The sequence below is a fragment of the Streptomyces sp. NPDC006510 genome, from assembly GCF_040611955.1.
In the GTDB taxonomy this organism is placed as follows: domain Bacteria; phylum Actinomycetota; class Actinomycetes; order Streptomycetales; family Streptomycetaceae; genus Streptomyces.
On record NZ_JBEXPH010000061.1, the window covers coordinates 1 to 44,388 of the forward strand.

24 protein-coding genes and 1 pseudogene are annotated in these 44,388 nt (G+C 72.2%); 13 read left to right on the forward strand and 12 right to left on the reverse strand.

Annotation, left to right across the window (positions count from 1 at the left end; translation table 11 throughout):
• From ABZY11_RS19845 to ABZY11_RS19855, 3 genes are all read right to left on the reverse strand, one after another.
• Window positions 1-1,035, reverse strand: a 1,035-nt coding sequence (locus tag ABZY11_RS19845; protein ID WP_356480378.1) for a condensation domain-containing protein, incomplete at its 3' end; no start/stop codon positions are given.
• The gene (locus ABZY11_RS19850; protein WP_356480379.1) at window positions 1,032-14,156 is read right to left on the reverse strand and encodes an SDR family NAD(P)-dependent oxidoreductase; all 13,125 of its coding nucleotides are present in this window, start codon (window positions 14,154-14,156) and stop codon (window positions 1,032-1,034) included. The genes ABZY11_RS19850 and ABZY11_RS19845, both read right to left, overlap by 4 nt.
• 57 nt (window positions 14,157-14,213) lie before the next feature.
• Window positions 14,214-20,201, reverse strand: coding sequence for a beta-ketoacyl synthase N-terminal-like domain-containing protein (locus tag ABZY11_RS19855; protein WP_356480380.1), 5,988 nt, complete (start codon window positions 20,199-20,201; stop codon window positions 14,214-14,216).
• A gap of 257 nt (window positions 20,202-20,458) precedes the next feature.
• Here ABZY11_RS19855 and ABZY11_RS19860 point away from each other — a divergent pair, with 257 nt between their 5' ends.
• The 8 genes from ABZY11_RS19860 to ABZY11_RS19895 all read left to right on the forward strand — a co-directional run bounded on the left by ABZY11_RS19860 (window position 20,459) and on the right by ABZY11_RS19895 (window position 27,534).
• Entirely contained in the window at window positions 20,459-21,244 is a 786-nt protein-coding gene (locus ABZY11_RS19860; RefSeq protein WP_356480381.1) for a 4'-phosphopantetheinyl transferase superfamily protein, read from the forward strand.
• Between the two features lie 195 nt (window positions 21,245-21,439).
• On the forward strand, window positions 21,440-22,219 hold the full coding sequence (locus ABZY11_RS19865) for a HipA family kinase (protein WP_356480382.1): 780 nt from the start codon (window positions 21,440-21,442) through the stop codon (window positions 22,217-22,219).
• Window positions 22,216-22,611, forward strand: a complete 396-nt coding sequence (locus ABZY11_RS19870) for a DUF3037 domain-containing protein (RefSeq protein ID WP_356480383.1) — start codon at window positions 22,216-22,218, stop codon at window positions 22,609-22,611. The genes ABZY11_RS19865 and ABZY11_RS19870 overlap by 4 nt, the downstream gene beginning before the upstream one ends.
• 45 nt (window positions 22,612-22,656) lie before the next feature.
• Window positions 22,657-24,009: a crotonyl-CoA carboxylase/reductase gene (gene ccrA, locus ABZY11_RS19875; RefSeq protein ID WP_356480384.1), complete on the forward strand. Its 1,353-nt coding sequence runs from the start codon at window positions 22,657-22,659 to the stop codon at window positions 24,007-24,009.
• 163 nt (window positions 24,010-24,172) lie between these two features.
• Window positions 24,173-24,856, forward strand: coding sequence for a TetR/AcrR family transcriptional regulator (locus ABZY11_RS19880; RefSeq protein ID WP_356480399.1), 684 nt, complete (start codon window positions 24,173-24,175; stop codon window positions 24,854-24,856).
• On the forward strand, window positions 24,853-26,529 hold the full coding sequence (locus ABZY11_RS19885) for an MFS transporter (RefSeq protein WP_356480385.1): 1,677 nt from the start codon (window positions 24,853-24,855) through the stop codon (window positions 26,527-26,529). Before ABZY11_RS19880 ends, ABZY11_RS19885 begins: the two co-directional genes overlap by 4 nt.
• A 57-nt stretch (window positions 26,530-26,586) precedes the next feature.
• Window positions 26,587-26,922 (forward strand): DUF6204 family protein, encoded by a 336-nt coding sequence (locus tag ABZY11_RS19890; protein ID WP_356480386.1) that lies wholly within the window; start codon window positions 26,587-26,589, stop codon window positions 26,920-26,922.
• Window positions 26,923-26,994: 72 nt separating this feature from the next.
• Window positions 26,995-27,534 (forward strand): DUF2087 domain-containing protein, encoded by a 540-nt coding sequence (locus ABZY11_RS19895; protein ID WP_356480387.1) that lies wholly within the window; start codon window positions 26,995-26,997, stop codon window positions 27,532-27,534.
• A 54-nt stretch (window positions 27,535-27,588) separates the two neighbouring features.
• Here ABZY11_RS19895 and ABZY11_RS19900 read toward each other — a convergent pair whose 3' ends face one another.
• Genes ABZY11_RS19900 through ABZY11_RS19940 form a run of 9 tightly spaced genes read right to left on the reverse strand, consistent with a single transcriptional unit; the run spans window position 27,589 to window position 41,111 of the window.
• Window positions 27,589-28,923, reverse strand: a complete 1,335-nt coding sequence (locus ABZY11_RS19900; protein WP_356480388.1) for an acyltransferase domain-containing protein — start codon at window positions 28,921-28,923, stop codon at window positions 27,589-27,591.
• Window positions 28,924-28,958: 35 nt separating this feature from the next.
• Window positions 28,959-29,918, reverse strand: coding sequence for a class I SAM-dependent methyltransferase (locus ABZY11_RS19905; RefSeq protein WP_356480389.1), 960 nt, complete (start codon window positions 29,916-29,918; stop codon window positions 28,959-28,961).
• Between the two features lie 27 nt (window positions 29,919-29,945).
• Window positions 29,946-30,362, reverse strand: a complete 417-nt coding sequence (gene panD / locus ABZY11_RS19910) for an aspartate 1-decarboxylase (RefSeq protein ID WP_356480400.1) — start codon at window positions 30,360-30,362, stop codon at window positions 29,946-29,948.
• A gap of 14 nt (window positions 30,363-30,376) precedes the next feature.
• Window positions 30,377-31,582 carry a cytochrome P450 gene (locus ABZY11_RS19915; protein ID WP_356480390.1) on the reverse strand — a complete coding sequence of 402 codons (1,206 nt, stop codon included), beginning with the start codon at window positions 31,580-31,582 and terminating at the stop codon, window positions 30,377-30,379.
• Entirely contained in the window at window positions 31,579-32,841 is a 1,263-nt protein-coding gene (locus tag ABZY11_RS19920; RefSeq protein ID WP_356480391.1) for a cytochrome P450, read from the reverse strand. The genes ABZY11_RS19915 and ABZY11_RS19920 overlap by 4 nt, the downstream gene beginning before the upstream one ends.
• A 42-nt stretch (window positions 32,842-32,883) precedes the next feature.
• Entirely contained in the window at window positions 32,884-36,180 is a 3,297-nt protein-coding gene (fabD, locus tag ABZY11_RS19925) for an ACP S-malonyltransferase (RefSeq protein WP_356480392.1), read from the reverse strand.
• Complete coding sequence (locus ABZY11_RS19930; RefSeq protein ID WP_356480393.1) at window positions 36,180-37,181, reverse strand: methyltransferase; 1,002 nt, start codon at window positions 37,179-37,181, stop codon at window positions 36,180-36,182. Before ABZY11_RS19930 ends, fabD begins: the two co-directional genes overlap by 1 nt.
• A 22-nt stretch (window positions 37,182-37,203) precedes the next feature.
• Window positions 37,204-40,323, reverse strand: coding sequence for an amino acid adenylation domain-containing protein (locus ABZY11_RS19935; RefSeq protein WP_356480394.1), 3,120 nt, complete (start codon window positions 40,321-40,323; stop codon window positions 37,204-37,206).
• Window positions 40,320-41,111 (reverse strand): hypothetical protein, encoded by a 792-nt coding sequence (locus ABZY11_RS19940; protein WP_356480395.1) that lies wholly within the window; start codon window positions 41,109-41,111, stop codon window positions 40,320-40,322. Before ABZY11_RS19940 ends, ABZY11_RS19935 begins: the two co-directional genes overlap by 4 nt.
• A 742-nt stretch (window positions 41,112-41,853) precedes the next feature.
• On the opposite strand from ABZY11_RS19940, the gene ABZY11_RS19945 reads away from it, so the two are divergent.
• From ABZY11_RS19945 to ABZY11_RS19965, 5 genes and pseudogenes are all read left to right on the forward strand, one after another.
• Window positions 41,854-42,567 carry an IS3 family transposase gene (locus tag ABZY11_RS19945; RefSeq protein WP_356480401.1) on the forward strand — a complete coding sequence of 238 codons (714 nt, stop codon included), beginning with the start codon at window positions 41,854-41,856 and terminating at the stop codon, window positions 42,565-42,567.
• Window positions 42,564-43,028: a hypothetical protein gene (locus ABZY11_RS19950; RefSeq protein WP_356480396.1), complete on the forward strand. Its 465-nt coding sequence runs from the start codon at window positions 42,564-42,566 to the stop codon at window positions 43,026-43,028. The genes ABZY11_RS19945 and ABZY11_RS19950 overlap by 4 nt, the downstream gene beginning before the upstream one ends.
• Before the next feature lie 55 nt (window positions 43,029-43,083).
• Window positions 43,084-43,569, forward strand: coding sequence for a Tn3 family transposase (locus ABZY11_RS19955; RefSeq protein ID WP_356480397.1), 486 nt, complete (start codon window positions 43,084-43,086; stop codon window positions 43,567-43,569).
• 159 nt (window positions 43,570-43,728) lie between these two features.
• Window positions 43,729-44,001: a hypothetical protein gene (locus tag ABZY11_RS19960; protein WP_356480398.1), complete on the forward strand. Its 273-nt coding sequence runs from the start codon at window positions 43,729-43,731 to the stop codon at window positions 43,999-44,001.
• A 61-nt stretch (window positions 44,002-44,062) separates the two neighbouring features.
• Window positions 44,063-44,167: pseudogene (locus ABZY11_RS19965) on the forward strand (ATP-dependent DNA ligase); the annotation flags it as partial.
• Window positions 44,168-44,388: the final 221 nt, after the last annotated feature.

Here is a 44,388-nt window from a genome sequence, read left to right on the forward strand (position 1 = left end):
CAGGACCACCGGGTTGATCAGGTAGCCGACGGTGCGGTCGAAGCGCTGGGCGGGACGGCCGTCCGTGGGCACCATCACGCTGAGGTCCCGATGCCCGGAGTGGCGGTGCAGCAGCGCGAGGAACGCGCCGAGCACGACGCTGAACGGAGTCAGTCCCCCCTGGCGTGCGGTGTCCTGAACGGCGGCCCAGGTGGAGTGCGGGAGCCGCAGCTGCACCATCTCCCCCCGCACGCGCGAGGCAGCGCCGCCGCGCCGGCGGTCGGCGAGCGCCTCCAGCACCGGCGCGGTGGAGGCACCGGTCAGCCGGTCGAGCCACCACCGGCGGTGCTCCTCGGCCTCCGGGGCGGCGAGCATGGTCCGCTGCCAGTCCACGAACTCCGCGTAGGACGCGGCCGGTTCGACGGGAGGCAACTCGCGGCCGGCGGCCAGCGCGTCGTAGCAGGCGACGATGTCGCGCAGCAGGAGGTGGCTGGAGACCCCGTCGGTGATCAGGTGGTGGAACACCAGGAGCAGCAGGGTGGTTCCGCCCGGCGCGGCGACGAGCCACATCCGGTACAGCGGGTCCTGCTCCAGGTCGAACGGGGTGCGCACCAGGTTGTGTACGCGGGCGGCGAACTCCCCGTCCGTCACGTGGCCGAGGTCCAGCCGGGTCACCTCGCAGGTGCGGTGGGTGACCTCCTGTACCGGTCCGGCGGCGTCCAGGCGTACGGAGCATCCCAGTTCCGGGTGGCGCCGCACGGTTGCGGCCAGTGCCTCGGCGAGCCGGTCCTCCTCGACGCCCTCGCCGAGCCAGAGGCCCAGCGGCAGGTTGTACGAGACGGTCTGCGGATCGTCGGCGTGCAGGGCCCACAGGGCGGCCTGCCCGCGGCTGAGCGCGTAGGGCCCACGGGGCGGCGCCGGAGCGGCGGGGGCCGTCGCGGGTGCGGCTGCCGGGCCGACGGGGTCGACGAGGCCCCGTACCAGCAGTTCGGCCACCTCGCCGGACACTTTGCCGGCGGCGACCGCCGTCAGCAGTTCACGCAGGTCGGTGCTCATCGGACCCTCCCTCCTTCGAGTACCGCCAGCGCGTCGTCCACGCGGACGGTTCCGTCGCGCAGCCCCGCCAGCAGGCCGGCCACGCTGTCGGCTGCCGGAGCGGCAGCGGCAGTGGGAGCCGGATCCGGCTCCTGGGGCGCGGGCAGTGGCCCGTACGCCTCGAATACGGCGCGAGCCACCGCCCGTACCGTCTGGGCCACCCCGAACATCCGGGCCGGAACCTCCACTTGGTAGTCCGCGCCGAGGCGGCGGGCGAGCCGGCGCAGGCCGAGCGAGTCCACCCCGGCGTCCGCCAGCACCCGGTCCAGGGGAAGGCGGTCGGGCCGCATGCCCAAGTGGGCCGCCAGCAGCGCGCGTACGTGCGTACGGACCGTGCCCTCCGCACCCCCGGCCTCGTCACCGGCGGTGTCCCCGGCCGTCACCGGCCGTGCGCGGGCGGCTGTTTCGGCAGCGGCGGCGGTCTCCGCCACGGATACGGGTGCGGCTTCGGCACCGGTCCCCGGCTCGGTCTCGGCTCCGGCTGCCGGCTCGGCCTCGGCGACCAGGCCCGTCCCGGCGGCCTGGACCGTGTCGAAGCGCGCTCCGGGTGTCAGCCAGTAGCTCTCCCGCGCGAACGGGTATGTCGGCGCGGGCACCCGCCGGGGCGCCGTGCCCGGCCACAGCTCCGCCCAGTCGACCTGAGCGCCGCCGGCCCACAGCCGGGCGACCTTGTCCAGCCGGCCGGCGTCCACCACGGACCGCAGGTACCGCCGGCCCTCGGGCCCGTCCAGCAGCAGGGCGACGGTGGCGTCCTTGCCGTCCCCGGCGAACACCCCCGTGACGGGGCCGTCCTCCTGCCAGGCCTCCAGGGCCGCCGCGAGTGCCCGCGGCGAGTCGGCGACGACCGCAAGGCGCTCGGCGAAGACTTCACGGCCGGTGCGCAACGTGTGGGCGAGGGCGTCCGGGTCGACGTCCTCGTGGGCCGCGGCCCAGCGGGCCAGGCGCTCGGCGTAGGCGCGCAGCCGCTCCGGCGTCTTCGCCGACAGGACGAACAGCCGCTCCCCCGGCGTCGGGAGGACCGGCTGCTGCCGGTACTCCTCCACCACCAGGTGCGCGTTGACCCCGCCGAGGCCGAAGGAGCTGACTCCCGCCCGTAGCGGTGCTTCGGCCCCGTCCGGCGTCCGGACCCGTCGCCAGGGCTCGTTCCCGGCCGGCAGGCGCAGCGGACTGCCGTCGAGCCGCAGGTACGGGTTGAGCGTCTCCAGGTGGACGTTGCCGGGGATGGAACCGTGACGCATCGCGAGCAGGGTCTTGATCAGGCCCGTGACGCCCGCGGCCGCCTCCAGATGGCCGGTGTTGGTCTTCACCGCGCCCAGCACCACGTGCGCCTGCCCGGGGGTGACGCCGTGATCGGCGTACAGCTCCGCGAACGCCGACTTCAGGCCCTCGACCTCGACGGGGTCGCCGAGTTCGGTTCCGGTGCCGTGCGTCTCGACGTAGGTGACGGTCCGCGGGTCCACCCCGGCGCGGCGGTGCGCCTTGACGATGCAGGCGGCCTGCGCGTCGGGGTTCGGGGCGGTCAGCGAGTTGGTGCGGCCCCCGTGGTTGACGGCGCTGCCCCGCAGGACGCCGTGGATGACGTCGCCGTCGGCGATGGCCGCGTCGAGGCGCTTGAGCACCACCAGGCCCACGCCCTCGGCGCGCACGATCCCGTTGGCGCGCGCGTCGAAGGTGCGGCAGCGGCCGTCCGGGCTGAGCATGTCGGCCTGGCTCATGTCCACGAACAGCGTCGGCGAGGCGATGACGTTCACGCCGCCCGCGAGCGCGACCTCGCAGTCGCCGCTGCGGATCGCCTCGGCCGCCCGGTGGACGGCGACGAGGGAGGAGGAGCAGGCGGTGTCGATGGTCTCGCTGGGACCGTGCAAGTCCAGCAGGTACGAGACCCGGTTCGACATGATCGCGTGGGCCCTGCCCACGGTGCTGTAGCCGTCGAGCGGAACGCCGAGGGCGTGCTGGAGCTCGAAGTAGTCGTAGGTGCTGCCGCCGATGAACACGCCCGTATCGGTGCCCGCCAGTGCGGACGGCCGGATGCCGGCGTTCTCCACCGCGGTCCAGGCCGCCTCCAGTACGAGGCGGTGCTGCGGGTCCATCGCCACGGCCTCGTGGGGCGAGATGCCGAAGAACTGCGGGTCGAACAGGTCGACCCGGCGCATGAATCCTCCCCACTTCGCCGTCGTGCGGAATTCACCGGGCTGCGGCTCCCCGTGCAGGCGGCGCCAGTCCCAGCGGTCGGCGGGTATCTCGCCGACGAGGTCGTCGCCCGCCGTCAGGTGCTCCCAGAACTCATCGATGTCGTCGGAGTCGGGCAGCACACCGGCCATCCCGACGACGGCGACGGCTCCGGGCTCGCCGGGGGCGGCCGGCGGGGCGGTGACCGGGGAGACGGTGGCCGCCACGGGGAGGGCCGTGGGGGCGGCCGCCGCAGCCTGCGGGGGTACGGTCCCGGGTGCGGCGGTCCGTTCGGGCGCCGGGGCCTCGGGCACCGCGCTCGCGCTCCAGTGCGCCGCGAGCGCGTCTCCGTGGTGCTGAAGGATCTTGTCGATGAGGTCGTCGGCGGTGGCCACGCCGAAGAATGTGGCCGGGGTCAGATCGAGGTCCCAGCGCGCGTTCATGCGGTGGCTCAGCCTCGTGTACGTGATGGAGTCGAAGCCGAAGCGGCTGAGCAGGTCGTCCGGGGCGAGTTCGTCGGGCCGGATGCCGGCCACCTCGCACAGGAAGGCCAGCATCTCGTCCACCGCTGCCGCCCGCCACGAGGCCATGGCCCCGGGCTCCGCCGGAGCGCTGGGCGCAACCGCGGGCCCGGCTTCGCCCTCGTCCGCGGACTGCTGACGCACGTCCGCACCGGTCGCCGGGACACCGATCCCGGCGAGGAACTCATCCGTGCCCGAGACCACCGCCACCTGAACCTCCTGTCGGCCGAGCACCTGGCTCAGCGCTTCGAATCCCGCCTCCGGTGAAAGCGGGTGGACCCCTGCCGCGGCCAGGCGGCCGCGGTGGCGCTCGGTGAGCGCGGACCCGGCCCAGGCACCCCAGTTCACGACCCGGACGGGGTAGGGCAGCCGGGCCGCGAGCGCGCGCCCGATGGCGTCCTGAGCAGTGCACCCGGCCGCGTAGGCGCTCTGCCCGGGGTTGCCGAGGAAGGACTGGACCGAGGAGAACAGCGCCAGGAAGTCCAGCGGCCGGTCTCCCAGCGCCTCGGCGAGTGCCTCCGTGGTGCGGCTCTTCGCCGCCATGCCCCGCAGGAACCACGCCTCGTCCATGGCCGCCAGCGACCGGTCGCTCGGCACGGTCACCGAGTGCAGGACCCCGTGGACGACGCCCACCCGGTCGAGGACGGCTCGCAGTCGGTCCGGGTCCGAGGCGTCCGCCCGGTGCACCTCCACCCGGGTGCCCGAGGGGTCGACGGCCCTGATCCGGGCCGCCCTTCCGGCGTCCGGTTCGGAGCGCCCGACGAGGACGACCCGGGCGCGGTGGCGCCGTACGAGCTGCTCGGCCACGTCCAGACCGACATCGCCGGTCCCGCCGACGATCACGTACGTGCCGCCCTCGCGCAGTACGGGCACGGCCGCTGCCGCCCCGTCGAGGGGCTGGAGCACCTCCCGGTACCAGCGTCCCTCGCGCAGCGCGTAGTCACCGGGGACGGCGACGCGGACCGACGCCGGGTCATCGGGGCCGAGGTCGACGGTGGCGATCCGCCAGCGCTCGCACTCGTGCCGCAGCGACCGGGCGAGGCCCAGCGCGGCCGCCGAGGCCGGGTCGGTCGCGGCGCGGGTGACGACGGTCAGCGCGAGTTCCCCGGCCCCGCCGGGGCGTGCCTGGAGGTGGTGGACGGTCCGGAACAGATCGAGGACCCCGCGTTCGCCGTCGACCACGGCATGGACTGCCACGGGCGTCGGCAGGGACTCCAGAGGCGCGTCGCCGATCCGGTGGACCTCGGCCCCCGGCAGCTCGACGGGGCCGAGCACCCAGACGGGGCCGGGGACGGGGCCGTTCAGGGCCACGTCGGCGACGGGCTGCCGGCGCGGGACGTACGCACCCGCCGCGGCCGTCGCTTCCCCGACGACGGCCGGCGCCGGCCGGGGGGAGCGCGCGGGGGCGACCCAGCAACGGCGGCGTTCGAACGGGTAGGTGGGCAGCGGGACCGACAGCCCGCCCGTCGGCCAGTCGACCGTTTCACCGGCCACCCAGCGGTCGGCGTCCGTGACGCCCCCGGCCCGGGCCAGCGCGGGGTGGCCCGCGCCTTCGGCGGCGGCCTTCAGGGCGGCGGTGAGCGTGGACCTGTCTGCGGCGGTGACCGCGAGCCGTTCCGCCATGGCGTCGCGGCCGTGCTGGAGGGTGTGCGCCACGTCGGCCAGTTCCGGTGTCCGGTCCCTCCGTTCCACGGCCGAGAGCAGCGCGGCCGCGTACCGGCGCAGGTCCTGCGGGGTACGGGCGGACAACGGGAACACCCACGGGCCGCGCGGCCGTCGGGCCCCGTGCTCGGCGTCGGCCTCCTCCAGGACCACGTGGGCGTTGACGCCTCCGTAGCCGAAGGAACTGACGCCCGCGCGGCGCGGCCCCCCGGTGGCCGGGAGCGGCCAGGCCCGTGCCGAACGGAGCAGGTGGAAGGGGCCGCCGTCCAGGCGCAGGTGCGGGTTCGGCTCCTGGAGACCGGCCAGGGGCGGTTGCACGCCGTGCTCCATCGCGAGGAGCACCTTGATGACCCCGGCGGCGCCCGCGGCGGATTCCAGGTGGCCGATGTTGGCCTTGACCGCTCCGAGGGCGCAGTGCGGCTCGGCCTGCCGGGGCGCGCCGCCGCGGTTCAGCAGCTCGTCGTAGGCCAGCCGCAGGCCGTTGATCTCCACCGGGTCGCCGAGCTCGGTCCCGGTGCCGTGCGTCTCCAGATAGCCGAGAGTGGCGGGGTCGGTTCCGGCGCGCTCATGGGCCCGTACGATCATCGCCGCCTGGGCGGCCGGGTTGGGCGCGGTCAGGGACCGGGCCCGGCCCCCGTGGTTGACGGCGGTACCGCGCAGCCAGGCCCGGACCCGGTGTCCCCGGGCCCGCTCGGCGCTGGTCAGCACCACCAGGCCGTAGCCCTCGCCGCGTACGAAGCCGTCCGCCCGGGAATCGAAGGTGTGGCAGCGTCCGGCCGGGCTCAGCATGCCCGTGGTGCCGAGAAGTACGTGGTTGTGCGGTGACAGGATCAGGTTGACCCCGCCGGCCACGGCGATGTCGCACTCGCCCGCGCGGATGGACTCGGCGGCCCGGTGGATGGCCACGAGGGAACTGGAACAGCCGGTGTTGACGGGTTCGCTCGGTCCGTGCAGGTCGAGCTGGTAGGAGACCCGGTTGACGAGGATGGAGTGCGTGGTGGCGGTGGCGGCGTGTGCGTCGACCGGCAGGCCGGCGGCCTCGCGGATCTGCTCGTAGTCGCTCGATCCCGCCCCGATGAACAGTCCGACGTCGGATCCGGCGAGGCTGCCCGGCGCGAGCCCGGCGTCCTCCAGTGCCGTCCAGACCCCTTCCAGCACCAGTCGCTGCTGGGGGTCCATGCCCTCGGCCTCGTGCGGGGAGATGCCGAAGAAGAGGGGGTCGAAGCGATCGACGTCGTGGATGAAGCCGCCGCGGCGGGCGTGCACACCCTCCGGGAGCGTGTCCGGGTCCCACCGGTCCGCCGGCACGTCGGTGACAAGGTCGTCGCCCGCCACCAGATGGTCCCAGAACTCGTACAGGTCGGCGCTGCCCGGCATCCGGCCGCCCATGCCGATGACGGCGATCGCCCCGGGGCCGACGGGACGCGTGTCGGGAGCCTCGGTGGGCGTCGCGGGAGCGACGGCGGGTACGGGGCCCGGGGTGGGGAGCGGCTCGCGGTAGTCGCGTCCGAGCCGGTCGGCGAGGGCCCGCAGGGTGGGGGTCTCGTAGAACAGCGCGGGCGTCACGTCCAGGTCGAAGGCCTCGTTCAGCCGGCTCGCCAGGAGGTTGTAGCTGACCGAGTCGAAGCCGTAGTCCCCGATCCGCCGGTCGAGGTCGAGCTCGTCGACGGGGATGCCGGAGGCGTCCGAGGTCAGGGCCAGCAGCATGTCGGTGAAGCCGGTCCCGGAGGCCGGTGCGCCCGTCGTGCTGTCCGCAGCCGCCCTGGCCACCAGGACGTGCTGGCGGTTCCGGGTGGTCAGGGCGGAGTCCGGCACCACGGACACGGCGTCGTATCCGGCGGCGCCGAGCACCGCCGTCCAGCCGGGCACGTCGAGCAGCGGCGAGCCGGGCAGCCGCAGGGCGGAGTCGCCGTGGGCCCACCAGCCGTCGAAGAGCCCGTAGGTGAGTGTGCCGGACAGGGTGACCGTCGTCAGTTCGTTGAGGAGCAGCTCGCCTCCGGGGCGCAGTGTCCGCCGCAGGTGGCGCAGGGCGCGGCCGACGTCCGAGGTGGCGTGCAGGACGTTGGCGCCGACCACGAGGTCGAAGCCGGCCTCGTCGAAGCCCTGGCCGATGGGGTCGGTGTCCAGGTCGAGGCGCTTGAAGCGCAGGAAGGGATACCGTCCGCCGAATTCCCTGCGGCCGTGTACGAGGAAGGTGACCGACAGATCGGTGTACCAGTACTCGATTCGCTCCCCGTACGGGGCGAGGGCGCGCAGGAGTCCGGCGGATGTGCCTCCGGTGCCCGATCCGACCTCCAGGATCCGGACGGCGGCGGTGTCCGGCAGCTCCGCGAGCCGGTGTTCGACGTGGCCGACGAGGCGTCGGACGAGGAGGTCGTTGTAGAGGTCGCTGATGGGGTTGCCGCGGTACACGCGTTCCATGAGCGAGGTGCCGGAGGAGGGGAAGAGCAGGTCGGTGGCGAGGAGTTCGCCCCGGAGGAGCTCCGGGTATCGCTCCAGGCACAGCGCCAGGAGCCGTACGAACACGGCGGATTCGGGGTGCGCGTCGGCGAGGGCGGCGAGCTGCCCGAGGTGTCCGCCCGCACGGGCCTCGGCCAGGGCGTCCGGGGCGGGGCGCAGGCGTCCGTCGTGGGCCGTGAGCAGGCCGTGCTCCACGAGCGCGTCGAGCAGGGTGCGCAGCAGCCGCTCGTACCGGGGGGCGACGCCCACCCGGCGCAGCACTTCGCCGGGGTCGGGGTCGGGGCCGTGCCAGGTGCCCAGGCCGTCGAGCAGGGCGAGCAGCGCTCCGCCCGCGATCCGGGTCATCTGCCGGTCGAGCGCGTGGAAGTCCTCCACCACGCGCAGGTCGGCGGCGTTCGGCCGCCCGTCGGTGGGCGTCACGTCGGTGCTCTCCGTTTCCCTGCGGGCTCCCATGCGCTCGCGCAGGGCCTCGGTGCCGGGGACGACGGCGCTCTGGGGTGCCGGTCCCCGCAGTGCCTCGACGAGTGCGGCGAAGCCCGCCCGGGGTGTGATGGACCGGAAGCCGGCCGCGGTGAGGCGGTCCCGGTGGGTGTCGTCGGCCACTGCCCCCACGGTGCCCCAGAAACCCCAGTCGACGGTGCGCACGGGGTGGGGCACGCGGGCGTCGAGGGCGTGGGCGTAGGCGTCGAGGAAAGTGGAGCCGGCGGCGTAGTTGGCCAGACCGGGGTCGCCGAGGAAGGACTGCGCGGAGGAGAAGAACAGCAGGAAGTCCGGGTTCCGTCCTTGCAGCGCGTCGACCAGGGCCGCGGCGACGCCGGACTTGGCGGCCAGGCTCTGCGCGAGGTCCGTGTCGGTGAGGTCGCGGACGAGCCGGTCGCGGCGCACCAGCGCCGCGTGGACGACGCCGTGCACCGGGCCCGCCTCGTCGAGGACGGCTGCCAGCCGGCGGGGGTCGGTGGCATCGGCCCGGACGTAGCGGATCCGGTCCCCGAGGCCGGGGTCGGACAGCTCGCGGCGTCCGACGAGCACCACCCTGGCGTCCCAGTCCTCGACGAGACGGCCGGCGATGGCCCGGCCGATGCCCCGGGCGCCTCCGACGATCACATAGGTGCCGCCCCGGCGGAGCGGGACGGGGCCGTCCGCGGCCGGGGCCGGCCACAGGACCTGGATGTGGCGGACGGTTCCGGTGTACGCGACGCGGGTACCCCGGGGCGCGGGCGTCAGGAGGCCGGCGGACACATGGGTGGGGTCGAGGTCGACGCAGGCGACCGACCAGCCCTTGTGCTCGTTCTCCATGACCCGCGCGAAGCCCGTGACCCCGGCGGTGTAGGGGTCGCTGACGGGGCGGCCGGGCGGGGCCGCGGCGCCGGTGGTGGCGATCACCCAGTCGAGGGTGTGGACACGGGACCAGGCGCGGGCGTACGGGGCGAGGGCCTTGACGCCCGCCTCCTCTCCGCGCACCACCCGCTCCGCCTCGTTCCCGGTGGGGGCGGTGGGGCCGGTGAGGACGTAGACCAGACGCGGTGTCAGCCGGACGGGCGTGCCCAGTTCGACGAGGAGGGCTCCCTCGTGCCGGGCGGCCAGTTCGCGGGCCAGGCCGGCGCGGGCGGGAGCGTGCAGGACCACGACGGGGCCGTCCGGAATCTGCGGCGGGGTGGCCTCCGGGACGGCCTCCCACGTGGGCACGTCCGACCCGAGGACCTCGGCCGGGCCCTCGGCCGCAGGCTCCTTGGGCGCGGGCTCCTCGGGCGGCGCGGCGGTGGCCTGTGGGGCCGGTGCGGGAGGCTCGGCATCGACCCAGCACCGCACGCGGGCGAACGGGTACTGCGGCAGCCGCACCTTGCGCGGCTGCCGGTCCCGGTGCAGCTCGCGCCAGTCGGGAGCGCCGCCCGCCGCCCAGCTGCGGGCCCAGACGTGGGGATCGGCGGGGAGCGGAACGGCGGCGGGGTGCTGCCCGGTGACGGTGCCTCGGTGGACGGCGGCCGTCTCCGAACCGGCCAGGAAGGCGCGCAGGGCGGTACGGAGTCCGGCGACGTCGGAGGCGACCACGGCGAGCCGCTCCTCCAGCGGTTCCCGGCCGATCTGCGTCGTGTACGCGATGTCGGCGAGCGCGGCGTCCGGTCCGGCACCGGCCGACACCGCCTCGGCGAGGCCCGCGAGGGTCGAGCGTGCGTCGACGTGCGGGGCGCGGCCCGGGAAGCGGTCGGCGAGGATCCGGGAGAGCCGGCGCAGGTCGGCCACGTCCAGGCCCAGTTCGTCGAGTTCGGCCTCCGGATCGGCGCCGGCGAGACCGAACGCCTCGGCCACGCCGGCCACGTCGGCGGGGCGGTCGGCCGTCACCGGCTCCGCGTACCTCCGCGCCAGTTCGCGCAGCGCCTGCGGGGTGCGGGCGGAGAGCAGCACCACCTGCGGTCCGGCGGACGCGTTTCCGGCGGCCGGGGGCTGCTGCGGGAACTCCTCCACGATGACATGGGCGTTGGACCCGCCCGCGCCGAAGGCGCTGATCCCGGCGCGGCGTGGGACACCGGCTGCGGCGGGCCACGGCGCGCTCTCGCGCTGCACGCGCAGGCCCACCGTGTCCCAGTCGATGCTCGTGCTGGCCGGATCGGCGTGCAGGGAGGGGACCAGGGTGCGGTGGCGCAGCTGGAGAAGGACCTTGGTCAGTCCGGCGATACCGGCGGCCGACTCCAGGTGGCCGATGCCTGACTTCACCGATCCGAGCCGGCCGCGCGCGGCACCGTAGGCCTGGGAGAGGGCCGTGATCTCGATGGGGTCGCCGAGGGAGGTGCCCGTGCCGTGAGCCTCGATGTAACCGATGGAAGCCGGGTCCACGTCCGCCCTGTGCAGGGCGCGGCGCACCACGTCGGCCTGTGCCGCGGGGTTCGGGACGAAGAAGCCCCCTGCGCGCCCGCCGTGGTTGACGGCGCTGCCCTTGATCACGGCGAGGACCCGGTCGCCGTCCTCCAGCGCGCGGGCGAGCGGCTTGAGCACGACGACGCCGACGCCCTCGCCCGGCACGTAACCGTCCCCGCCGTCGCCGAAGGCACGGCAGTGGCCGTCGGAGGAGACGAAGCCGACCTGGCTCAGGTGCAGGTACTTGTACGGGTGGACGATCAGGTTCACTCCGCCGGCGAGTGCCATCTCGCTGTCTCCGGACCGCAGGCTCTCGCAGGCGAGGTGCAGCGCGGTCAGGGACGAGGAGCACATCGTGTCGAGGGCCAGGCTGGGGCCGCGCAGATCCAGGAAGGCGGAGACGCGGTTGGCCACGGCGGAGGAGAAGGACGTGGGCAGTACGGGCAGCCGCTCCTCGGCGCCCAGACCGAGCATCTGGTACTGGTTGAACATCACTCCGGCGAAGACGCCCACCATGCGGCCGGCCACATCGGCTCGGGTCAGGCCCGCGGCCTCCAGGGCGTGCCAGGAGGTCTGGAGGAACAGCCGCTCCTGCGGGTCCATCCCCGCGGCCTCGCGGGGGGTGATCCGGAAGAAGCCGGGGTCGAACTCGTCGATGCCCTCCAGGAATCCGCCCCACTTGCTGTACGAGTGGCCGGGCGCGCGGTCGGGCCGGTAGAACCCGTCCGAGGCCCACCGGTCCGCCGGGACCTCGGTGACACAGTCCCGGCCGTCCCGGAGATTGGTCCAGAACCGGTCGAGGTCCTCGGCCATGGGGTAGCGGCCGGCGACGCCGATCACCGCGATGTCCCGGTCGGACGTCTCCCCCGTGTCCGGGACCTGGGCGGGCAGGGGCGCGGCGGCGGTGGCAGCGGGCTCGCCGGTGGGGATGTCGGCGGCGGCGAGGCCCAGGGCTTCGCGGGCCCGGTCCGGGTCGCCGTGGAGCACGACGAGTTCGGTGCCGGTCAGACCGAGGGCCTGCTCGAACACGTCCAGGCCGACCTCGGTCGGCAGGGGAACCTGGCCCTGCCGGCGGAACAGGGCCTCGGCGGCCGCGTCCGTGCGCATGCCGCCCCCGGCCCACAACGGCCAGGCGAAGGAGGTGAGTCCGCGTTCGCGGGCGTAGGCGTCGAGGAAGGCGTTGGCGGCCGCGTAGTCGCTCTGTCCGGCGTTGCCCCCGATGCCGGTCACCGAGGAGAACACGGCGAAGAAGTCGAGGTCCAGGTGGCGGGTCGCCTCGTCCAGCAGCACGGCTCCGCGCACCTTGGGCGCGAGGACCGCCGCGAGGTCCGCGGCGGGCTTGGTGGTGAACAGGCCGTCCCGCAGCACTCCGGCCGCGTGGACCACGCCGTCCAGCCGGCCGTACCGCTCCAGGACGCCGGCGACGAGCGCGTCCACCTCGGAAGGGACCGTCACATCGGCGCGGACGTACAGGCTGTCCGCGCGTTCCGGCCGCTGGGTGCGCCCGACGAGGACGGCCGTGGCCCCGTGTCCGGTCAGCCGGGCGGCGAGTTCCCGGCCGATGCCGCCCGCGCCGCCGGTGATCAGGTAGACGCCGCCGGGCCGGATCGGGGTGGTGGCGACGAGGTCCGCGTCGCGGTAGCGGCGGACGTGGCGGCCGCCGGGGGTGTGCCGCACCCAGGGCTCCGCGTGGTTCGCGAACTCGGCGAGCAGGCCGTCCGGATCGGCGGGGCCGTCGCACTCGACAGCGGTGATCGCGAGGCTGGGCTGCTCCAGGCGTACGGTGCGGGCCAGTCCGGCCACGGCGGCGGCGACCGGGGCGGGTCCCACGTGCACCACGGGGGTCGGCCTGCCGGTCAGGGCCTGGGCCAGGGCGAGGACCTCGCCGCAGGCCGACCGTACGGCCTCGGGGAGGCCGCCACCGCCCTGCTCCGCGGCGTGCAAAACCGCCTGCGGGGCTGTGCCGCGGTCGGCCAGGTCGGCGAGGAGGAGTCCCAGGTCCCCGGTGTCGTACGGGCGGAGCTCGTAGGTGTGGTGGGCGACCCGGCGGAAGGCGGGGCCGCGCCGGACGGTGATCTGGTCGGGCCGCACACGCAGGTCGCCGATGACCAGGAGGGGTGCGGGGCCGGCCGGCGCGAGTGGGCGGGGGGCCGACTGCCACAGCCCGGTCAGGCAGCGGGTACGGGCGGGGACCGCGGCAGTGTCCGCCGGCGCGGCGACGCTCGCCGGACGGGCGGGGCGGTCGGCGGGAAGCAGCTCGGTGAGATGGGTTGCGACTGCTTCGACGGTCGGGTACTCGAACAGCAGGGTCGGGTAGAGCGTGATGCCCCAGTTTTCCTCGAACAGCCTGACAAGAGTGAGGAGTTGGGAGGAGTCGAACCCGAGGTCGTAGAAGCCCCGGTCGTCCTCGACCACCAGTGCGGGGTCGGCTGCCGCCCGGCGCACGAGCTCGGCCACCTCAGCCCTGATGTCCGCCGGTCCGCCGGTCGCGCGGACCGGACCGGCAGCGCTCTGCGGATGCGCGGGAGCGGCCGGGGCGAAGGCACCCGCGGGCACGTCGGTCCGCTCGGCGGCGAGCCGGGTGATCGCGGCGGCGGTGCGGACGCGCTTGAAGGTCAGGTCCGTGAACGTGGCGGCCAGCAGACCGGTGGTGTCGCGGAGTTCTATGTCGGCCTTCACCACGTCGTCCCCCGCGCCCGACCCGGCCGGGTGCAGGCGCAGGTCGACGGTGCAGGCCTCCCCCAGGGTGCGGGCGGCACGGAAGGATCCGATGTGCAGGGGGATGAGGGGGCGGCCGTCCGCGTCCGCTCCGTCGAAGACGAGCGCGTACGACTGCATGGTCGAGCCGTCGAGCAGGGCGGGGTGCAGCAGGAAATCACCCACCGTGGTGCGCGCCTCGTGGCCGAGTGCCAGTTCGGCGCGGACCCGGCCCGCCGTCGCCCGCAGGGTGCCCTCGCAGCGCATGAACGCCCGGTGCTCGATGCCGGCCGACCGGCCGGTGGCGTAGACCTCGCCGACGTCGCTCGCGGTGCCGGACGCCGGGAGCCCGGGGGCCTCGGCGAGCGGAGGCAGGTCGGTGCGCAGGGTGGCCCGGAAGTGGGTGGTCACGGTGTCGTCGGCAGGGGCGCCGTCACGGATCCGGCGACTGGTCGCCGTCACCCGGAAGACGGCGCCGTCGGGTGCGATGTCGACGGTGAGCTCACGGTCGAAGGAGTCCGTGGTCACCACCGGTTCGACGAACAGCACGTCGCTCAACCCGGTTCGGTCCAGCGGGACATCGCGTGCGGCGAGCAGCCGGTAGACGATGTCGAGAAAGGTGACACCCGGCAGGGTGCGCACCCCGTGCACCCGGTGGTCGTCGACGATCGGGTTGTCCCGCTTCAGGTGCAGGGCACAGCGAACGGACCTTCGGTCCACGTGTTCTCTCCTGGTGGTCGGCGATGCGGGAGCGTGCTCGGGGCCGGCCGCGCCGGGTTACGGAAAGGTCAGGTCGAGCCGGGCCGAGCGGAGCGGCCGTGCGGCCGGTCCGGGTTCGGCGGGCAGGCGCCAGAACCGGCTGCGCCGGTAGGCAGGCGGCGCCAACGGTGGCCGCCCCGGCTCCCCGGGGGCACCGGGGCCCAGCAGGACGTGGGCGTTGGTGCCCCCGAACCCGAAGGCGCTGACACCGACCCGGCTGCCGGGCGGCAAATCCGAAACCCGGGTGACGGGGAAGAAGGGCGACTCGGCGAAGGCGAAGCGCGGGTTCGGCCGGTCGCAGTGCAGCGTGGGCACGAGCAGGCCGTGGCGCAGGATCTGTACCGCCTTGATGAATCCGGCGACCCCCGCGGCGCTGAGGAGGTGTCCCATCGTGCTCTTGACGCTGCCGATGCCGCAGTAGCCGCGGTCCTCGGTGTACTTCCGGTGGACGGTGGTCAGGGCCTGGAGTTCGATCGGATCACCGATCATCGTGCCGGTGCCGTGCGCCTCCACGTAGCCCACGCTGCGGGCGTCGGCCCCCGCGCGGCTCAGCACATCCGCGATCAGGGAGCGCTGGGCGGGACCGCTGGGCGTGGTGTGCCCCATGGTCCGGCCGTCGTTGTTGACGCCCGAGGACTCGATCACCGCGAGCACCCGGTCCCCGTCGCGCCGGGCGTCGTCGAGGCGCTTGAGCAGCACCATCCCGGCGCCCTCCCCCGGGACGAGACCGTCCGCGAACTCGTCGAAGGTGCGGCAGCGGCCACTCGGCGACAGCGCCTTGCCGGCGCTGAGCATGAGGTACGGCTCCTCGTCGAAGAGCAGGTCCACACCACCGGCCAGGGCCATCGACGACTCCCCCGAGGCCAGGCTCAGGGCGGCCAGGTGAATGCTCACCAGGGATGAGGAACACGCGCTGTCGACCACGAGGTTGGGCCCCGTCAGGTCCAGGAAGTGCGAGATGTGGGCCGCGACGAAGTTCTGGTTGACACCGGCTATGTACGGCCGCTCCGGAGGTTGCAGATGCGCGCGGTGGTTTCCGGTACGGGTGCCGACGAAGACGCCGACCGCCGCTCCCCGTACCTCGTCCTCGCGGTACCCGGCATCCCGCAGGCACTCCACGGACACCTCCAGCGCCTTGCGTGCCAACGGGTCCAGGTGGCGTGCCGCCTCGGCATCGAATCCGAAGAACTCCGGGTCGAACAGGGCGGCGTCGTCCAGGAATCCGCCCCATTTGCTCTGGCTTCGTCCGGTCCCGCCGGACGGGCTGTACAAGGAGGAGACGTCCCAGCGGTCGGACGGCACCTCGGTGACGAGGTCGCGTCCGGCCAGCAGGGCTTCCCAGAACTGCCCGGGGTCGGCGGCGCCGGGCAGCCGGCAGCCCATCCCGATCACGGCGATGGGCGTCGGCCGCCCGTCCGGGAGCGGGAACTGTGCGTGCGCCGGGGCCGGTTCGGTCACCGCCGCGCGGTCGGGCCGGTCGGCGGGGGCCGGGTCCGCGGGGGGCGCGCCGAGCGCGGTGGCGAGCCCGCCGAGCGTCGGGTGCTCCTGGAAGAGGCTCGGATCCACCCAGTGGCCGAGCAGTCCTTCGAGTTCGCGCACCAGCTCGGCCATCAGCAGGGAGTCCACGCCGATGTCGCCGAGCAGAGTGTCGGGACCCAGCAGACTGCCATCGACCTTGGTGGTGCGGGCGACCAGGTCGTACAGCCAGTCCGGAGCGGCCGCGGCAGGCTCGTCCCGCGGTACGACGGGGTCCGGGACCGTATCGGCCCCGGCGGCGGGCGGCCCGGGGCGGGGCGGGGCGGTGTACTCCGGCGCCAGGAACAGTTCGTCCGCGGCCACCTCCGCGCGCTCCGCGCGGCAGGGCAGGGCCACGGAATCGCCGGGCACCCGAAGGGCGAGGTCGAGCAGTTCCAGTGCGTCGGCGGCGTCGAGGTCGCCGATGCCGAGCATGCCGCTCGCGCTCGTTCGCTCCAGGCCCATGCCCACGCCCCGCCACAGGGGCCAGCGCAAAGCGCGCACCACGCAGCCGGAGGCCGCGACATCGTGGGCGGCGGCGAAGTCGTCGAGGGCACCGTTCGCCGCCGCGTAGTCCAGGTGGCCCGCGGCGAGGCGCGGCAGCGCTCCGGCCACGGAGGAGAACAGCACCAGGAGGCCGGGCGGGGTGGCCCCGAAGGCCGACCACAGCACCCGCAGGCCCTCGGTCTTGGGCCGCAGCACCCGGGAGATGTCCTCGGGCGTGCGGGACAGGAAGGATGTGGGCGGGTCCATCACCCCGGCGCAGTGGAAGGCCGCCGCGATGCCGTCGGCCTGCTTCCGTGCCCGGCCGATCAGCCGGCGCAGGGAGGCGACGTCGTCCAGCGCGTCGGTCCGTACGGTCAGTGTGACCCCGCGCTCGACGAGGGCGAGAAGCGCCGTGAGGCGGGCGCGCAGTGCCGGGTCCGTGGCGGGCGCGGCGACGAGGGCGGCCCACTGATTGCGGACCGGTACCCGTGAGCGGCCGACGAGCACGATGTGCCGGGCTCCCCGGTCGGCCAGATGGGCCGCGAGACGCAGGCCGATACCTCCGAGGCCGCCGGTGATGAGTACCGCGCCGCGGTCGATGCCCGCGAGGAGGTCCTCGGTGGCCCGCGCCGGGGCGAAGACGGCCACGGGCCGGCGGCGGCGCGTCCCCTCGTACCGGATCTCCGTCTCCCGGTCGGTGGCCGAGGTCTCGGCCCGGACGGCGGCCGCGAGTCCGGCGGGGCCGCCGTCGACGCGGACGGTCCTCCCGTGAAGCATGGGGAACTCCCCCGGCAGGGAGCGGTAGAAGCCCGCGAGCGCGGAGCGTTCGGCACCGCTGACATGCACGCAGCGCAGCCCGGCGCGGGGGTTCGAGGTCAGCGTCCGCTGGAGCAGGGCGACGCGTTCGGCGACCTGGGTGCCGGGGGCGGTCCAGTCGACCAGGTCGACGATCCCGGCCAGGCCGCCCAGATCGGGCACGGGGTCCCCGGGGACGTGCGCCACGGCCCTCTCCCCGAGCACCGTACGGGCCAGCTCCGGGTCGGTGGTGACCACCAGCAGCCGGCCGCCGCGCCCGGCATCACCGGTGTCCGGCGCGGATGCGTCCGCCCATGCGGTGGTGAGGAGTCCGGCACCGGCGACGGGTGCCACCCAGTGCGGATCACGGCTGAAGGGGTAGGTCGGCAGCGACACGGGCGGGGCGTCCGGCGGCGGCCAGGCCGCTTCCGGCCCGCCGGACAGCGCGCCGGACGGTCCGTCCTCGGGCACGTCCGTCAGGGTGGCGAGTACCGAGGCGAGCCGCGCGCCGAGTTCGGCGAGGTCGGCCGCCTCGACGGCCACCCGGTACGGAAGTGCCGCGCGTCCGGTCCGCATCGTCCGCGCGATCGACGCGAGCGGTGGGGCGTCCGGCGAGCGTACGGCCTCCAGCAGACCGGTCACGGCCTCCCGCAGGGCCTGCGGGGTCCGGGCCGAGACCGGCACGACGAGGGGGGCGGCCGTCGCCTGGGCGGCCGTCGTCCGGGGGGCTTCCTCCAGGACCACGTGCGCGTTGGTGCCGCCCATTCCGAAGGAGCTGACACCGGCCCGGCGCGGACCGCCGACGACGGGCGGTTCCCATGCGGTGCGCCGGAGTTGGAGCCGCAGCGGCGTACCCTCGATCTTGATCATCCGGTTCGGCCGGCTGAGGTTGCGTACGGCCGGCAGTGTCCGGTGCCGCATGGCCAGGATCACCTTGACCATGCCGGCGATTCCGGCTGCCGCCTCCAGGTGGCCGATGCTGCTCTTCACCGAGCCGACCGCACAGTGCGGCTCGGCGGGACGCTCGTGGCCCCACTGCTCGTAGAGCCGCTCGAACGCCTCGACGATGCCGGAGACCTCGATCGGGTCCCCCAGCCGCGTTCCGGTGCCGTGCGCCTCGATGTAGCCGACGGTGCGCGGATCCACGCCCGCCTCGTTGTACGCGGCGACGAGCAGGTCGGCCTGGGCGTCCGGGTTGGGGGCGGTGAAGGACTGGGCCTGCCCGCCGTGGTTGACGGCCACACCGCGGATCACCGCGTGCACGCGGTCGCCGTCGGCCAGCGCGCGGTCCAGCGGCTTGAGCAGCAGGGCGGCGACGCCCTCGCCCCGGACGTATCCGTCCGCTCCCTCGTCGAAGGTGTGACACCGGCCGCGCGGACTCAGCACTCCGGTGCGCTGGTAGGCGTGGTGCCGGTCCGGGTCGCACAGGACGTTGACGCCGCCCGCGAATGCCTGCTCGCACTCGCCGGCCCGCAGCGCGGCGACGGCCTGCGCGACGGCGACCAGGGACGAGGAGCAGAGGGTGTCCACAGCGACACTGGGCCCGCGCAGGCCCAGGGCGTAGGAGACCCGGTTGGCCACCAGGGAGGGCGAGACCGCGACGCTCAGGTGCGGTTCGTCCCGCCCGGCGTGCCGGGCGATCAGCGCGGCGTAGTCCGAGTGGCACACGCCCGCGTAGACGCCGGTGCGGCTTCCGGTCAGCGAGGTTGGATCGCATCCGGCGTCCTCGGCCGTCGCCCACACGGTCTCCAGCAGCAGTCGCTGCTGAGGATCCATCAGGGCGGCCTCGCGGGGGCTGATGGAGAAGAACTCGTGGTCGAAGCCGCGTATGTCGTCGAGCAGGGCCGCCCTGCCGATCAGACCGGGATGGTCCGCCGCGGCCCAGCGGTCCGGGGGGATGTCGCGGACGGCGTCCTCGTCGCGGCCCAGCAGGTCCCACAGTCCGGGCACGTTCCGCGCGCCGGGGAAGCGGCCCGCCATGCCGATCACGGCGATCGGCGCGGGGGCGTCCGCGGCGGACGCGGGCACCGGGACCGGTACGGCGGCGGCCGGTTCCGGGCGTTCACCGCGCAGCACCCGAGCGATGGCGGTGGCCGTGAAGGCCTGGAACAGCATGCTGGGGTCGATCTCGCAGCCGATCTCCTCCTCGGCCCGTGCGGCGGCCTCCGACAGCGCCAGGCTGTCCAGTCCGCGCAGGCGCAGGTCGTCGTCGGCGGTGAGCGAGCCCGCGGGCTCGCCGAGCACGTTCTCCAGCAGGGCCAGGACCCGGCCTTCGAGGTCGTCGGGCAGGGGAGCCCGCGGCAACGCGGAGGAAGAGGCAGTCGTGGCGGAAGAGGCGGAGTCGGCCACGAGCGGTGCCGCACCGTCGGCGCGCAGGGCCGTGAAAGCCTCGGGTCGGACGAGCCGCTTGACGGTCTCCAGGCGCGCGAGCGGCCGGCCGTCGCGTTCCCGCAGCAGGGAGGAGGTGAGGACCACGCGGTCGTCCGGCTCACGCCGGCAGGCGTCCAGGCGGTAGCGCACGGCGTCGGCGAGGTCGCAGTTGCCGAGGTAGACGATGTCCCGGCTGACGGTGACGGCGTCGACGGCCCACTCGCCGTCGGGCGCCAGCGACTGTACGTACTTGCGCTCACCGCGGTCATTGATGTGCGGGTACGAGGCGAAGTAGAGGAGACCCGCCGCGTTCGCGTCTGCGAAGGGGTTCAACTCGTAGGTGTCGGTGTACAGGCCGGTGGCACTGCCGGGTTCCGGCTGGGTCAGGGCGCGGAACTCGTTCTGGAAGTCCCGGTGTTCCTCGTTCGCGTCCGCCACCGGGGTGCGGCCCTCGTGGCGCGGGGTGCCGGGGACGAGCCAGTTGCCGGAGCCCCGGCGGACGAAGGAGGTGAGGAGACGGACCTCCACGGAGGTCGCGGGTGTCGCGAAGCGGATGTCGCTGACGAAGGTGTGCTCGTCGAGCTTGGCCAGGGTTCCGGTGAGTTCGCCCTCGTCGTGCTCGGTGAAGAACCGGAGGGAGTCGGCGGCGGCGAGCCGGGCGCGGGTGAAGGCGGGCAGCAGCCGTGCACCGTCGCCGTCCGCGAGCTCCGCGACCGGGAGACCGAAGTGCCCTCCGATCAGCGACCAGTGGAGGTCGCCGGCCTCGCGCAACAGCCAGTTCTCGGAGAGGCCGCCCACGGAGAGCGCGGGAAGGCCGAGGACGACCGTGCGGGTCAGCATATGGGTATCCGTCCGGAGCCGTCGAACGCTGCGGATCCGCGTGCCCCTCGACCCGGATGCGGCCATAGCTGATGACAGTGCTGAATCATGCACATCCCCCGACGCATTCACTGAAGGCCCTGTCCAGCACAGCGGCCGCCAGAATTTGACCATTGAAACTAATGCGGACTCGGCCTCTTTCCGCTTGACCAGAATTGGGCCGACAAGAAAGCATCGTGGAGGATCAAAGCCGCTTTACGCAAGGGAGTGGACCACTCGTGCCGGTTACCCAGGAGCAGGATTCCCGCGTCCACCGTCCGGCACGGGAACCCGGGCCGGAGACCCCCGTTTCCGGGCCTGGCCTGCTCGCCGGCACGCTGCCGGACGTCATGGTCGTGGAGCTGTTCGCCGACCCGCCGGACATCCACCTCTACCCGGAGGAGGCGGACATCGTGGAGCACGCGGTCGACAAGCGCCGGCGCGAGTTCGCCACCGTCCGGCTCTGTGCCCGCACGGCGCTGGCCTCGATCGGATTTCCGCCCGGGCCGATCCTGCACGGCCGCTCGGGATCCCCCACCTGGCCCGACGGCGTCGCGGGCAGCATGACGCACTGCCCCGGCTACCGGGCGGCGGCGGTCGCCAGGACCGCGGCGGTGACCTCGGTCGGGATCGACGCCGAACCGAACTCCGCCCTGCCCAGGGGCATAGAGAGGATGGTGGCCTCGGCCGAGGAGCGCCGGACGCTGGACCGGCTCACCCTGTCCCACCCGGCCGTTGCCTGGGACAGGCTGCTGTTCAGTGCGAAGGAAAGCACCTACAAGACGTGGTTTCCGCTCATGGGCCGATGGCTGGATTTCAGCGACTGCACCATCACCCCCGATCCGGAGCGCGGCACCTTCAACAGTTCGCTGCACGTGCCCGGACCCGTGGTCGGCGGACGCCGCGTCGACACCTTCACCGGGCACTGGCGAACCGCCGTCCACCAGGGCATCGAGTACGTGGCGACAGGGATCGTCGTACCGGCCGGCCCGCACCCGCCACGTCTGCCGACCGGCAACCCGTGAACCAATTTCAGCCGCACTCGATGTATCGGCCGAAATTCATAAGGTGAGGCATTTTCTCCGGGACCCTCCGTTTGAAACAAGCCAAAGAATCTCACGGCACTCCGCGAAACCCCCCGATGCACACCCGCCCGGGCGAATGGCCGGAACTCGACAACACCCTTGGAGGGCCCATCGGACGCCAGTAGGGTGATCGACATGCTGCAAAAAGTAAGAGGAACGCAATATTTGACGGCTCTACGGGAAGGCGGTTCCCTTCCCGGTCTTGTCGAGGCCGACAACGACACCACCTATGTCGTCAAGTTCCGGGGAGCCGGGCAGGGGAGCGCGGCCCTCGTCGCCGAGATCGTGGTGGGCGAGCTCGGCCGCCACCTCGGTATCCGGGTACCCGACCTGGTACTCCTCGAAGTGGACGCCGAACTGGCACGCCGTGAACCGGATCAGGAAGTGCAACAGCTCCTCCAGGCCAGTACCGGCTCCAACCTGGCCATGGACTTCCTGGCCGGATCGGTGGGCTATGACGGCATCGTCTGGCGGGCGCCGGCCGAGGAAGCCGCCCGCGTCTACTGGCTCGACGCCCTGACGGCCAATGTGGACCGCACCTGGTCCAACCCCAACCTCCTGATCTGGCAACGCCGGTTGTGGGCGATCGACCATGGCGCGGCGCTGATCTTCCAGCACTCGTGGCCCTCGGTGGACGGCTGGGCCAACCGGGACTACGGGATGGGGTCGCACGTCCTGTCCGAGCGGGTTTCCACGCTCACGACCCCGGCCCTGGACGCCCTCGATGCCGAACTGGCCGCCCTTGTGACGTCCGAGGCACTGGACCGGATCCTCGGGCTGGTGCCCGACGACTTCCTGGTGAACATGAACTCGGCCAACGGTACGGACCCGCAGACCCTTCGCGGACGCTACCGCGAATACCTGCTGGCCCGTCTCGCCGGCGAGCGCGCATGGTGGCCGGAGGTGGCGGCATGAGCACCCCTTCCTCACCGTCCCTCGGCTTCGACTACGCCCTTCTGCAGGCCGTTCCCCGCGTCGACCGCGGCGAGCGGATCAACGTCGGAGCGCTGCTCTACTGCAAGGAGGCCGACTTCCTCGCGGCCGAGGTGCACATCGACGCCGCCCGCCTGCGCGCCCTGGACCCCGAGGTCGACCTGATCGGTGTCACGGACGCCCTGGAGGCGATCCGCGCCATCTGCGCGGGCGACGCGAAGGCCGGTCAGGCCGGCGCGGGAACGCTGCGCTCGCGGTTCGGCTGGCTCACGGCCCCGCGCAGCGCGGTCGTCCGGACCGGAGCGGTACACGGCGGCCTGACGGCCGACCCGGTGGCCGAACTGGACCGGCTGATGAACCGGCTGGTGCGCTGACCCCGCCTCCTCCCGCATACCGCCCGCCCCTCCCGAGGACACCACATGCGAGACATCGTCAATGCCGTCGTGAGCGGGGAAGCGGGGCGGGAGGACTTCGCCGCGCTCGCAGTCCCCGGGACCTATCGGGCCATCACCTTGCACAAGAGCGAGACCGGCCTGTTCTCCGGGCTCGCCACCCGGGACAAGGACCCGCGCGAATCGGTGCACCTGGACGAGGTCCCGGTCCCCGAACTGGGCCCGGGCGAGGCCCTGGTGGCCGTCATGGCCTCGTCCGTCAACTACAACACCGTCTGGTCGTCCCTCTTCGAACCACTGCCGACCTTCGGATTCCTTGAGCGGTACGCGACCCGGTCGCCGCTCGCCCGGCGGCACGACCTCCCGTACCACGTCATCGGCTCCGACCTCGCGGGAGTCGTCCTGCGCACCGGCCCCGGCGTCAACGCCTGGCACCCGGGCGACGAGGTCGTCGCGCACTGCCTCTCGGTCGAACTGGAGTCCTCGGACGGCCACGACGACACGATGCTCGACCCCGAGCAGCGCATATGGGGCTACGAGACCAACTTCGGTGGCCTGGCAGAGATCGCGCTGGTGAAGTCCAACCAGCTGATGCCCAAACCCCGGCACCTGACGTGGGAGGAGGCCGCCTCCCCGGGCCTGGTCGCCTCCACCGCGTACCGCCAGCTCGTCTCGCGCAACGGCGCGGGCATGAAGCAGGGCGACAACGTGCTGATCTGGGGTGCCGGCGGCGGCCTCGGCTCCTACGCGACGCAGTTCGCGCTGGCCGGCGGCGCCAACCCGATCTGCGTGGTCTCCAGCGACCAGAAGGCGGACATCTGCCGGAAGATGGGCGCCGAGGCCGTCATCGACCGCACCGCCGAGGACTACCGGTTCTGGAAGGACGAGCACCACCAGGACCCGCGCGAGTGGAAGCGGTTCGGCAAGCGCATACGCGAGCTGACCGGCGGCGAGGACGTGGACATCGTCTTCGAGCACCCGGGCCGCGAGACCTTCGGCGCCTCGGTGTACGTGACCCGCAAGGGCGGCACGATCGTCACCTGCGCCTCCACGTCCGGCTACAACCACGAGTACGACAACCGCTACCTGTGGATGTCGCTCAAGAAGATCGTGGGCTCCCACTTCGCCAACTACCGCGAGGCCTGGGAGGCCAACCGGCTGATCTCCAAGGCAAAGATCCACCCCACACTCTCCAAGGTCTACGCGCTGGAGGAGACCGGGCAGGCTCTGTACGAGGTGCACCGCAACCGGCACCACGGCAAGGTGGGCATCCTCGCGCTGGCCCCCCGGGAGGGCCTGGGCGTTCGCGACCACGAGCTGCGGGCCGAGCACCTCGACGCCATCAACCGGTTCCGGACCCCGGCGCTCGCGCACGCCTGACGTTCCGGCTCGGCAACGGGCTGCCACCACGCCTCCGGGCGCCGGTGGCAGCCCGTTGCCGTGCGCGGCAACGGGGCCCAGCCACCGCCCGAATCCATTTCAGATACAGAACTGCATTGGGATACAGTCTTGTACCTGGGCGCGCGTCAAGGAGGCGATCACCATCACCAAGCGACTCACCAGACAGCAGAGCCGACAGGTCACACGCGAGCAGCTCCTCCTGTCGGCAGCATCACTCTTCGCCGACCAGGGCGTCAGCGGAACCTCGGTGGAACACATCGTCGAGGCCGCCGGCTACACCCGGGGCGCCTTCTACGGCAACTTCGAGGGCAAGCACGAGCTCGTCCTCGCCCTCCTCGAACAGCGGACCCAGCGCGAGCTGGAGGAGATCCAGGCGATGAGCCGCGAGGCGGCCACCTTCGAGGAGATGCTCGACCATCTCCGCTCCTGGCACCGCCGACGCGACCAGAACCTCGCCAGCTGGCTCGCCCTGCGCACCGAACTCTGGCTCTACGGCCTGCGCGACCCGGAACTCCTGCCGGTGCTGGCGGACCGCGAGCGCCGCTCCCGGGAGGCAATCGCCCAGGCACTGGAGCAGGGCTTCACCGCGCGCGGCGTGACCACTCCGGCTCCCGTCGAGCTGCTGGCGCTGATCGTGCATGCCCTGGACGACGGTCTGTCCATCCAGCGCGTGCTCTCCCCCGCCGAGAGCGGTACCGACTCCGTCGTGGACGTGGTGGAACTCCTGATGAAGTCCTGGACCGCCCTCGCTCGCAGCACCGCCACCGAACCGGCCGCCGCAACCGCGGCCGAACCCCCGATCGAGAACCTGGAGAAGAAACCATGAACGAGGCAGGGCAGGCAGTTAAGCCGGCGACCGCCGGCCCACCTGCCACCCCCGACGTGCCCGAGCCCGACCCCAAGCGGTGGCTCGCGCTGACCGTCCTGCTGGTCGCCACCTTCATGGACCTGCTAGACGCCAACATCATCACCGTGGCGATCCCGAGCGTCCAACGCGACCTCGGCGCCTCGTCCGTCGCTATCCAGGCGATGACGGCCGGCTACACCCTGAGCTTCGCGGTGCTGCTGATCACCGGCGGCCGGCTCGGTGACATCTTCGGCCGCAAGCGGATGTTCCTGATCGGCGTCAGCGGCTTCGTCCTCGCGTCCGCGCTGTGCGCCGCCGCGCCCAGCACCGAATTACTCGTCATCGCGAGGGTTCTCCAGGGGCTCACCGCAGCGATCATGGTGCCCCAGGTACTCGCTCTCATCCACGTCTCCTTCGCACCCCAGGAGATCGGCCGAGTCGTCAGCCTCTACGCGGGCATGGTCGGCCTGGCCATCGTCTCCGGCCCCCTCATCGGCGGTGCCCTCATCAGCTGGAGCCCCCTGGACCTCAGCTGGCGCAGCATCTTCGTGGTGAACCTGCCGGTCGGTCTGGTGGCCCTGATCGGTGCGGCGAAGTGGATGCGGGAGTCGAGCTCCCCACACGCCAAGCGCCTGGACATCATCGGCATGCTGCTGGTGATCCTCGGACTGCTGCTGCTCATGGTGCCGCTGACCCTCGGCCGCGAACTCGACTGGCCGACGTGGAGCATCGTCTCACTCGTCGCCGCGGCCCCCGTGCTCGTGCTGTTCGTGGTCTACGAACGCCACAAGACCCGCAAGGACGGCTCGCCCCTGGTGACCCTGTCCCTGTTCAAGACCCGCGCGTTCGGTGCCGGCACCGGCGTTCAGCTCCTCTTCAGCGCCATCCCCGCCGGATTCTTCCTCAGCTGGACGCTCTACCTCCAGGCCGGTCTCGGCTGGTCGGCCCTGCACACGGGCCTGACCGCGATCCCGTTCTCCCTGTGCGTACCAATCGTCGGCGGTCTCGCGGTGCGCAAGCTCTCCCCGCTCTACGGCCGTTACTGCCTGCTCGCGGGCTCGCTCCTGATGCTCGCGGGCATCGTCTCCTTCGCCTGGGCGGCCGACCACTTCGGTACGGACATCACCTCCTGGCACACGATCCCCTCCATGCTCCTGATCGGCTCCGGCATGGGTCTGCTCATGCCTCCGCTGACGGCTCTGGTCCTCCGGCAGGTCAAGCCTCACGAGGCCGGCGCCGCCTCCGGCATCATCAACGCGACCGGTCAGCTCGGCGCCGCGCTCGGTGTGGCGGTCATCGGAAGCCTCTTCTTCGCGGCGCTCGCGAGCAACGCGGGTCCGCATGCCGAACGGGTCGCGCCCACCGTCCATTCGGTGTCGCCCCAACAGGCCGCGGGCCTCCAGGTCTGCGCGACCGAAGCACTCGGCCAGGACGATCTGGCCAAGGTTCCGGACAGCTGTTCCACACTCGTCCAGGGCGCCGACGCCGGCACCCGGGATACGATCAATGGCGCGCTCAGTGAGATCCGTGCGAAGACTTTCGTGTCCACCTACAGCGAGACGCTGTACTGGGCGGCCGGTGGCCTGATCCCGGTCACCGCCCTCGTGCTGCTCCTGCCTCACCACCGGGTCCGACGGGAGGAAATGGCGTAGGACGCCGCCGCGCTGACGACCAGTCGATCCCGAGAACCACATCTGGAGACCCCGATCATGAGCAGCGGTACGACCTATCAGATCCTCACCCGGGGCAAGTTCGCGCCCCTCGACGAAGAGCAGCGCGCGTCGCTGCTCGCCCAGGCGGACGACCACGGCGTGCTGAGCGCCAGGTTCACCGCGGAGGGCACCGTGTCCTACGAGCGCGGACTGCACGGCTTCACCTTCCGTGTACTGATCCCCGCGACCGACGACGACACCGAGGAACTCGTGCTCTCGCAGGCCGAGGAGCTCGCCGAGGTGGCCGTCCGCAAGCTCGGCGCCGACTGCGTGGAGCTCAAGTCGGTGTCCACGGACCTGGCCAGCATCAAGATCAAGCGGAAGGGGCGCTGACCCGAAGGTCCTGGCCGGCGCGGCGCCCGTGCACCGCGTCGGCCCGTACCGGCAGGGATGCGGAACAATCTGATGACACCTGACGAATTCACCCTCGTGATGTCCGACCCGACCCTGCGCCGCGTGTTCTCCGCGGTCGCGCTCGGTTCGTCGACCTCGTCCGAGATCCTCGCGGCGGCGGGGCTCGACACACCGGTGGCGGCCAAGGCGATCGGGCAGCTGACGCGCAACGGACTGCTCGTGCCCGAGGGGCGCGGCCGGCTCGTCATCGACGAAGGCGCCCTGGCGGCGGTGGCGCAGACGGCCGCGCGCCGCCAGGAGGAGGCCGCCGCCGCCGAGCAGCCCGACGCACAGCTGCGCGGCTTCGTACGCGACCGGACGCTGGTGGGCCTGCCCGAGGAGGAACACCACGAGGCGCGGCAGGCGGTCCTGCGTCACGTGGCGGAGGCCACCTTCACCCCGGACGAGGAGTACGACGAGCGCACCGTGACGGGGCGGCTTGAGCCGTGGTGCGAGAGCGGAGTCCTGGATGCGGTCTCGCTGCGCCGGGCCCTCGTCGATCTCGGGTTCCTGCGGCGGCAGTCGGGACTGTACGGCCTGACCACCGACTGACACCAGGGGCCCCGCGTCCGGCCGGACGCGGGGCCCGTCGGCCTCGGACAGGCCCTAGACCGCCCCCACGGGTACCGGCCGGGGGCGGCGTACGGCCTCCAGTACAGCGGCCTGGTACGGGGTCAGGGAGCCCGCCCGCTCCTGCGGGAACAGCTCCGCCCAGTTCGGTTCCCGCCCGCAGGCGTAGAGGGTCCCGAGCGAGGAGAGCATCGAGCGGACCTCGGCCCGCCGTCTGCCGGAGGACAGCAGCCAGCCCTGCCGCTCGCCGTGCTCAAGGGTCTGGCGCACCGGGCTCAGCAGTACCGGATGGGCACTGACCTCGACGAACACCTCATGCCCCGCGGCACCGAGATTCTCCACCGCGGCCGCGAACCGTACCGGCTCCCGCAGGTTCCGCATCCAGTAGGCGGACCCGAGCCCGGCGCCCGCGACCGGCTCGGCCGTCACCGTCGAGTACATCGGCACGCGGGTGGGGGCCGGTTCCAGGGCGCGCAGGGCGGTGTGGAGGTCCTCGCGCAACTCCTCCACGTAGTGGCTGTGCGAGGCGACCGTCCCCTTGATCACCCGGCAATAGACGTCCCGCGCCTCCAGTTCCCCGAGCAGTGCGGCCAGGGAGTCCGAGTCGCCCGCCAGGACGGTGGAGCGGGGGCTGTTCTCCCCCGCCACGCTGATCGCGCCACCGCCGGCCGCAGCCAGCTCGTGCGCCTCGGCGGGTGAGAGTTCCGTCGTGGCCAGCGCTCCCTTGCCGGAGATCCGGCGCAGCAGCGCGCTGCGGCGGCACGCGACCGTCATGGCGTCACGCAGGGTCAGCCCGCCGGCCGTGTGGGCGGCTGCGATCTCCCCCATACTGTGGCCGACGACCGCGTCGGGCGTGATTCCCCAGCTGCGCCACAGTGCGGTCAGACCGATCTGCAGGGACACCATCGTCGGCTGGAGGACGTCCAGTTCGTCCAGCCGCGCGGCCTCGGCCGGCAGGTTCAGCTGCTCGACGACGGAGAATCCGGCGAACTCCCGTACCAGCCGGTCGCATTGGTGCACGGCATCGCGGAAGACCGGTTGCTGTGCGAGGAGTTCACGGCCCATCCCGTACCACTGGGCTCCCTGTCCGGCGAAGACGAACACCAGGCCGGGGCGCCGGGCGGTGACGTCCGCCGGGACCCTCCCCACCTCGCCGGCGCAGGCCTCTTCGAGCTGGGCACGCAGTTCGTCGTACGATTCGACGGCGAAGGACAACCGGTGGTCGCCGCTCGTGCCCGTCGCGGCTTCGTGGCAGTACCGGACGAGTGGCGGCAGGGCGCGCGCGGCGCGGATCCTGTCGAGGTGCGCGTACAGCAGGGCCTGGAGCAGGTCCTCGGTGGCGGCGGCTATGGCGAACAGCCGTGCTCTCATGGTTCCCCCCTTTCGGTTTCGGCCCGGGCGACGGGTCACCGGCGGACGGCGATCCGGTGACGGTAGCTCTCCATCGGCAGTCCGCTCATCCAGGGCACGATGCCCACCTTGCTGAGCACCTTGATCGCGGGAGGCGGCTGGTAGCCGGCGAACATGCCGCCGAACATGAGGATCTGGCTGTGCGCGGCGATCTGGCGCACCAACGGGTTCATGCGCTGTTTGGCCAGCGTGGTGCGGAAGTGACTGCCGGGCGCCATGCGCAGGCGGACAGCCGCGCGGACCCGGTCCGAGATGTCGTGGTCGGCCGTCCAGTCCAGGCCCTCGGTCTCCTCGGCCGTGCGCCGCATGGTCTCCGTACGCTGGCGTGTGTAGACGTCGATGTGGCTGAGGTAACCGCCGGGGCGCAGCACGCGTGCGGCCTCCCGGAGGAACTTGCCGAGGTCGGGGTAGGTGTGCGAGCTCTCGATGTTGACGAGCACGTCCACGGAACCGTCCTCGAAGGGCAGGTCCTCCGCATCGCCGTGGACGAAGGTGAGCGCGTCGCCCCGGGAGAGCGTGGCGGTGGCGCGGGCGACCGCCTTGGGCGAGAGGTCCAGACCGGTCATACGGGCGCCGGGGGCGATCCGGGAGAGGAGGTTGAGGCCCTCCCCCATCCCGCAGCCGACCTCCAGGACATGGCGTCCGGCGTAGTCGTCGAGATCGAGGGGGAGCTCGCGCAGGGCGAGGAAGTAGAGCTGCTCGCTGAAGCCGTCCGTCCACGGCTCGCCGAAGCCCGGCACGCGGGCGCGGATCTCCTCGACGAGGGCGGGGTCGTACATGCCCCAGTTCCACAGGGCGCCGTGACCGGAGAGCGTGGCGGCCATGTCGTAGATGGTGGCGCTGGCCGACTTCATGCCGGCGGCGTTCTCGCCGCGGCGCGCGGCGCCGGACTCGTCGAGGTTGATGTCCGCGAGGCCGCTGGTGAAAGCGGTCATGACGTCAGGGGTGGCTGTCATGTGGGTCTCCGATGAGCAGAGGGGCGGTCAGGCACTGACGCTGTCGCCGCGCACCAGGCCGAATCCTTCGGGTACGCCGGCGGGGTCGGTGCCGGTCGTGACGGGGCGGTTGTCCGCGTCGACGAACACCACGGCGGGTTCGTACGAGCGGACGTGCTCCTCGCTCATGGATGCGTAGGAGATGATGACGACGAGGTCACCGGGGTTGATGAGGTGGGCCGCGGCGCCATTGATGCCGATGACCCCGCTGTCGGCCTCGCCCTCGATGACGTAGGTGCTGAGCCGGGCACCGTTGTCGACGTCGACGCTGTCGACCTTCTCCCCCGGCCACAGGTTCGCGGCGGCCATCAGGGTGGAGTCGATCGTGACGGAGCCGACGTAGTACGGATCCGCCTGGGTCACGGTGGCGCGGTGGATCTTGGACTTGAACATCTCGCGGAACAGCACGTCGTCTCCCTTCACCAGGTCACCGGTAGCTCGTGAACGCCGTAGATGATCGAGTCCGCACGGGTGCGCACCTCCGCGGCGGGCACGGCGAGGCGCAGCCCCGGGAAGCGGCCGAGCAGGGCCGCGAAGGCGACCCGCAGTTCCAGCCGGGCGAGTTGCTGGCCCACGCACTGGTGGATGCCGTGACCGAACGCGAGGTGGGGTACGGGCTCGCGGGTCACGTCGAGCTCGTCCGGCAGCGCGCAGAGCGCGGGGTCCCGGTTGGCGGCGGCGAAGGAGAACGAGATCGCGTCCCCGGCCGCCATCCGGTGTCCCTCGAACTCCAAGTCCTCGCCCACCGCACGGATACCGCCCGCGTGGACGACCGTCAGGTGGCGCAGCAGTTCCTCCACCGCCCTCTCGGTCAGGGTGGTGTCGGCGACCAGCGCGGCCAGCTGCTCGGGGTGCTCCAGCAGGGCGAAGGTGCCAAGGGCGATCATGTTGGCGCTGGTGTCGTACCCGGCGGTCAGCAGGACGCTGCCGATGGTGGCGAGTTCCTCGTCGCTGAGCCGGCCCTCGGTGACGAGGGTGCCGAGCAGGTCGTCCGCCGGTTCGGCCCGCTTCGACTCGACCAACCCGCGCAGCAGCACGCCGATGGCGTGCCAGCCGGCGATGGCCTCCTCGGCGCTGGAGTGCACGGCGAAGAGTGCTTTGATGGCCCGGGAGAACTCCGGGCGTTCCGCCACGGGCACGCCCAGCAGTTCACAGATGGCCGAGGCTGCCATGGGCTCCGCGAACTCCGTCACCAGGTCGGCCGGGCCCTCTCCCCTGCCCTCTGCCATGGCGTCCAGATGCAGCGCGGCGAGCTCCGTCAGCCGGGGTTCGAGGGTGCGGGTGCGGCGGGCCGAGAACCAGGCGCCCACCGCCCGCCGGTAGCGGGTGTGTTCCGGCGGATCCATCGCCGTGAACATGCCCGGGGGCACGGCAGTGCGGTCCGCCGCCATGGGCAGGGCGATGGGCGAGCGCAGCGCCTCCCCCCAGGAACTCATCCGGGGGTCGGCCAACAGCCGGCGAGCCTCGGTGTATCCGGTGACCAGCCAGCCCACGTGGCCGTCCGGGAACTCCATACGGGCGACGGGGTGACCGGCGCGGAGCGCGCCCAGCTCGGGTGCGGGGTCGAAGGGACACCGGCCACGGGTCATCGGCAGACCCGCAACCGTGGGAAGGCTGTCGGTCATAGCTCCTCGTTCTCCGGAGACAGGCGGACGGGAAGGCGCTGCATCGAGAGCAGGTAGCGCGGTTCGATCTCTCGCGGGTCCACTGCCAGCGCCAGACCGGGGAACCGCTCGAACAGGGCGGTCAGGGCGACCTCTCCCTCGATCAGGGCGAGGCTCGCGCCCAGGCAGTAGTGCGCGCCGCGGCCGAAGCCCAGGTGCGGGTTCTGCTCGCGGGTGATGTCGAGGCGTTCCGGCTCCTCGAAGACCTCGGGGTCGCGGTTCGCGGCGGCCAGCACCACCTGGATGGCCTCTCCGGGCTGCACCTTCACACCACCGATCTCGAAGGGTTCGGTGGCGAAGCGGCGGAAGGTGTGCTTCACGGGCGCCGTGTGGCGTACGAGTTCGGCGGTGGCGCGGCTGCCGAGAGAGCGGTCGCCCTTCAGCAGTTCCAGCTGGTCGGGGTGCTGGAGGAGGGTGAACGCGCCGAGCGCGACGAGGTTGCGGACGGTTTCGTGGCCTGCCTGGACGAGGACCATCGCCAGGGCCGTCAGCTCGTCGTCGGTCAGCCGGTCGCCGTCCTCCTCGTGGATCTGCACGAGTTCGGAGATCAGGTCGTCCCGCGGCTCGGCCCGGCGGGCGACGATCAGTTCCTTCGTCACCCGGGCCATGCCCCGTACGGCCGGGGCGAACTGCTCGGGGTTCGGGCGCAGGGCCTGCGCGAGGCTCTCGCTCCACTCGCGCCACTGCTCGCGGTACTCCTCGTCGACGCCGAGGAGTTCGCAGATGACGATGATGGCGAGGGGGTGCGCGTAGTCCGCGATCAGGTCGGGTTCGGCCGTGCCGGCGAGGTCGTCCAGCAGTCGTGCCGCGACGCGTTCGACGGCCGGTGTCAGGGCGAGCATCCGGCGGGCGGACAGCGCCCGGGTGACGAGGCGGCGGACCCGCATGTGGTCCTCGCCGTCCATGGTCAGCAGGGTGGAGTCGAACATGTCGACGATGTCCTCGGGGATGCCCCGTCCGAGCATGCTGTCCCGGTGGGAGTCGCCCGGCGGGCGGCTTCGCAGGGTCGGCTCGCCGAGCACCGTCCTGACGTTGTGGTGTCCGGTGACCACCCAGATGTCGCTGCCGTCCGCGAACTTCCCGCGGCAGACGGGCCGGGGGCCGCCGAGCCAGCGCTCCCCCGCCTTCGGGTCGGTGATGAACGCCGGGTCGGACAGATCGAACTCACTCGCCAAGTCGTCGGATTCGGTGGTGAGTTCCGGTGCGGGGATCTCGGTCATTCGGTCTGCCTCGTTTCTTGCTGAGAATCTCGATCGTGCGCGTCAGGAGCTGCGGCCCGGAAGTCCGCCGCTCACGACCTCGGCGGCCTCGGCCATCAGACGCCCGGCCAGTTCGTCGGCGTGCCGGTTCTCCCAGGCGTGCAGCGGGGTGCCGGCCAGCCACCGGTTGCAGGCGCCGAGGGCGGGTCCGCAGGGGATCTGGTAGTCGGCGACGCGGCCCGGCGTGCCCTCGATCGCCCAGGTCGCCGCCTGGGCGCAGTACCAGCGGAAAACGAGCGCCATGCGCCGCTTGGGGTCGATGGCTTCCTCGGAGGAGACGCCCGGACGGGTGAGGATCTCCTCGAAGGGGGCTCCCAGGTAGTCGCGCTCCACCTTGGCGCGCACCGCAGCCGGGACCGCCTCCCAGGAGTCGTGGTTGCGCCACAGGTCGTGGAGCTTGCCCGCGCGGGCGTGAAAGAGCACGCCCTTGCGCAACACCCTTGCCCTTCCGCCCAGTTCGAAGAGGCCGCCGTAGGGCGCGAAGGCGGTGTCGTGGACGTCCGCCGCCTGGAGCAGGTCCTTGGCGGCGGCACTGGTCCCGCTCTCGGCGGTGCATACGTTGATGGAGCCGGTGAGGACGAAGCCCGCCCCCAGCACGAAGGAGGCCGCGGCCGACTCGGGGGCACCGATACCGCCCCCGGCCCCGATGCGCACCGCCTCGGCGACACCGCCGAGTTCCGCGCGCAGCCCGCGCAGCGCGGGCAGCAGCGCCCACAGGGCCGCCATGTCGGTGTGGTCCCCCGCGTCGCCCACCGCGCAGACGTCGTCGGCCAGCGCGACGCGGGCGCCGACCTCGGCCTCCTCGGTGGTGAGCAGCCCCTGCGCCACCAGCCCGCTCACCAGCGCGGCGGGCGGCGGCTCCAGGAACAGGCGGGCGACGTCCGGCCGGGTCACCTTCGCCAGGATCTTGCGGGGCACGTGCACGGTGCCGCCCGGCAGCACCCGGGCACCCGTCAGCCGATGGCGTACGAGGGCGGGTGTCGCCTCGACGTGGGTGGAGGCCTCGACGAACCGGACGTCCTCGCGGATCAGTACGTCGACCAGTTCGGATTCGGCACGCGGGTCGAAGGGGTCGTGCGTGACATTGACTCCGAAGGGCGCCCCGGCCGGGACGCGTGCGCGGATCGCGGCGAGTGCCGGGGCCACGTCCCGGGCGGCGAGTCCCGATGCGCCGAAGTAGGACAGCAGCCCGGCTCCGGCCATCCGGGCCACCAGGTCGACGGAGGCGACTCCTTGCCGCATCCCACCGGCAACGTAGGCGAGGCGGACGCCGTAGTCCTGTCGGAAGGCCTCCGACCCGAGTGACCCGGCGGAGGCCCTGGCAGGGCGTACGGGTGCGGCCGGCCCGGCCTCCGCACGGGCGGGCGCGGGGTGTACGGGCGTGGGCCGGGCGGTGGCGGGGCCGGGCGTCGGCAAGGGGGTCGCCTCGCGGCGTATCCGGTCGACGAGCTTGGTCAGTACCTGCCCCGGGCCGAGCTCGCGCACCCGGAGGTCGCCGCGCCCCATCAGGAGCCGGACGCTGTCGGTCCAGCGCACCGGCGAGGCGATCTGGCGGCGCAGGGTGGCGGCCACCTCCCCCGCCACGTAGGGCCGGGCGTCCACATTGGCGATGACCGGGATCTTCGGCGCGGCGAAGGGGGTGGCATCCAGCAGCCGGCCGAACTCCTCGGCCGCCGAAGCCATGTACCGGCTGTGGAAGGGTGCGCTGACGTTGAGCGGCGCGCACCGCGCGCCGGCCTTCTTCAGCGCGGGCAGTGCCCGGTCGACCGATTCCACGGGGCCGGCGATCACGGTCTGGGTCGGCGCGTTGTAGTTGGCGATGTCGAGGTCGGTGAGGCCGTTGTCCCGCAGGACCTGCTCCACGAACCCGGCGTCGACGGACGAGACAGCGGCCATCGTGCCGCCCGTGACCTGCCCCATGAGCCGACCGCGTTCGGCGACCAGGCGCAGTCCTGTCTCGAAGTCGAACACCCCGGCGGCGAACAGCGCGGAGAACTCGCCGAGACTGTGCCCGAGGACGTAGTCCGGCAGCCGCCCGCCCTCGCCCACGGCCGCCAGCCAGTTGAGGGAGTTGACCACGTACAGGGCCGGCTGGGTGTAGCGGGTGTCCCGCAGGTTGCGGCCCGGGTCCAGGAGGCACAGTTCACGGACCGAGTAGCCGAGGACGGCGTCGGCGCGGTCGACAAGGCCGGGGAAGCAGTCGAAGACCTCCCGGCCCATGCCCTTGGCCTGCGCGCCCTGCCCGGGAAAGACGTGGACGTCGAGCGTCGGTACGGCGGCGGGCGGGCGGGACGGCGCCGCTGCGGGAGCGCTCACGGGGTTCACCTCGATTCTTGCGGGGGTGGCGGCAAGGCGGGGGCGCGCGTCGAGGACGGCCCGGTACAGCGCCTCGTCACGGGCGTACGGGGACAGCAGGGGCAGCACGCGGGACCGGCTGCCCTCCGGCAGCGCGGCCCGCACCAGGTTGGCCATGGACCCGGAGGGACCGAGGTCGAGGAAGAGCAGGTCGTCCCGCTCCAACAGCGGCCCCGTGGCCCGGGTCAGGTCGAAGGGTTCGCGGAGCACCTGCCACAGGTGCACCGGGTCCGGAATCCGCACGGCCGCGCCGGTGGTGCCGGAGATCAGCGGAATCGTGGCCGGCCTCATGGTCAGGTCGCCGATCAGCTCCTTGAACACGCCCTCGACCGGGTCGATCAGGGGCGAGTGGAAGGGAAACTCGATCGGCAGCCGCTGACAGAGCGTCCCGGTGGCGTTGAGGTGGCGTTCGATCCGCTCCAGGGCCCCGGCGGTACCGGCCAGGACGAAGTTCTCCGGCGAGTTGACGGCGGCGACGTGCGCCGCGGCGAGAACGGGGTCGCGGTCGGCGAGTCCTGCGTCGGCCAGGACCGCGAGCATCCCCCCGCGGGGGCACTCGGCCTCGAACACGTCGACCTGGCGCAGCAGGGAGCGCAGGCACGCGTCGGGGTCGACCGCCCCCGCGACCGCCGCCGCCGCGACCTCGCCCAGGCTGGCTCCGAGCACCGCGCCGGGTTCGAAACCGTGGGCCCGGAGCATCCGCGCGAGCGCGTACTCGACCATGAAGATGGCCGGCTGGGTCAGGGCGAACCGTGTCATCGGGTGCTCGGGGCCGCGGCCGGCGCCGTGGATCGCCTCGATCACCGAGTCGCCGCGCACCTCGCGGACGGTCGCGTCCAGGGAGTCGAGGGCTTCCCGGAAGGCGGCGTCGGCCCCGTAGAGCCACTTGCCCATACCGTGGTACTGCGAGCCCTGCCCCGCGAACAGGAAGACGGGCGTGAGCATCAGGAGGCACGCAGGGAGGTCACGAACACCTTGTGCTGCGTGGGAAGCCGGCCCACGGACTCCACCATGAAGCCCGCCTCCTCAAGGGCGCGCCGCATGGCGGGCTCGTCCAGGCCGGTGGTGCCCTCGTCGCAGGCCAGGGCCTGGAACATGGCCCGCCAGCCGTCGATGTCGTTCTCGACCAGCGGCTCCACGACGAGCAGCCGGGCGTCCGTGGAACTGTCGGCCATGGCGGTGGCGACGGTGCGCAGGATCCGCACGCAGTTCTCGTACGTCCAGTCGTGCAGCACGTTCTTCAGCAGGTAGCGGTCGGCACCGGCGGGGACCTCGACGAAGAAGTCGCTCGGGGTGAAGTCGATGCGGTCGAGGACGCTCTCCTGCGCGACCCGCTCCAGGGCCGTGCGCCCTCTGGCGCAGACGTCGGCCCGGTCGGCCACGGTGCCTCGCAGGTCCGGGTGGGCGGCCAGCAGCCCGGGCAGCAGGCCACCGCTGCCGCCGCCGACGTCGACCACGGACTTGACGTCGCCGAAGTCGTGCACGCCCAGCAGGCACTGGGCCACCGGCGTGGCCAGGTCGACCATGCCCTTGTCGAACAGATCCGCCGCGTCGGGGTGGCTTTCCAGGTAGTCGTACAGGGACTCCCCGAACACCTCCTGGAAGCCCGACTTGCCGGTCTTGACGGTGTGCATCAGGCCGGCGAAGGCGTCGTCGTACAGCTCGGCGGCCAGGATGGCGAAGTGGCGCTGGGTGAAGGGGTGATCCGCGCACAGCGGCGCGTAGGCCTCGGCCAGCCGGAACTTCTCCCCGTCCCGTTCCAGGACTCCCGGCACGGTGAGCATCTGGAGCAGGCGGTGGAGGATCTCGGGGTCGGTCCCGGTGCGTTCGGCGAGTTCCGCCGAGGACATCGAGCCGCCGTCGAGGATGTCGGCTATCTCCAGGCGGGCGGCGACCGCGAGGGCCCGGGCGAACCAACCGCTGACTGCGAGCTTGAGGATTTCCATGAGAGGGCCTCTTTCGGTTCCGTCAGACGAGCCGGCGCAGCCGGTCGGCCAGGGCGGCAGGGGTGGGGGTCTCGAACACGTCGGTCAGCGCGAGCCGGACTCCGGTGATGTCCTTGATCCGCTGGGCGAGGGAGACGGCCAGCAGCGAGTGCCCGCCGTTGGCGAAGAAGTGCGCGCCGGCGTCGAGGTCGGAGCGGTCCAGCAGTTCGGCGAACAGGCCGATGACGGTGGCCGTCAGGTCGTCGCCAGCCGCGGCACCGGATTCCCGGCGGCCGACGGCCGGGCCGGAGTGCCTGGCGGCCTGTTCGGCGAGAGCCAGGTGGTCGACCTTGTCGCTGCCGGTGCGGGGGAAGGCGTCCACGGCGATGAAGCGGTGCGGGACGACGGAGCGCGGGAGCTGCCCATGGGCGTGGTCCCACAGTTCGTCCACGGCCTCGGGGCGGCCCGGGACCCGGACGAAGGCGGCCAGGTAGCCGTCCGCTCCGGGATCTCCGACAACCACGACGGCCGCCGCCTCGACGTCGGGGTGGCCGAGCAGCACCGCTTCGATCTCGGCCGGTTCGATCCGGTTGCCGCGCAGCTTGACCTGCCGGTCCATCCGGCCGAACAGGTCGATCCTGCCGTCCGGCCGCCAGCGGGCCACATCTCCGGAACGGTGGAAGCGCCCGTACTCCGCGTTCTCCCCGAAGCGCTCCGCGGTCAGTTCGGGCCGCTCGTGGTAGCCGGAGGCGACTCCGACGCCCGCGACACACAGTTCTCCGCGGAGGCCGACCGGCAGCGGCCTGCCGTGCGGGTCGGCGATGAAGATCCGGGTGTTGGCGACGGGCGCGCCGATGTCCACCCGCCCGCCGTGGCCGGACGGCACGGCTCCGGCGGTCGCCCAGATCGTGCTCTCGGTGGGGCCGTAGACGTTCCACAGTTCGGCGCCTGCGTCGAGCAGCCGGGTGGCCAGTTCGGCGGGCAGGGGTTCACCGCCGGTGAGGACGACGCGTCCGGCGGTGGCGCCGGCCGCCTCGCGCGCAACGAGCCGCCACGTAGTCGGAGTCGCCTGGAGCAGGCCGATGTCGTGGGCGGTGACGGCGGCCGCCAGCAGGGCACCGTCGGTGCGCGCCTCGTCCGGGAGCACCACCGTGTGGCCGCCGTACAGCAGCGGCATCATCAGTTCGAGCGAGGAGGTGTCGAAGCTGTATGTGCTGAGCCAGCCCGTGGGGCGCGTGGAGCCGGCCACGCCGAACCGTTCGGCGTAGTCGACGATGTGATTGGCGAGGCTGCCGTGCCGGATCGGGATGCCTTTGGGCCTGCCGGTCGAGCCTGAGGTGTGAATCACGTACGCGAGGGCGTCCGGGTCGGCCTTCACCGCCGCCTCGTCCACCGGTACCTGGGGCACGTCGTCCCAGGCGGTGGCGGGTACGACGAGGTGGCCGTCAGGTGCGGTGATCCCCGCGCCGACGACGACGGCCCGGGCCCGGGTGTCGTCGAGCTGGTAGGTGAGCCGCTCCTCGGGGTGGTTGGGGTCCAGCGGCAGGTAGGCCGCGCCCGTGAGCCAGGTGCCGAACACCGAGGCGGCCAGCGCGGCGCCGCGCGGCAGGAGGAGTGCGACGACGTCTCCGGGACGTACGCCGGCGTCGGTCAGCCGGGCGGCGGTGTCGACGGCGGCGGACCACAGGGAGCCGTACGTGGCTGTGCGGTCCCCCTCTCGTACGGCCACGGCCGCAGGGTCCGCGGCGGCGCGGCGGGCGAAACCTGTGAGTACCGAAGGCAGCTCGATCACGCGATCCGTGGCGTTCGCCGCGTCGATGACCTCGTGGTCCCGGGCCGACCAGGACGGCAGGGAGGCGATCGGAGTGTCCACCCCGGTGCCCAGGGCCACCAGGAGGGCGTCGTAGCGCCGGACCATCAGCTCGACGTCCGGGCGGTCCAGCACCCCCGTGTAGAACGCGGCGCGGACGGTGGCGGTGTCCCGGTTGGCCGAGACGAAGAACTCGAGGTCGAACTGGCTGAAGCCGTTCTCGACGACGAGGAGCTCCGCCTCGGCGCCGACCAGGTCGAAGGTGCGCTGGTCCTCGGTGAAGGGAACGTAGTTGAACACGTGCTTGAACAGCGCGCTGCGCCAGCCGGAGCCCGCGCGTTCGACCATGTCGAGGACGTCGTCCGTCGGTACGTCCTTGTGCGCCATCGCCTCCATGAACGTCCGCCGGGTCAGGGCCGTGAGGTCGCGGAAGGTCGCGTCACGGTCGAGAAGCAGGCGCAGGACGACCAGGTTGCTGTGGTAGCCGACCGCGTCCACCGCCTCGCGGGGGCGGGTGTTGACCGGCGAGCCGATGGTGAGGTCGGGTCCGGCGCCGTGCGCGGCGAGGAGGACCGCGTAGGCGGTGAGGAGGACGACGGACTCCGGCGCCCGGAGCTCGCGCTGGAGGCGGCGGACGACGGCGTGGGCCTCGGGTGACAGGACGTGGGTGACCTCGTCGCCCCGCAGGGTGGTGACGGGCTGGTCGCGCTGTTCGCAGAGGAGTTCCAGGCCCGAGGAGCGGAAGCCGGCCATTCGTTCCCGCCAGTAGTCGCGGCTCTCGGCGGACGGTGCGGGCTCGCGCAGGGCGGGCACCTCGACGGGTTCGGGGTGCTTGCCCTGAAGCGCCGCCTCGTAGAGCGTGACGAACTCGGCGCGCAGGATCGCTGTCGACTGCACGTCCGACACGGCGTGGTGGAGCGCCAGGCACAGGACGTCGGTGTCCTGGCCGTGCAGGAGCAGGGCGCGTACGAGGGGGCTGCCGTCCGGAGTGAACGGCCTGGCCACGAAGGCCGTCAGCAGGGCCGGTTCGTCCTGCTCGCCGCCGTGGTGCTCCGCCTCCTCCAGGTCGACGGCCACGGACGGTGCGACGGTCCTGGTCAGCTCGGCGCCCTCGCGGTGGTAGACCGTGCGCAGCACCTCGAAGCGTTCCGTCAGGAGTCGCACGGCGTGCGCGGCGGCGGCGGTGTCGAGGCGGCCCCGCACGCGCAGGGCCAGTGACAGGTTGTTGGCACCGCTACCGGGGACGAGCTCGTCGAGGAGCCACAGGGTGGTCTCCTTGCGGCTGGGTCGTACGTGCCCGGTGGGCAGAATCGGTCCGTCCTGGGCCGTGGCGGCGGGGAGTTCGCGGCTCACGCGGTCTCCCCGGGCCGGGCGGCCAGGACGCCGGCCACCGTCTCGGCGATGGCGGGGGTACGCAGCAGGTCCCGGTGCTCGACCTCGAAGCGCCGCTCGTCGGCGACCTCGATGGGTGCGACGCCGGGTGTGGTGCGCATCCTGTTCAGTCCGCTGCTCTCGCTGGCGGAGGTGACGACCGTGGCGCCCTGCCAGCCGGGACGCGGATCGAGGCAGGCGGCGGTGGCGAGGTAGGACATGAACGAGCCGACCAGCTGGACGAGTTCGCCGGCGTAGTCCTCGTCGAGCCCGGCCCGGCGCAGGGCCGCCGTGCCGATCGGGCGGAAGGCCGCGTACAGCCCGGCGGCGAAGTCGCCCGGGGCGATGCCGGACTGCGCGGCAAGCTTCTCCGCGGCGCCGGACAGTTCGGCTATCTCCTCGGTCGTGAGGACGGTGGTCATGTTGCCGATGACCCGGCCGAACTGGAGGTGCACGGTGGGCACGTCGACCAGTTCGGGATCGAACAGCACCACTCGGGGGAAGGCTGCCTGCCGGGCGCCGATCCTCTCGGCGAGCGCTCCGGCAAAGACGGAGCCGGCGCAGTAGCCGAGCACGGCGCGGACGTTACGGCCGGAGGCCGCCACCTCGGAGAGCCAGGGCTCCAGATAGGTGTCGTCCAGGGCGTCCGTCTGTGGGTCGCGGACCGGGGCGACCGTCTGCCACAGGGCGCAGTCCAGCTTCAGCCCCGGCGCCAGATCCGCGAATCCGCCCTCGTTCCGCCCCGTGACCGGGAAATCCGCGGCAAGCACGATATCCGTGTCGGTGTCCGATCCTGCGTCCGAAACGATATTCCATGCGGTGGGACTGGGCATTAAGGATCCCCCGAAAGTCAAAGGTTGATCGATTTAGTTTCGCGACCATCTCCGGCCAGACCAGGCCAGATACTAGGGTCAGCCAATCGTCGCTGTCCACAAAGAATTGATCATGGCTCGCGTCCCGCCGGGCCGGATAAACTCCGGACGAATCGGCATTCACACCAAGGGGTTTCGGACACCGAGGATGGAATTTCCGCCACTACCCATCGCCCGTCCGGCCGGATTTCCAGGAAGTTTCACGAGGAACGCTCCCCTCGCGTCGGCGAGAACTCCTCCTGGCGGCCACCCTGAGCCCCCGAGAGAAACTCCTGAATATCCCGGTTCGCCGTGTGACGGCCCCCATACGAGCCACCTGCTTCCGCTTGCACCGCGATCCGCCGGAACACCACCGTCCGGGCCCGTCACCGAGGGCTTCGCACCCCGTCGCAACGTGACACTTGGCGGACGGTGCGGCGGGATCAGCACACCCCTCCGAGACTCCCAACACCCCCTCAAGAACCCAACTTCCCGAACTCACTCACCATCAGAAAAAACAACCTTCGAACACCCAAAAGGCAAATGAATATGAATCGACCAACCCAGCTTTACCGGCCCTGGCGCCGGCTTCCCGTCCGGAGCTCGGGTCACCCCGGCGAGCCTGTCCTGCACGTACTGACACAGTCGCTCATTCACGGCCATCGAGAGCTACGCCCTTCGGCAGCCGCCCACGCCCGACCGCTGGTCCGGTCTCGGTCTTCAGGCCGTCGGACCCAGGGCGGTCACGCGTACGACCACTCAGTACAGGACGGCTCCGCCCGTGCCGGACCTGGTGATGCGTGACTTCACGGCGGACATGCTCAACACCAAGTGGTACGGCGACACAACGTACGTCGCCGTCGGCTCGACCTGGCTGTATCCCGCCACGGTCATCGACATCTGCTCGCGGCGAGCGATCGGCTGGTCGATCGCGGACCACACGCGCACCTCGCTGGTCACCGACGCGATCGAGATGGCCGTGGCCGCCCGCGGCGGCCCGGTCCACGGCGTCGTTTTTCACGCGGACAGGGGCGCGCACTATGGATCGGCCGCCTTCGCCGGGGTCTGCCGTCGGCACGGCATCCGCCGCATGCGCCGCGTCGGCTCAAGTTATGACAACGCCCTCGTCGAATCGTTCTTCCGGTGCCTCAAGCACGAGTTGCTGCACGGAAGGCGCTGGACCTCGAAGGCACAGACACGGCTGGAGCTGCTCAGGTGGCTGTCGTACTACAACCGGCGCCACCGCCACTCAGCCCTCGGCCACCCCTCGCCAGCCGAGTACGAACAGCAATTGATCACGTCACGTACGCTGTCACCCGTCGGGCGAAACCCGGTGTCCACCCCCCGGGGATCAACCTCACAGCGAGGGCGGTGAGCGGATTGGGACACGTTCCCGACTGGTTCTGGGAGGTCCTGGATGCGACAAGACCGCGCCTGTCTGCCCTGGAGGCATGGCTGGAGTCACAGCCGAGAGAGATTCTTGAGGGCTTCGCGCTGGCATACCTGGATGCGGTGGACTCACTGATCGACTTCTCGGAAGGCGTGAATGTCGACGGGGTCGTCTGGTCCGAGGACAGCACTGAGGACCTGTGCGTGTGGGTGGTCGGCCAGGGCCGCGGATTCTGGCACTCAGTGGCCGCAGGTGAGCGGGAACTGGCAGAGGCTGCGCAGGCATACCTGGAACGCACGTCGCTGCTCCGCGGGGAAGTGACCCAGTGGGATCAAGAGGTCACGGCCCCGGAGCACCGCGGATATCAGTCACCGGACGCTATCGTCTACGGCGTCTATCGAACGCGGTTTGCAGAAGACCTGCACGAACGACTTTCGGACGGTTGACCAGCTGTCCCGTTGGTTTCCGGATGATGCGGCGAGGCTCCTGGCGGGTCAGCGGTTGTCGAGGCCGGCCTCCTCCAAAGACCACCCGGACGAGCGCCGTTGGGGCGTCGTGCCGCTCGTCGACATGCTGAAGGAGGCGGTGCTGCGGACCGGCTGTCTGGACACGGTCACCTCCGTCTCCGGTGGCGGCAGCCTCTTGCCGGAGGTGCTGGCGGAGCGCTTGCTGCTGGTCATCTACGCGTACGGCACGAACACCGGGCTCAAGGCGGTGGCGTCCGGCGGCCACGGCCACGGCCACACCGAGGACGAACTGCAGTCCGTGCGGTGCCGGTATCTGTCCGCCGAGGCCGCCCGCGCCACCGCCGTCCAGATCGCGAACGCCACCTTCGCCGCCCGCAGCAGCGAGTGGTGGGGACAGGGCTCGACCGCGGTCGCCTACGACTCCACCCACGTGCGCGCCTACGACCAGAACCTGTTCACCGAGTGGCACTCGCGCTACGGCGGCCGCGGGTGGGGGACGTCGTACTTGGGCACGCATTAATGCTATGTCTGTTCGAATATCAGATGCGAATGACACACCGAATCACCCCAAAACGGGGCGCCGGCATCCCGAACCCCTCCCCAGCGCCCCAACCCCCTGTCAAACTGGCACCGGCCTCGCCGTCACCCCCGTCGGCGAGGCCACCCCGGGGAGGTCACCATGACGTGCGGAAACTGCGGCGCAGCAGCCACCCAGGGCCCCGACGGGTCCTGGACGTGCAACAACCTGTGCGGCTGGTCATCCACCGCACCCGGCCCCGCCATGACCCCGGAGATCACCACCACCAGATGCCGCGGCTGCGACGCCGAAATCCACGGCCTCAACGGCCGGTACGCATGCGGGCTCTGCGGATGGTCCAACCACTGGGACGAGGGACACCAGCCACTCCCCTCCGCCGGCAACGCCCCCAGGGGCACCAACATCCTGCGATAGCCATACCTGTACATCTCTCACGCGGATCCGTAACGGCACGGGGCCGGGCCGACCGTGTGGACTGGTCGGCGAGGTCCGCTGCACGACCAGAACGAGAGCGGGACTGCTGCGACACCCCTCCTGGCACCGGCTGCGCCCCGACCCCGCACCGGACGACACCACCTGATCCAGGCCCTGCAACCCCCGGCCTCATCTCCGGGCTGCAAAGTCTTGGACGGCTTGAGGTCCGACTCCGAGCGCTGACCGCTTGCTCTACAGCGCCGTCTCGCCCTGCGCCGTCCACGTACGAAGTGGGAGTGTCATGAATCAGGTGTGGACCTCCACGAAGGAGTCACCTGATGAGTACGACGACTGATCACCTGATCGAGACTGGGGCCGGTGTGTCGC

Coding starts and splice junctions, on each gene's coding strand:
- ABZY11_RS19855 (WP_356480380.1), bottom strand. CDS start 20,201: ATGCTGACCCGCACGGTCGTCCTCGGCCTTCCCGCGCTCTCCGTGGGC.
- ABZY11_RS19865 (WP_356480382.1), top strand. CDS start 21,440: ATGCTGCAAAAAGTAAGAGGAACGCAATATTTGACGGCTCTACGGGAA.
- ABZY11_RS19870 (WP_356480383.1), top strand. CDS start 22,216: ATGAGCACCCCTTCCTCACCGTCCCTCGGCTTCGACTACGCCCTTCTG.
- ccrA (WP_356480384.1), top strand. CDS start 22,657: ATGCGAGACATCGTCAATGCCGTCGTGAGCGGGGAAGCGGGGCGGGAG.
- ABZY11_RS19885 (WP_356480385.1), top strand. CDS start 24,853: ATGAACGAGGCAGGGCAGGCAGTTAAGCCGGCGACCGCCGGCCCACCT.
- ABZY11_RS19890 (WP_356480386.1), top strand. CDS start 26,587: ATGAGCAGCGGTACGACCTATCAGATCCTCACCCGGGGCAAGTTCGCG.
- ABZY11_RS19895 (WP_356480387.1), top strand. CDS start 26,995: ATGACACCTGACGAATTCACCCTCGTGATGTCCGACCCGACCCTGCGC.
- ABZY11_RS19900 (WP_356480388.1), bottom strand. CDS start 28,923: ATGAGAGCACGGCTGTTCGCCATAGCCGCCGCCACCGAGGACCTGCTC.
- ABZY11_RS19905 (WP_356480389.1), bottom strand. CDS start 29,918: ATGACAGCCACCCCTGACGTCATGACCGCTTTCACCAGCGGCCTCGCG.
- ABZY11_RS19915 (WP_356480390.1), bottom strand. CDS start 31,582: ATGACCGACAGCCTTCCCACGGTTGCGGGTCTGCCGATGACCCGTGGC.
- ABZY11_RS19920 (WP_356480391.1), bottom strand. CDS start 32,841: ATGACCGAGATCCCCGCACCGGAACTCACCACCGAATCCGACGACTTG.
- fabD (WP_356480392.1), bottom strand. CDS start 36,180: ATGCTCACGCCCGTCTTCCTGTTCGCGGGGCAGGGCTCGCAGTACCAC.
- ABZY11_RS19930 (WP_356480393.1), bottom strand. CDS start 37,181: ATGGAAATCCTCAAGCTCGCAGTCAGCGGTTGGTTCGCCCGGGCCCTC.
- ABZY11_RS19960 (WP_356480398.1), top strand. CDS start 43,729: ATGACGTGCGGAAACTGCGGCGCAGCAGCCACCCAGGGCCCCGACGGG.